Raw genomic sequence first — 56367 nt, forward strand, 5'->3', positions numbered from 1 at the left:
CCCACTACATCGCCCAGCTGCTGGCCGAGAAAGGCCTGACCGCCTCGCGGATCGCCCACGGCGTGCCGCTGGGAGGGGAGCTGGAGATGGTGGATGGCGGAACCTTGGCCCATGCATTCGCAGGGCGTAAACCCATTTCCCTGTAGGCCTAGGGCCTTGTAGGCGCGGGCGTGCCCCGCGATTGGGGCCGCAAAGCGGCCCCGATGCACCTCAATATTCGCTGAGCGAAAACTCGGTCAGGCAGAAGGTCGGCACCCCGGCCGCCTGCAGGCGACGCGAACCTTCCAGTTCCGGCAGGTCGATGATCGCCGCTGCCTCGAACACTTCGGCGCCGGTACGCCGCACCAGGTTGGCAGCCGCCAGCAGGGTACCGCCGGTGGCGATCAGGTCATCGAAGATCAACACCGAATCGCCCTCGCACAGGCTGTCGGCATGCACTTCCAGGAAGGCTTCGCCGTATTCGGTCTGGTAGGCCTCCGACAGCACGTCGGCCGGTAGCTTGCCTTGTTTGCGGAACAGGATCAGCGGCTTGTTCAACTGGTGGGCAATGATAGAGCCGATCAGGAAGCCCCGGGCATCCATGGCACCGATGTGGCTGAACTCGGCCTCGACGTAGCGCTCGATGAACTGGTCGGCGACGTAGCGCAGCCCACGGGGCGACTGGAACAGCGGGGTGATGTCGCGGAAGATCACGCCCGGCTTGGGAAAGTCCGGGACCGGGCGGATCAGGGCTTTGAGGTCGAAGGTATCGCAGTGCATGTGGCTTTCCTGGAAAACGGATGCGCCAGTATACCTTGCCGGGGAGGCTTGTTCAGGCTTCCATCGCACCACCCGCCAGCGCGCACAGCTGGATCGGGTCGAGGATGTGCACTTCCTTGCCTTCGGCTTTGATCAAGCCATTGTGCTGGAAGCGGGTAAAGACCCGTGACACGGTTTCCACCGCCAGGCCCAGGTAGTTGCCGATCTCGTTGCGCGACATGCTCAGGCGGAACTGGTTGGCCGAGTAGCCGCGGGCGCGGAAGCGTGCGGAGAGGTTGACCAGGAAAGTGGCGATGCGCTCATCGGCAGTCTTCTTCGACAGCAGCAGCATCATCTGCTGGTCATCGCGGATCTCGCGGCTCATCACACGCATCAACTGGCGACGCAGTTGCGGCAGTTGTACCGACAACTCGTCCAGGCGCTCGAACGGAATCTCGCAGACCGAGGTGGTCTCTTGTGCCTGGGCCGATACCGGGTATGCCTCGGTGTCCATGCCGGACAGGCCGACCAGTTCGCTGGGCAGGTGGAAGCCGGTGATCTGCTCTTCGCCGCTGTCGCTCAGGCTGAAGGTTTTCAGGGCGCCGGAGCGCACCGCATAGACCGAGCCGAAATTGTCACCCTGGCGGAACAGGAATTCCCCTTTCTTCAGCGGGCGGCCGCGCTTGACGATCTCATCCAGTGCGTCCATGTCCTCCAGATTGAGGGACAGGGGCAGGCACAGGGGCGCCAGGCTGCAATCCTTGCAGTGGGCCTGGTTGTGAGGGCGCAGTTTGACTGGCTCGGACATTTCAATCGATCCTTGTGGGAAAGCACACATAAGCTGTAAGGGTAACTCACAGCGTGGGGTGTAGGCCAGCATGCGCTATTTTTGGTGCGCGCTGGCCAGGCCGTGGCGTAGGGCTACCCAGGCCTGTCAATTGCCCATAGTGTCCTTGGCAAGGAGGTCTGTCCATGCGGTCGATCGACTCGTATCAGATCACCCGTGAAAAACGCTGGCGGTTGTGCATGGCCAGGTAGGCATCGAACACCATGCATACCGAACGTACCAGCAGGCGCCCGGCAGGGAGTACGCGGATGCCTCGGGTGTCCAGGCTGATCAGGCCGTCTCGCTGCATGGCTTGAAGCTCTGGCCACTGCTCGTTGAAGTAGCCGCGGAAATCGATGGTGAAGGCCTGTTCGATGGTCTCGAAATCCAACTCGAAGTGGCAGATCAACTGCTGGATCACGGCGCGCCGCACGCGGTCGTCCGGGGTGCACAGCAGGCCGCGCTGGGTCGCCAGCTGGGCGGTGGAGAGGGTTTCCTGGTACCTGGCCAGGTCATTGCTGTTCTGGCAGTAGAGGTCGCCGATCTGGCTGATGGCCGATACGCCCAGGCCGATCAGGTCGCAATGGCCGTGGGTGGTGTAGCCCTGGAAGTTGCGTTGCAAGGTGCCTTCCTCCTGGGCGATGGCCAGTTCGTCATCGGGCAGGGCGAAGTGGTCCATGCCGATGTAGCGGTAGCCGGCGGCGGTCAGCTGCTCGATGGTGCGGTGCAGCATCTCCAGCTTGGCACCGGGCGCCGGCAGCTCATTGCTGTCGATGCGCCGCTGGGGCATGAAGCGCTCGGGCAGGTGGGCGTAGTTGAACACCGAGAGGCGGTCCGGTTGCAGACGGATCACTTCCTCGACGGTACGGGCGAAGCCGTCCGGCGTCTGCCGGGGCAGGCCGTAGATCAGGTCGAGGTTGACCGAACGGAACTGCAGGGTGCGTGCAGCCTCCACCAGCGTGCGGGTCTGCTCCAGGCTTTGCAGGCGGTTGATCGCCCGCTGGACGGCCGGGTCCAGGTCCTGCACGCCCAGGCTGACGCGGTTGAAGCCCAGTTCGCGCAGCAGGCCCATGGTCGACCAGTCGGCCTCGCGTGGGTCGATCTCGATGCCGTAGTCGCCGGAGTCGTCGTCCAGCAGGTGGAAATGCTGGCGCAGGGTCGCCATCAGGTGGCGCAGCTCCACATGGCTGAGGAAGGTGGGGGTGCCGCCGCCGAAATGCAGTTGCTCGACGCGTTGGTTGGGTGCCAGGTGGCAGGCGACAAGCTGGATTTCCTGCTCCAGCCGTTGCAGGTAGGGCTGGGCGCGGGCGCGGTCCTTGGTGATGACCTTGTTACAGGCGCAGTAGTAGCAGATGTTGGCGCAGAACGGCACGTGCACGTACAGCGACAATGGGCGAACTGCACGGCGGCTCTCGCGCAGGGCGTGGAGCAGGTCGAACGAGCCCACTTCGCCATGCAGTTGCACGGCGGTCGGGTATGAGGTGTAGCGTGGCCCGGCCAGATCGTAGCGGCGGATCAGGTCGGAGTCCCAGCGTAGGTCGTCGAGCATGGTGGTCCCCGGATAGAGCAGCAGAGTCCGGAGTCTAGGGGGCCGGTGAAAACGCCGTCTTGATTTGCATCAACGGGCTTCGGATGATGCATCCGGGCCGCTGCGCGGCCCGATCGCCGGCAAGCCGGCTCCCACTGGTACGGCGACCCTGATCAATGCCCCATCAACCAATGCTGATGCGGCCCTGGCAGCGTCCACAGGCCGAACAGGATCACCAGCAACCCGCCCGCCATGCGCACGCCACGCTTGCGCAGCACGGCGCCGACACGCTCGGCGGCAAGGCCTGTGGCCACCAGCACAGGCCAGGTCCCCAGCCCGAACGCCAGCATCAGCAAGGCACTGTGGGCCGCATTGCCCTGGCTGGCCGCCCACAGCAGCGTGCTGTAGACCAGGCCGCACGGCAGCCAGCCCCACAGGGCGCCAAGCAACAGGGCACGGGGCAGGCTCGATACCGGCAGCAAGCGCGTCGCAAGCGGTTGCACATGCCGCCACAGGCCGCGGCCAAGCGCCTCGATACGAGTCAGGCCGCTCCACCAGCCGGCCAGGTACAGCCCCATGGCGATGAGCAACAGCGCGGCTACCACACGCAGCCCTTGGGCCAATGGGCTGCTGGCCAGTGCCACGCCGGCAAGGCCCAGGACCAGGCCGGCAGTGGCGTAGCTGAGGATGCGCCCCAGGTTGTAGGCCAGCAGCAGGCGCAGGCGTCGGCCACGTTGCTCGGGCGGGATGGCGAGGGTCAGGGCGCCCATCAGGCCGCCGCACATGCCCAGGCAGTGGCCGCCGCCAAGCAGGCCCAGGACCAGCGCCGAGCCGAGGAGCGGGAGCAGGTCAGGCACGTGGTTTGGAATCCTTGTCTTCTTCGGCGGGGGCCTGGTCAGGTTTCACGGCAGCCTGGTGGCGCGGGTCCTGGTCATCGAACAGGATGCTGTGGGCCGGGCTGTCAAGGTCGTCGTACTGGCCACTGTCCACTGCCCAGAAGAAGATGTACACGGCCACGCCTACGATCAGCAGGGCCGCTGGGATCATGACGTAGAGGGCGGGCATAGCGGTTTCCTTCCGGGTGTCGAGGGCTCGTGTGCGGGCAGGCCCGTTGCGCTGGGCAGGCGGGTCAGACGCAGGGCGTTGAGGACCACGATCAGCGAGCTGACCGACATGCCGATGGCCGCCCAGACCGGCGTGATCCAGCCCAGGGCGGCGAACGGCAACATGAGGCCATTATACAAGGTTGCCCAGAGCAGGTTCTCGAGGATATTGCGGCGGGTACGACGGGCCAGGTCGAAGGCCTGTACCAGTGCCTCGAGGCGGTTGGACAACAGCACCGCGTCGGCGCAGGTCTTGGCCAGGTCCGTGGCCGAGCCCATGGCGATGCTGATGTCGGCGGCAGCCAGCACTGGCACGTCGTTGACGCCATCACCCAGCATCAGCACCTTGCGGCCTTCGGCCTGCAAGGCCTTGAGGCGGTCCAGCTTGTCGTCCGGCCGTAGGCCGCCGATGGCCTGCTCGATGCCCAGTTGCGTCGCCACCTCGGCGACCATCGGTGAACTGTCGCCGGACAGCAGCAGTGTCTTCCACCCTCGGGCTTTGCAGGCAGCCAGCAGGGCAGGGGCATCCTCGCGCAGGCGGTCATCGAGGCCGAACCAGGCCAGGGGGCCCTGGCTATCGCCCAGCAACAGCCATTGGCCACGCGGTTGCGGCACGCTCGGCACGGGCGCGCCGCTCAAGGCGCAGACGAACGTGGCCTGGCCGATGCGCAGGCGCTCGCCTTCGAACTGCCCTTCAAGGCCCAGCCCAGGCTCCGTCTGGACATCTTCAGCGGCTGTGGCGGCACGACCGAAGGCGCGTGCGATCGGGTGTTCCGAGCGGTTTTCGAGCGCGGCGGCCAGGGCCAGGCAACGGTCGGCGGGCAAGGCGCCCAGCGGGTGGATGCTGCGCAGGGCCAGGCGGCCTTCGGTCAATGTGCCGGTCTTGTCGAAGATCACCGTGTCGATCTGGTTCAGGCCCTCGAGCACATGACCGCGTGTTACCAGCAGGCCTAGCCGGTGCAGGGTGCCGGTGGCTGCGGTGAGGGCGGTGGGCGTGGCCAGGGACAGCGCACACGGGCAGGTTGCCACCAGCATGGCCAGGACGATCCAGAACGCACGTGGCGCGTCGATCTGCCACCACAGCAGGCCAATGGCGACACTGGCCACCAGCGTGAACAACAGGAACCACTGGGAGGCCCGGTCGGCGATCTCGGCCAGCCGGGGTTTTTCCGACTGGGCCCGTTCGAGCAGGCGGACGATGGCCGAGAGGCGTGAGTCCTGGCCCAGTGCCTCGACTGCCACGGTCAGGGTGCTTTCGACGTTCAGCGTGCCGCCGGTGACCCGGTCGCCAGCCTGGCGCGCCAAGGGCAGGTATTCGCCGGTCAGCAGCGACTCGTCGATGCTGGAGCGGCCATCGACGATGCGGCCATCGGCCGGGATCACCGCGCCGGGCAGTACCTGCACCCGATCACCTTGGCGCAGTTCCGCCAGCAGAATGCGCTCGCTGTGGCCGGCGGCATCCAGGCGCAGGCACGAAGCCGGCAGCAGGTTGACCAGCTGGGCGGTGGCGGCGGCGGTGCGCTCCCGGGCACGGCGTTCCAGGTAGCGGCCGGTGAGCAGGAACAGGGCGAACATGCCGACCGTGTCGAAGTACAGCTCGCCGCTGCCGGTCATGGCTGTCCAGATCCCGGCGCCGTAGGCCAGGCCGATGGCCAGCGACACCGAGACGTCCATGGTCAGGTGGCGGGTGCGCAGGTCGCGGGCGGCGCCCTTGAAGAACGGTGCGCAGCTATAGAAGACGATGGGTGTGGTCAGGAACAGCGCGACCCAGCGCAGGATGGTATGCAGCTCGGGGCTCAGGTCGATGTTGAACTCGGGCCAGGTGGCCATGGTCGCCATCATCGCCTGGAACCACAGCAGGCCCGCCACGCCGAGGCGACGCAGGGCGCTGCGGTTCTCCCGGGCCAGTTGCTCGGCGGCCTGGTCGGGCTGGTAGGGGTGGGCGGCGTAGCCGATCTGGCGCAGCTCGGCCAGCAGGTGCGAGAGGGGTACCCGGCGGTCGTCCCAGGCCACCAGCAGGCGATGATTGGACAGGTTCAGGCGCGCCTCGGCCACGCCCGGCAGGTTGCGCAGGTGTTTCTCGATCAGCCAGCCACAGGCGGCGCAGCTGATGCCTTCGATCATCAGCGTGGTTTCGCGAAGCTCGCCCTGCTGGCGGACGAAGCCCTGCTGCACATCGGCGCGGTCGTAGAGTGCCAGCTCGTCCTGCAACTGGCGCGGCAAGGCTTCTGGGTTGGCGCTAGTGTCGCTGCGGTGCTGGTAGTAGCTTTCCAGGCCACCGGCCACGATCGACTCGGCCACGGCCTGGCAGCCTGGGCAGCAGAACGACCGCGGTTCACCGAGGACCACGGCGGTGAAGCGGCTGCCGGCGGGGACGGGCAGGGCGCAGTGGTAGCAGGGGGTAGGGGAGGTCATTGTGATGATGTCTTATGCCATTGGATTGCTGGGGCGGCTATGCCGCCCGTCGCGGGGCAAGCCCGCCCCTACAGGAGCACCAAGCCTTGTAGGAGCGGCCTTGTGCCGCGAAAGGGGCGCAACGCGCCCAGGTCATTCTTGGTGCTCGGCACCTTGCAGGGCTTCATCGCCCAGTTCCAGGTTCACCCCATGGGCGACCTTCTCCTCCTCGAACAGCCGCCACACGCGGCCGTCCTGGCTGCCCAGCAGTTCCACGAAGCGTCGGCCTTCTACCTTGTCTTCCAGCTGGCCGACATAACGGCCAGGTTCGGTACGGGTCAGTTGTACCTTGCGGTCGCGTTCCGGCTGGGTCGGCGAGATCAGGTTCAGTTCCAGCGTCTGTGGGTCGCTGTCGCCGCTCAGGCGTACCTGGACTTCGCCGGTCAGCTCGTCCAAGTGTACGCTCGCCTTGAGGTTGAGGGTCTGGGCCAGCAACTCGCGGTCCAGGGAGCGGTTGATGCCCTTGCCAGCCTCGTAGTAGTTGTCGTTCACCAGGTTGTCGGGGTTGCGTACGGCAATGCTGACCATGGCCAGGCTCAGGCACACCGAAGTGGTCAGGATGCCGATGATGATCCAGGGCCAGAGGTGCTTGTACCAGGGGCTGGCGGCGGTTGCGGCAGGCATGTCGTTCTCTCTCAGCGGATTTGCGGGCCGATGAAGCGGCTCTTGGCTTCAACCTGGGTGGCGCTGTCGTCGGCGTCCCTGAGGATGAAGGTGATTTCGTTGGTGGTCGAAGGCAATTGCTCGGGCGCGACCGACAATTGCACCGGCAGGCTGACGATATCGCCGGCGGCGACACGCACCTCGCGGTGGCCTTCGAGCTGCAGGCCGGGCAGGCCGGCGGCGTCGAGCACGTACACGTGGTCGCGCTGGTCCTTGTTCATGACCTTGAGGCTGTACACGTTTTCGATCCGCCCCTGGGCGTTCTCGCGATACAGCACGCGGTCCTTGCTGACATCGAAGCCCACCAGCGAGCGGGTGGCGAATGCGGTGACCAGCAGGCCGATCATCACCAGCAGCACCAGGGCATAGCCGATCAGACGCGGACGCAGCATGTGGGTCTTCTGCCCCGACAGGTTGTGTTCGGTGGTATAGCTGATCAGGCCCTTGGGGTAGTTCATCTTCTCCATGATGTTGTCGCAGGCGTCGATGCACGCCGCGCAGCCGATGCATTCGATCTGCAGGCCGTCGCGGATGTCGATGCCGGTCGGGCAGACCTGTACGCACATGGTGCAGTCGATGCAGTCGCCCAGGCCCTTGGCCTTGTAGTCCATGTCCTTCTTGCGTGGCCCGCGGGTTTCGCCGCGGCGCGGGTCGTAGGAAACGATCAGGGTGTCCTTGTCGAACATCACGCTCTGGAAGCGCGCGTAGGGGCACATATGCACGCACACCTGTTCACGCAACCAGCCAGCATTGCCATAGGTGGCGAGGGTGAAGAAACCGACCCAGAAATAGGCCCAGCCATCGGCCTGGCCGGTGAAGAATTCGCCGACCAGTTCGCGGATCGGCGAGAAATAGCCCACGAAGGTCATGCCGGTGACGAAGCCGATCAGCAGCCACAGGCTGTGCTTGGCGGTCTTGCGCAGCAGCTTGTTGCCGCTCATCGGCGCCTTGTCCAGCTTCATGCGTTGGTTGCGGTCGCCCTCGGTGACTTTCTCGCACCACATGAAGATCCAGGTCCAGACGCTTTGCGGGCAGGTATAGCCGCACCACACGCGCCCGGCGAACACGGTGATGAAGAACAGGCCGAAGGCGGCGACGATCAGCAGGCCCGAGAGCAGGATGAAGTCCTGGGGCCAGATGGTAGCGCCGAAGATGTAGAACTTGCGCTCGGGCAGGTTCCACCACACGGCCTGGTGGTCGCCCCAGTTCAGCCACACGGTGCCGAAGTAGAGCAGGAACAGGATGGCTCCGCCGACCATCCGCAGCCTGCGGAACACGCCGGTGAAGGCACGGGTGTAGATCTTTTCCCGGGAGGCATAGAGGTCGAGGGATTCCTGGCCTTTCTTGGCGGGCGGGGTGACATCATGTACCGGAATTTGCTTGCTCATCATCGTGTCCCACGGCAGTGGAGAAATGCCGCGGCCAGTACCTGCCGGCCGCAGTCCTACGCATTCTGCTAGCGCTCTGCGGCCCATGATACGCCTGTGCTGGCAGGCAGGGAGCGCGCCGCGACCTTTAGTCGCATTGGGTTTATGGGTTGGATCGTGTAGTGGCAGCTGTCAATTGATCCAGGTCATCAAGGGTTGAATTGTCTGGCTTCATCGCCGGCAAGCCGGCTCCCACAGGTATGGCGGTGTCTCTGAAAACAGCGTGGGACAGGTGGGGGCTTGCCGGCGATAGCGCCGGAACCCCTGCTCAAGAAAAAGGCCCCGGCAGGGTCACTGGCGGGGCCTGGGTCACACACTCACTCGGCCTTGGCCGTTTCCTGTTCTTGATGCGAGAGGCTGTAGACATAGGCCGCCAGCAGGTGGACCTTGTCGTTGCCCTGCATCTGCGCCTGGGCCGGCATCTGGCCCTGGCGACCGTAGCGGATGGTCTGTTGCAGCTGGGCGAAGCTCGAGCCGTAGATGAACGCCTGTGGGTGGGTCAGGTTCGGCGCGCCCATGGCCGGGGTGCCTTTGCCTTCAGGTCCGTGGCAGGCCACGCAGTTGGCGGCGAAGAGCTTCTGGCCATTGGCCGGGTCGGCCTTGGCGCCTTCCGGCAGGCTGCGCCCGTCCAGGTTGGTCAGCACGAAGGCGGCCACGTCGGCCACGCCCTGCTCGCCGAGCACTTCGGCCCAGGCCGGCATCACGCCATGGCGACCATTCATGATGGTGGCCTTGATGGTCTCCGGCTCGCCGCCCCAACGCCAATCGTTGTCGGTCAGGTTGGGGAAGCCGTAGGCGCCCTTGGCGTCAGAGCCGTGGCACACCGAGCAGTTGGAGGCGAACAGGCGGCCGCCCATCTTCAGTGCTTGCGGGTCCTTGGCCACTTCCTCGATGGGCATGGCGGCGAACTTGGCGAAGATCGGTCCGAAGCGGGCGTCGGCCTTGGCCATTTCCTTTTCCCACTCGTGCACGCCGGTCCAGCCCGGCTGGCCGTTGCTGAACTCGGTCTTCTTCTCGTTATCCAGGTACTGGTAGCCGGGCAGGATGCCTTTCCAGTTACCCAGGCCCGGGTACAGCACCAGGTAGCCCAGGGCGAACACGATGGTGCCGACGAACAGCCAGAACCACCACTTGGGCAGCGGGTTGTCGTATTCCTCGATACCGTCGAAGGCATGGCCGACGGTCTCGTCGGTCGCTTCCTCGCGCTGGCCCTTGCGGGTGGAAAGCAACAGCCAGGTCAGAGAGAAGATGGTGCCCAGGGTCAGGACGGTGACGTACAGACTCCAGAAGGTTGTCATTGTTCGTTGCTCCTAGAAGCTTTCGCTTGCGCTTGCTCGACGTGCTGGCTGGCCTCGGGGTCATCGGCGAACGGCAACCGGGTCGCCTCGTCGAACTCCTTCTTGCGCCGTGGGTTGAACACCCACAGCGCCAAGCCAACGAAGGCCACCATCACCACGACGGTGCCCAGGCCGCGAATCATCCCGATATCCATCAGTGTCACCGCTTGCTCTTGATGATGGTGCCAAGGCCTTGCAGGTACGCCACGATGGCGTCCATCTCGGTCTTGCCCTTGACCGCGTCGCGGGCGCCGGCGATGTCCTCGTCGGTGTAGGGCACGCCCAGGGTGCGCAGGACTTCCATCTTCTTCGGCGTATTCTTGCCGTCGAGCTTGTTCTCTACCAGCCACGGGTAGGACGGCATCTTCGACTCGGGCACCACGTTGCGCGGGTTGTACAGGTGTGCGCGGTGCCAGTCGTCGGAGTAGCGGCCACCGACGCGAGCCAGGTCAGGCCCGGTACGCTTGGAGCCCCACAGGAACGGGTGGTCCCAGACGCTCTCGCCAGCGACCGAGTAGTGGCCGTAACGCTCGGTCTCGGCGCGGAACGGGCGGATCATCTGCGAGTGGCAGCCCACGCAGCCTTCGCGGATGTAGATGTCGCGGCCTTCGAGCTCCAGCGCGGTTCGGGGCTTCATGCCCTCGACCGGCTTGTTGGTCACGTCCTGGAAGAACAGCGGGACGATCTGGGTCAGGCCGCCGATGCTGACGGCGATGACCATGAAGAAGGCCAGCAGGCCGATATTCTTCTCGACTGCTTCGTGTTTCATCAGTGAGCTCCCACGACGACGATCTTGGCGGCTTCCTCAGCTTCGGCCGGCTTCGAGGCGCGGACGGTGCGGTAGACGTTGTAGGCCATCAGCAGCATGCCGGAGGCGAAGAACGCACCGCCCAGGGCGCGGACGATGTAACCCGGGTGGCTCGCCTGGAGGGCTTCGACGAAGGAATAGGTGAGGGTACCGTCGTCGTTGATGGCGCGCCACATCAGGCCTTGGGTGATGCCGTTGACCCACATCGAGGCGATGTACAGCACGGTGCCGATGGTCGCCAGCCAGAAGTGCGCGTTGATCAGGCCGACGCTGTGCATCTGCTGGCGGCCGTAGAGCTTGGGAATCATGTGGTAGACCGAGCCGATGGAAATCATCGCCACCCAGCCGAGGGCGCCGGCATGGACGTGGCCGATGGTCCAGTCGGTGTAGTGCGACAGCGAGTTGACCGTCTTGATGGCCATCATCGGGCCTTCGAAGGTGGACATGCCGTAGAAGGCCAGCGACACCACCAGGAAACGCAGGATCGGGTCGGTGCGCAGTTTGTGCCAGGCGCCGGAGAGGGTCATCATGCCGTTGATCATGCCGCCCCAGCTCGGGGCCAGCAGGATGATCGACATCACCATGCCCAGCGACTGTGCCCAGTCAGGCAGCGCGGTGTAGTGCAGGTGGTGCGGGCCTGCCCAGATGTACAGGGTGATCAGCGCCCAGAAGTGCACGATCGACAGGCGATAGGAGTAGATCGGGCGTTCGGCCTGCTTGGGCACGAAGTAGTACATCATCCCCAGGAAGCCGGTGGTCAGGAAGAAGCCCACGGCGTTGTGCCCGTACCACCACTGGATCATTGCGTCGGTGGCGCCGGAGTAGGCCGAGTACGACTTGAACAGGCTGACCGGCAGGGACATGTGGTTGACGATGTGCAGCATCGCCGTGACCACGATGAAGCCACCGTAGAACCAGTTGCCGACGTAGATGTGCTTGGTCTTGCGCTTGACGATGGTGCCGAAGAACACCAGGCCGTAGGTGACCCAGACGATGGCCAGGAGAATCGCCAGCGGCCACTCGAGCTCGGCGTATTCCTTGGTGGTGGTGTAGCCCATCGGCAGGGTGATCAGGGCGCCGACGATCACTGCCTGCCAACCCCAGAAGGTGAAGGCGGCCATGCTGTCGGAGATCAGCCGGGTCTGGCAGGTGCGCTGCACGACGTAGTAGGAGGTGGCGAACAGCGCGCAACCTCCGAAGGCGAAGATCACCAGGTTGGTGTGCAGCGGGCGAAGGCGGCCGAAGCTCGTCCATGGCAGGTCCAGGTTCAGCTGGGGCCATACCAGTTGCGAGGCGATGAAGACGCCGAGCCCCATGCCAAGGATCCCCCAGACCACCGTCATGATGGCGAACTGGCGGACGACCTTATAGTTATAAGCAGTCGGACTGATTACAGTGCTCATTCTAAGGTTCCACGGTTTAGGGTGTTCTTGTTGGTCGAAAATCGGCGCCAGTATCGATAACCACCAGGGTTATGGCAACGCAAGGATACTCGCGCCGACCCGTGTCCAGGCCCTTTCCACCACCGTCCCGCGGTTTAGGGGCTGGATGATTGTACACAAATAAATGTTTGTAATGTGTACCGTTTTTCGCCTTTTTCTGATCGATCGGTCAAGCTTTTTTCTACGCGGTCCTTGAATGCGGGACGGGCTTCCAGGGCCGCAGGTGATCGAGGTCGAAGACGTTGCACGGCGTCAGGCCCCACGCCGTGCCAGAGCGTCTCGCGATAAGCGAGGCTGCTGTGGCAACAAGCTTAGTTCCGTTCAGAGGGGGTGCAAGGAGGGATGAGGCGGGGAGGGCAGTGCTGAGGCCATTGACGGATGCGGTTCGTCCTGGCACTTCGGCGGGATTTTCGCGGGTAAACGCGCTCCCACAGGGACAGCGATGATCCTTGTGGGGCGGGTCTACCCGCGAAGGGTGTTACTTGGCGGACACGGTTTCGGACCCGACATCCTGCGACAGGCTATACACATAGGCGGCGAGCAAGTGGACCTTGTCGTTGCCCTGGATCTCGCGCTGGGCCGGCATCTGGCCCTGGCGACCGTAGCGGATGGTCTGCTGCAGCTGGGCGAAGCTCGAACCGTAGATGAACGCCTGCGGGTGGGTCAGGTTCGGTGCGCCCATGGCCGGGGTGCCTTTGCCCTCAGGCCCGTGGCAGGCCACGCAGTTGGCGGCGAAGATCTCCTGGCCCTTGGCCGGGTCGGCCTTGGCGCCTTCCGGCAGGCTGCGCCCGTCCAGGTTGGTCAGCACGAAGGCGGCCACGTCGGCTACGCCCTGCTCGCCGATCACCTCGGCCCAGCCCGGCATCACGCCGTGACGCCCGTCCATGATCGAGGCCTTGATGGTCTCCGGCTCGCCACCCCAACGCCAGTCCTTGTCGGTCAGGTTGGGGAAGCCATAGGCGCCCTTGGCGTCGGAGCCATGGCACACCGAGCAGTTCGAGGCGAACAGGCGGCTGCCCATCTTCAGGGCTTGCGGGTCCTTGGCCACTTCTTTCACGGGCATGGCGGCATACTTGGCGAAGATTGGCCCGAACTTGGCGTCGGCCTTGTCCATCTCCTTCTGCCATTCGTTGACCTGGGTCCAGCCATTCTCATAGCCCGGCAGAACGCCTTTCCAGTTGCCCAGGCCCGGATAGAGGATCAGGTAGCCGACCGCGAACACCAGGGTGCCGACGAACAGCCAGAACCACCACTTGGGCAGTGGGTTGTCGTATTCCTCGATGCCATCGAAGCTGTGGCCCATGGTCTGGTCGGTGGTGTTCCTGCTCTGGCCCTTGCGGGTGCCGAGCAGCAGCCAGGTCAGGCCGATGAGGCTGCCGAGGGTCAGTACGCTGATGTACGTACTCCAGAAGGTGGTCATTACCGGTTACTCCTTGTGGCAGGTTCCTGCCCGGCCGGGGGCAGGCGGTCATCGACGAAGGGCAGCAGGCGCGCTTCGGCGAAGTCGCGGTCGCGGCGACGGTTGAATACCCACAGGCTCAGGCCGATGAAGGCGATCATCACCATCAGGGTGCCCAGGCCGCGGATCATGCCGATATCCAATGACAGTTCCATCGCTTACCTCTTGTTCTTGATCGAGGTGCCCAGCACCTGCAGGTAGGCCACCAGGGCGTCCATCTCGGTCTTGCCCTTGACCGCGTCGCGGGCGCCGGCGATGTCCTCGTCGGTGTAGGGCACGCCCAGGGTGCGCAGGGTGCGCATCTTGGTGTCGGTATGGCTGTTGTCGACCTTCTGCGCCACCAGCCACGGGTAGGACGGCATCTTCGACTCGGGCACGACGTTGCGCGGGTTGTACAGGTGCGCACGGTGCCAGTCGTCGGAGTAGCGGCCACCGACGCGGGCCAGGTCAGGCCCGGTGCGCTTGGAGCCCCACAGGAACGGGTGGTCCCAGACGCTTTCGCCAGCGACCGAGTAATGGCCGTAGCGCTCGGTCTCGGCGCGGAACGGGCGGATCATCTGCGAGTGGCAGCCTACGCAGCCTTCGCGGATGTAGATGTCGCGGCCTTCGAGCTGCAGGGCGGTATAGGGCTTCATGCCTTCGACCGGCTTGTTGGTCACGTCCTGGAAGAACAGCGGGACGATCTGGGTCAGGCCGCCGATGCTGACGGCAAATACCATCAGCAATGCCAGCAGGCCTACGTTTTTCTCGATGACTTCGTGTTTCATCAGGCTTCTCTCCTCAGGCCAGCTGGGCGTTCGCAGGGGCGGCGGCGGTGGCTGGTGCGCGCACGGTGCGCCAGGTGTTCCAGGCCATCAGCAGCATGCCGGTGAGGAAAATCGCGCCGCCGACGAAGCGGACGATGAAGCCTGGGTGGCTGGCCACCAGGGTCTCCACGAAGGAATAGGTGAGCGTGCCGTCGGCGTTGACCGCGCGCCACATCAGGCCCTGGGCGATGCCGTTGACCCACATCGAGGCGATGTACAGCACGGTGCCGATGGTGGCCAGCCAGAAGTGCGCGTTGATCAGGCCGATGCTGTACATGCGCTCCTTGCCGAACACTTTCGGGATGGTGTGGTACAGCGCGCCGATGGAGATCATCGCCACCCAGCCGAGGGCGCCGGCATGGACGTGGCCGATGGTCCAGTCGGTGTAGTGGGAGAGGGCGTTGACGGTCTTGATGGCCATCATCGGGCCTTCGAAGGTGGACATGCCGTAGAAGGCCAGCGACACCACCAGGAAACGCAGGATCGGGTCGCTGCGCAGTTTGTGCCAGGCCCCGGAGAGGGTCATCATGCCGTTGATCATGCCGCCCCAGCTCGGGGCCAGCAGGATCAGCGACATGATCATGCCCAGCGATTGCGCCCAGTCAGGCAGCGCGGTGTAGTGCAAATGGTGCGGGCCGGCCCAGATGTACAGGGTGATCAGCGCCCAGAAGTGCACGATCGACAGGCGATAGGAATACACCGGGCGCTCGGCCTGCTTGGGCACGTAGTAATACATCATGCCCAGGAAGCCTGCGGTCAGGAAGAAGCCCACGGCGTTGTGGCCGTACCACCATTGCACCATCGCGTCGGTGGCGCCGGCGTACAGCGAGTAGGACTTGGTCAGGCTGACCGGCATCTCCAGGTTGTTGACGATGTGCAACATCGCCACGGTGAGGATGAAGCCACCGTAGAACCAGTTGCCGACGTAGATGTGCTTGGTGTTGCGCTTGATCAGCGTGCCGAAGAACACCACGGCGTAGGCGACCCAGACGATGGTGATCAGAATGTCGATCGGCCATTCCAGTTCGGCGTACTCCTTGGAGCTGGTGAAGCCCAGTGGCAGGGTAATGGCTGCCAGCAGGATCACCAGTTGCCAGCCCCAGAACGTGAACGCCGCCAGGCGCGGCGCGAACAGGGTGGTCTGACAGGTGCGTTGCACCGAATAATAGGAGGTGGCGAACAAGGCGCAGCCGCCGAAGGCGAAGATCACCGCATTGGTGTGCAGTGGTCGCAGGCGGCCGAAGCTGGTCCACGGGAGGTCGAGGTTCAGGGCGGGCCAGACGAGCTGTGCGGCGATGAATACGCCGAGCCCCATCCCGACGATTCCCCACACCACCGTCATGATGGCGAATTGGCGGACCACCTTGTAGTTATAGGCGGTACTGCTGGTTGTGTTCATGTATGGGTTCCCATCCACGGTTATAGGCAGGCTAGATAGCGAGGCGAAGCATGAGTAATGGGCACATTGCCGGTATTGACGGGGATCAATGGGCGCAGGTGGGAAATGTCTCAGGCTTGCGCTGCGATCCACCTAGGGTGGGGGACAGGGAGGGTTACAAAGGCTGCCTGATCCTGGCCCACGGCGCAGGCGCGCCGATGGACAGCGGTTTCATGGAGGACATGGCGCAAAGCCTCGCGGAGCAAGGGGTAGGGGTTGTGCGCTTCGAATTTCCCTACATGGCGCAGCGCCGCGTGGGGGGTGGCAAGCGACCGCCCAATCCGCAGCCGGTGTTGCTCGATTGCTGGCGTCAGGTGTATGCCCAGGTGCGGCCATTGGTCACGGGGCCGCTGGCGATCGGCGGCAAGTCCATGGGTGGGCGGATGGCGAGCCTTCTGGCCGATGAGCTGGGCGCCGACGCGCTGGTGTGCCTGGGGTATCCGTTCTATGCGGTGGGCAAGCCTGACAAGCCTCGGGTCGAGCATCTGGCGGGGCTGCGTACGCGTACCTTGATCGTCCAGGGGGAGCGTGATGCCCTGGGTAACCGGGAGGCGGTGGAGGGTTATGTGCTTTCGCCTTCGATCCAGATCTGCTGGCTGACGGCAGGGGATCATGACCTCAAGCCGTTGAAGGCGTCGGGGTTCACCCACGAGCAGCATCTGCAGGCGGCGGCGCAGCGGGTGGCGGCGTTTCTGCAGATGTAGGTGCGTTGCGGCCTATCGCCGGCAAGCCGGCTCCCACCTGTCCTGCGCTGTTTCAAGGACACCGCCATGCCTGTGGGAGCCGGCTTGCCGGCGATGAAAAAGGCCACCGCAAGGGTGGCCTTCTTGGAAGGTGCGTTCAGTGTTGCCGGGCAACGCTTACTTGCGGTCCTTCAGATCAACGATGTCACGCTGCTCGTGGCCGGTGTACAGCTGGCGCGGACGGCCGATCTTGTACGGGCTGGAGAGCATTTCCTTCCAGTGCGAGATCCAGCCCACGGTACGTGCCAGGGCGAAGATCACGGTGAACATGCTGGTCGGAATGCCGATCGCCTTGAGAATGATGCCCGAGTAGAAGTCGACGTTCGGGTACAGCGAGCGCTCGATGAAGTATGGATCGGTCAGGGCGATCTCTTCCAGGCGCATGGCCAGTTCCAGCTGCGGGTCGTTCTTGATGCCCAGTTCGCTCAGGACTTCGTCGCAGGTCTGCTTCATCACGGTGGCGCGCGGGTCGCGGTTCTTGTACACGCGGTGACCGAAGCCCATGAGCTTGAACGGATCGTTCTTGTCCTTGGCCTTGGCGATGTACTTGTCGATGTTCGAAACATCGCCAATTTCATCGAGCATGGTCAGCACGGCTTCGTTGGCGCCGCCATGGGCAGGGCCCCACAGCGCGGCGATGCCGGCAGCGATACAGGCGAACGGGTTGGCACCCGAGGAGCCCGCCAAACGCACGGTAGAGGTGGAGGCGTTCTGCTCGTGGTCGGCATGGAGGATGAAGATCCGGTCCATCGCCTTGGCCAGCACCGGGCTGATCGGTTTGATCTCGCACGGGGTGTTGAACATCATGTGCAGGAAGTTCTCCGCGTACGACAGGTCGTTACGCGGGTACATCATCGGCTGGCCCATGGAGTACTTGTAGACCATCGCGGCCAGGGTCGGCATCTTGGCGACCAGGCGCACCGCGGAGATTTCGCGGTGCTGCGGGTTGTTGATATCCAGGGAGTCGTGATAGAACGCCGAAAGGGCGCCGACCACGCCGCACATCACCGCCATCGGGTGGGCGTCGCGGCGGAAGCCGTTGAAGAAGGATTTCAGCTGCTCGTGAACCATGGTGTGGTTCTTCACGGTGCTGACGAACTGGGCCTTCTGCTCGGCATTGGGCAATTCGCCGTTGAGCAGCAGGTAGCAGGTTTCCAGGTAGTCCGATTTTTCGGCGAGCTGTTCGATCGGGTAGCCGCGGTGCAGCAGGACACCCTTGTCGCCGTCAATATAGGTAATCTTCGATTCGCACGAGGCGGTCGCCATGAAACCGGGGTCGAAGGTGAAGTGACCAGTAGCCCCCAACCCGCGGACGTCGATAACATCGGGACCAACGGTGCCGGTTAAAATGGGCAGCTCGACGGGGGCTGCGCCCTCGATGACCAACTGCGCTTTTTTGTCAGCCATGTGGCCTCCTATTAATGCTTGAAATCATCAGACAGACCCCCCACGCAGGGCCCGCACCACTATAGAGGGATAAATTCGAATGTCAATTTGCCTAAAGGCTGGTTGAAACGCCCTCTGAGCCCTGGTTTTTCGCGAAATTGTCGCCCATTTACGCCTTTTATCCATTAAAGGCAATGCGCTATTTGGGCGAGCCCCTCACGTTGTCATAAGCAGCCTAACTGTCTATACTCCGCAACCGACCGCCAGGGGCTTGCAAGCCCGTTCCGCTGGGGGTCGTCGCTCCCTGGGTGGTGGGTACCTGACCAGTACACTTACCAACAACTTTGCCCTGTTAGCTAGGGGCTCTTCAGTGTGAAAAAAGCCGTGAAAAGCCAACGACCTGTAAACCTAGACCTAAGGACCATCAAACTCCCGATCACCGCATACACGTCCATTCTTCACCGTATCTCCGGCGTCATCCTGTTCCTCGGCCTTGCCATCATGCTGTATGCACTGGGCAAGTCGCTGGGTTCCGAGGAGGGCTTTGCCGAGGTGAAGGCGTGTCTGACCAGCCCGCTGGCCAAACTGGTGACCTGGGGCCTGCTGTCCGGCCTGCTGTATCACCTGGTGGCCGGCATTCGTCACCTGATCATGGACATGGGCGTCGGCGAGACGCTGGAAGGCGGCAAGCTGGGCTCGAAAATCGTGATCGTCATCTCCGTGGTGCTGATCGTTCTGGCGGGAGTTTGGGTATGGTAACTAATGTCACGAACCTGTCGCGTTCGGGCCTCTATGACTGGATGGCGCAGCGCGTATCTGCGGTCGTTCTCGCGGCTTACTTCATCTTCCTGATCGGCTACGTCGCCGTTCACCCGGGTCTCGACTATGCCCAGTGGCACGGTCTGTTCTCCAACAACGCGATGCGAATCTTCAGTCTGCTGGCACTCGTTGCCCTGGGCGCCCACGCCTGGGTCGGCATGTGGACCATTGCCACCGACTACCTGACGCCGATGTCGTTCGGCAAGTCGGCGACTGCGATTCGTTTCCTGTTCCAGGCTGTATGCGGCGTTGCGATGTTCGCCTACTTCGTCTGGGGTGTGCAGATTCTCTGGGGTATCTGATCCATGGCTAAAATTCCAACGATTTCCTTCGACGCCATCATCATCGGTGGCGGCGGTGCCGGCATGCGCGCTGCGCTGCAGCTGGCCCAGGGCGGTCACAAGACTGCTGTGGTCACCAAGGTGTTCCCGACCCGTTCGCACACCGTTTCCGCCCAGGGCGGCATCACCTGCGCCATCGCTTCGGCCGACCCGAACGACGACTGGCGCTGGCACATGTACGATACCGTCAAGGGCTCCGACTACATCGGTGACCAGGACGCGATCGAATACATGTGTCAGGAAGGCCCGGCCGCGGTCTTCGAGCTGGACCACATGGGCCTGCCGTTCTCCCGTACCGAAACCGGCCGTATCTACCAGCGTCCGTTCGGTGGCCAGTCCAAGGACTTCGGCAAGGGTGGCCAGGCCGCCCGTACCTGCGCAGCCTCCGACCGTACCGGTCACGCGCTGCTGCACACCCTCTATCAGGGCAACCTGAAGGCGGGCACCACCTTCCTCAACGAGTACTACGCCGTTGACCTGGTGAAGAACCAGGACGGCGCCTTCGTCGGTGTGATCGCGATCTGCATCGAAACCGGCGAAACCATGTACATCAAGTCCAAGGCCACCGTTCTGGCTACCGGCGGTGCGGGCCGTATCTACGCCTCCACCACCAACGCCCTGATCAACACCGGCGACGGTGTCGGCATGGCCCTGCGCGCTGGCGTGCCGGTGCAGGACATCGAGATGTGGCAGTTCCACCCGACCGGCATCGCCGGCGCCGGTGTACTGGTCACCGAAGGTTGCCGCGGTGAGGGTGGCTACCTGATCAACGCCCACGGCGAGCGCTTCATGGAGCGTTACGCGCCGAACGCGAAGGACCTGGCTGGCCGCGACGTGGTCGCCCGTTCCATGGTCAAGGAAATCATCGCCGGCAACGGCGTGGGCCCGAACAAGGACCACGTACTGCTGAAGCTGGACCACCTGGGTGAGGAAGTGCTGCACAGCCGCCTGCCAGGTATCTGCGAGCTATCCAAGACCTTCGCCCACGTCGACCCTGTGGTCGCGCCGGTTCCGGTCATTCCGACCTGCCACTACATGATGGGTGGTGTTGCCACCAACATTCATGGCCAGGCCATCACCATGGACGCCCAAGGCAACGACCAGATCATTCCTGGCCTGTTCGCCGTAGGTGAAGTGGCGTGCGTATCGGTCCACGGTGCCAACCGCCTGGGCGGCAACTCGCTGCTCGACCTGGTCGTGTTCGGCCGTGCTGCCGGCCTGCACCTGGAGAAGGCGCTGACCGAAGGCGTCGAGTACCGCGATGCCAGCGACACCGACGTCGATGTTGCCCTGAACCGCCTGAGCAAGCTCAACGAGCGCACCACCGGCGAAGACGTCGCCAGCCTCAAGCGCGAGCTGCAGAGCTGCATGCAGAACTACTTCGGTGTATTCCGTACCGGCGAATACATGCAGAAGGGTATCGAGCAGCTGGCTGGCCTGCGCGACCGTATCGCCAACGTCAAGATCAACGACAAGTCCCAGGCCTTCAACACCGCGCGTATCGAAGCGCTGGAGCTGCAGAACCTGCTGGAAGTCGCTGAAGCGACCGCCATCGCGGCCGAAGCCCGCAAAGAGTCCCGCGGCGCTCACGCCCGTGAAGACTACGAAGACCGTGACGACGAGAACTGGCTGTGCCACACCCTGTACTACCCGGGTGAGAAGCGCGTCGCCAAGCGTGGCGTCAACTTTGCGCCGAAGACAGTTCCTGCCTTCGAACCAAAAGTCCGGACTTACTAAGGGTGGCCGCTATGTTGCAAGTCGAAGTTTATCGTTACAACCCGGACACCGATTCGGCGCCGAAGATGCAGACCTTCCAGGTCGACACCGGTGGCAAGGATCTGATGGTTCTGGACGTGCTGGCATTGATCAAGGAGCAGGACGAGGGCTTCTCCTACCGTCGCTCCTGCCGTGAAGGCGTTTGCGGCTCCGATGGCATGAACATCAACGGCAAGAACGGCCTGGCCTGCATCACCCCGCTGTCGTCGGTGGTCAAGGGCAACAAGCTGGTCCTGCGCCCTCTGCCGGGCCTGCCGGTCATTCGTGACCTGGTCGTCGACATGAGCATCTTCTACAAGCAGTACGAGAAGGTGAAGCCGTACCTGCAGAACGACACCCCGGCCCCGGCCATCGAGCGTCTGCAGTCGCCGGAAGACCGCGACAAGCTGGACGGTCTGTACGAGTGCATCCTGTGCGCCTGCTGCTCGACCTCCTGCCCGTCGTTCTGGTGGAACCCGGACAAGTTCCTGGGCCCCGCCGCTCTGCTGCAGGCCTATCGCTTCCTGGCCGACAGCCGCGACACCAAGACCCAGGAGCGCCTGGCGTCCCTGGATGACCCGTTCAGCGTATTCCGCTGCCGCGGGATCATGAACTGCGTAAACGTTTGCCCGAAAGGTCTGAACCCGACCAAGGCAATCGGTCACGTACGTAACATGCTGCTGCAAAGCGGCACCTGATCCAAAAATGTTGCACCAGCAGTAAGCCGAGGTGCGGGCGTTGAGCCCGCACTGAGGTAAAACCCGAGCACGGGCCCACAAAGCCTGCGCTCATTACCTATGAAGATATGAGACCAGCAGGGGCTTCCGGGCTGGTACCCGGAAAATCTGCAGGATCCAGGTGGCGTGGTTCAGTCGCTGTGTTCGGACTTTTCCAGGTTTGCTGTGGCTCTTGCCGATCAGTCCCCTAACCGAGGGTGACCAAGCATGCAAGAAAGCGTGATGCAGCGCATGTGGGAAAGCGCCCACCTTTCAGGTGGTAACGCTGCATATGTGGAAGAGCTTTATGAGCTCTACCTGCACGACCCTAACGCTGTGCCAGAAGAGTGGCGCACCTACTTCCAGAAGTTGCCCGCCGACGGCAGCACCGCTACCGATGTATCGCACTCTACAATCCGCGACCATTTCGTACTGCTGGCAAAGAACCAGCGCCGCGCCCAACCGGTTTCCGCCGGGAGCGTGAGCAGTGAACACGAGAAGAAGCAGGTTGAAGTTCTGCGACTGATCCAGGCCTATCGTATGCGCGGCCATCAGGCTGCCAAGCTCGACCCGTTGGGGTTGTGGCAGCGCCCTGCGCCCGTAGACCTGTCGATCAATCACTACGGCTTGACCAATGCCGACCTTGATACGACCTTCCGTACCGGTGACCTGTTCATCGGCAAAGAGGAAGCGAGCCTACGCGAAATCTTCGATGCGCTGCAGAAGACATATTGTCGCACCATCGGCGCCGAGTTCACCCACATCGTCGATTCCGAACAGCGCAGCTGGTTCCAGCAGCGCCTGGAAAGCGTCCGTGGCCGTCCTGAATTCTCCGCCGACGTGCAGACCCACCTGCTCGAGCGCGTCACCGCAGGCGAAGGCCTGGAGAAATACCTGGGCACCAAGTACCCGGGCACCAAGCGTTTCGGCCTCGAGGGCGGCGAAAGCCTGATCCCGATGCTGGACGAAATGATCCAGCGCTCCGGTTCCTACGGCACCAAGGAGGTCGTGATCGGCATGGCCCACCGCGGCCGCCTCAACGTGCTGGTCAACACCTTCGGCAAGAACCCGCGCGAGCTGTTCGACGAGTTCGAAGGCAAGAAGATGAACGAGCTGGGCTCCGGTGACGTGAAGTATCACCAGGGCTTCTCCTCCAACGTGATGACCCCCGGTGGCGAAGTCCACCTGGCCATGGCGTTCAACCCATCCCACCTGGAAATCGTCTCGCCGGTGGTAGAAGGTTCGGTTCGCGCCCGCCAAGACCGTCGCAACGACACCGTCGGTGACAAGGTCCTGCCGATCTCGATCCACGGCGACGCCGCGTTCGCCGGCCAGGGCGTGGTCATGGAAACCTTCCAGATGTCGCAGACCCGCGGTTTCAAGACCGGCGGCACCGTGCACATCGTGATCAACAACCAGGTTGGTTTCACCATCTCCAACCCGCTGGACTCGCGCTCCACCGAGTACGCCACCGACGTCGCCAAGATGATCCAGGCGCCGATCCTGCACGTGAACGGCGATGATCCGGAAGCGGTCCTGTTCGTGACCCAGCTGGCCATCGACTACCGCATGCAGTTCAAGCGTGACGTGGTCATCGACCTGGTCTGCTACCGTCGTCGCGGCCACAACGAGGCCGACGAGCCGAACGGCACCCAGCCGCTGATGTACCAGCAGATCAGCAAGCAGCGCACTACCCGCGAGCTGTACGCCGAGGCCTTGATCCAGGCCGGGCGTATCGACGCCGAGCGTGCCCAGGCCAAGATCGACGAGTACCGCAACGCGCTGGACAACGGCCTGCACGTGGTCAAGAGCCTGGTCAAGGAGCCGAATCGCGAGCTGTTCGTCGACTGGCGTCCCTACCTGGGCCATGCCTGGACCGCGCGTCACGACACCCGCTTCGACCTCAAGACCCTGCAGGACCTCTCGGCCAAGCTGCTCGAGCTGCCGGAAGGCTTCGTGGTCCAGCGCCAGGTGGCGAAGATCTACGAAGACCGCCAGAAGATGCAGGCCGGCGGCCTGCCGATCAACTGGGGTTATGCAGAGACCATGGCCTACGCCACGCTGCAGTTCGAAGGCCACCCGATCCGCATGACCGGCCAGGACATCGGCCGTGGCACCTTCTCGCACCGCCACGCGGTGCTGCACAACCAGAAGGACGCCAGCACCTACGTACCGCTGCAGAACCTGTTCCCGGGCCAGCCGAAGTTCGAGCTGTACGACTCCTTCCTGTCGGAAGAAGCGGTACTGGCCTTCGAATACGGTTACTCGACCACCACGCCGAACGCGCTGGTGATCTGGGAAGCCCAGTTCGGTGACTTCGCCAACGGTGCCCAGGTGGTGATCGACCAGTTCATCACCAGCGGCGAGCACAAGTGGGGCCGTCTGTGCGGCCTGACCATGCTGCTGCCGCACGGTTACGAAGGGCAGGGGCCGGAGCACTCCTCCGCGCGTCTGGAGCGTTACCTGCAGCTGTGCGCCGAGCACAACATCCAGGTGTGCGTACCGACCACCCCGGCACAGATCTATCACCTGCTGCGCCGCCAGGTCATCCGCCCGCTGCGCAAGCCGCTGATCGTCCTGACGCCGAAGTCGCTGCTGCGCCACAAGCTGGCCGTCTCGACCCTGGAAGACCTGGCCGAAGGCTCGTTCCAGACCGTGATCCCGGAAATCGACACCCTCGATCCGGCCAAGGTCGAACGCCTCGTGCTGTGCAGCGGCAAGGTCTACTACGACCTGCTGGAAAAGCGCCGTGCCGAAGGCCGCGAAGACATCGCCATCGTGCGTATCGAGCAGCTGTATCCGTTCCCTGAGGACGACCTGGTGGAAATCCTGGCGCCGTACACCAACCTCAAGCATGCGGTGTGGTGCCAGGAAGAGCCGATGAACCAGGGCGCCTGGTACAGCAGCCAGCATCACATGCGCCGCATCCTGACCCGCCACAACAAGGCGCTGGTCCTGGAGTACGCCGGCCGCGACGCTTCCGCCGCGCCAGCCTGTGGTTACGCTTCGATGCACGCCGAGCAGCAGGAAAAACTGCTGCAGGATGCCTTCACTGTCTAACGCCTTCGCGCACCTGAAACCGAATTTAAGGAAACACTGACAATGGCTATTGAGATCAAAGCCCCAACCTTCCCGGAATCGGTCGCCGACGGCACCGTTGCCACCTGGCACAAGAAGCCGGGCGAAGCCGTCAAGCGTGACGAGCTGATCGTCGACATCGAGACCGACAAGGTCGTCCTGGAAGTGCTGGCCACCGCCGATGGCGTGCTGGGCGACATCGTCAAGGGCGAGGGCGACACCGTCCTGTCCGACGAAGTCCTGGGCTCGATCGTTGAAGGTGGCGCTGCTGCCGCTCCGGCTGCCGCGCCTGCCGCCGCTGCTCCGGCTGCCGCTGCCGCCGACGCTGGCGAAGACGACCCGGTTGCCGCCCCGGCCGCGCGCAAGCTGGCTGAAGAAAACGGCATCGACCTGGCTTCCGTTGCTGGCACCGGCAAGGGTGGCCGCGTGACCAAGGAAGACGTGGTTGCCGCCATCGCCAACAAGAAGGCCGCACCTGCCGCCGCCAAGCCTGCCGCCGCTGCTGCTGCCGCGCCTGTAGTCGCTGCCGCCGGCGATCGCACCGAGAAGCGCGTGCCGATGACCCGCCTGCGCGCCAAGATCGCCGAGCGCCTGGTCGAAGCCCAGTCGAACATGGCCATGCTGACCACCTTCAACGAAGTGGACATGACCGAAGTCATGGCCCTGCGTTCGAAGTACAAGGACCTGTTCGAGAAGACCCACAACGGTGTACGCCTGGGCTTCATGTCGTTCTTCGTCAAGGCCGCCACCGAGGCGCTCAAGCGCTTCCCGGCAGTCAACGCCTCGATCGACGGCAACGACATCGTCTACCACGGCTACGCTGACGTCGGCGTAGCCGTCTCCAGCGACCGTGGCCTGGTGGTGCCGGTCCTGCGCAACGCCGAGTCGATGTCGCTGGCCGAAATCGAGAACGGTATCGCCACCTTCGGCAAGAAGGCCCGTGAAGGCAAGCTGGCCATCGAAGAGATGACTGGCGGTACCTTCACCATCACCAACGGTGGTACCTTCGGCTCGATGATGTCGACCCCGATCGTCAACCCGCCGCAGGCGGCCATCCTGGGCATGCACAACATCATCCAGCGTCCTATGGCGATCAATGGCCAAGTGGTCATTCGCCCGATGATGTACCTGGCGCTGTCCTATGACCACCGCCTGATCGACGGCAAGGAAGCGGTAACCTTCCTGGTGACCATCAAGAACCTGCTGGAAGACCCGGCTCGTCTGCTGCTGGACATCTAACGCACAGCTGCAAGCGGCAAGTGGCTGCTCCCTCGGGAGTGCGTCGCTTGCCGCTTGAGGCTTGCCGCTTGAAGCTTAAAAGGAATCTTTTATGACCCAGAAATTCGACGTGGTAGTGATTGGTGCAGGTCCTGGCGGCTACGTGGCCGCGATCAAGGCTGCTCAGCTCGGCCTCAAGACCGCCTGCATCGAGAAATACACCGACGCCGAGGGCAAGCTGGCCCTGGGCGGTACCTGCCTGAACGTGGGTTGCATTCCTTCCAAGGCCCTGCTGGACAGCTCCTGGAAGTACAAGGAAGCCAAAGAGAGCTTCAACGTCCACGGTATCTCCACTGGCGAAGTGAAGATGGACGTCGCCGCGATGGTTGGCCGTAAGGCTGGCATCGTCAAGAACCTGACCGGTGGCGTCGCCACCCTGTTCAAGGCCAACGGCGTGACCTCGATCCAGGGCCACGGCAAACTGCTGGCCGGCAAGAAGGTCGAAGTCACCAAGCCCGACGGCACCACCGAAGTCATCGAAGCCGAGAACGTGATCCTGGCCTCCGGTTCGCGTCCGATCGACATTCCGCCGGCTCCGGTCGACCAGAAAGTCATCGTCGACTCCACCGGCGCCCTGGAATTCCAGACCGTACCGAAGCGTCTGGGCGTCATCGGCGCTGGCGTGATCGGCCTGGAGCTGGGTTCGGTATGGTCGCGCCTGGGTGCCCAGGTCACCGTCCTGGAAGCCCTGGATACCTTCCTGATGGCCGCCGACACCGCGGTTTCCAAGGAAGCCCAGAAGACCCTGACCAAGCAGGGCCTGGACATCAAGCTGGGCGCCCGCGTGACCGGCTCGAAGGTCAACGGCGAAGAAGTCGAAGTCACCTACACCGACGCCAATGGCGAGCAGAAGATCGTCTTCGACAAGCTGATCGTCGCCGTCGGCCGTCGTCCTGTGACCACCGACCTGCTGGCCGCCGACAGCGGCGTGACCATCGACGAGCGTGGCTACATCTACGTCGATGACCACTGCGCCACCAGCGTACCGGGCGTCTACGCCATCGGTGACGTGGTGCGTGGCCTGATGCTGGCCCACAAGGCTTCGGAAGAGGGCATCATGGTCGTCGAGCGCATCAAGGGCCACAAGGCCCAGATGAACTACGACCTGATCCCGTCGGTCATCTATACCCACCCGGAAATCGCGTGGGTTGGCAAGACCGAACAGGCGTTGAAAGCCGAGGGCGTTGAGGTTAACGTGGGCACCTTCCCGTTCGCGGCCAGCGGCCGTGCGATGGCTGCCAACGACACCGGTGGTTTCGTCAAGGTCATCGCCGATGCCAAGACCGACCGCGTACTGGGCGTTCACGTGATCGGCCCATCGGCTGCCGAACTGGTGCAGCAGGGTGCGATCGCGATGGAATTCGGTACCAGCGCAGAAGACCTGGGCATGATGGTGTTCAGCCATCCGACCCTGTCCGAAGCGCTGCATGAAGCCGCGCTGGCCGTGAATGGCGGTGCCATCCACGTGGCCAACCGTAAGAAGCGTTAATTATAAGAAACCACGGCGGGCTGCCCGTCGTGGGTCTTGCGTGCAAGACTCACCGCGGAACGTCCGCCGGACCGGGCCACCGGGATAACCCGGGGCAAACGGTCACAGGTGGCGCGGCGCCAGAAATGGCGCAGCGCCGAAGCGCAGTACCTAACGAAGACGGTAAAAAGCATGAATCTTCACGAGTATCAGGGTAAACAGCTGTTCGCTGAATACGGCCTGCCAGTTTCCAAGGGTTTCGCAGTCGATACCCCTGAGCAAGCTGCAGAAGCCTGCGACAAGATCGGCGGCTCGGAGTGGGTGGTAAAAGCCCAGGTCCACGCCGGTGGTCGCGGTAAAGCGGGCGGCGTCAAGCTGGTTCGCAGCAAAGAAGACGCCAAGGCGTTCGCTGCGCAGTGGCTGGGCAAGAACCTGGTTACCTACCAGACCGACGCCAATGGTCAGCCAGTCTCCAAGATCCTGGTCGAATCCTGCACTGACATCGCCAAGGAACTGTACCTGGGCGCTGTAGTCGATCGTTCGAGCCGTCGTATCGTGTTCATGGCCTCCACCGAAGGTGGCGTGGACATCGAGAAAGTCGCTCACGAAACTCCCGAGAAGATCCTCAAGGCTACCATCGACCCGCTGGTCGGCGCCCAGCCGTTCCAGGGTCGTGAGCTGGCATTCCAGCTGGGTCTGGAAGGCAAGCAGGTTCAACAGTTCGCCAAGATCTTCGTAGGCCTGGCCAAGCTGTTCAAGGACCACGACCTGGCCCTGCTGGAAGTCAACCCGCTGGTCATCAAGGCCGACGGCGACCTGCACTGCCTCGATGCCAAGATCAACATCGACGCCAACGCCATGTACCGTCAGCCTAAGCTGAAAACCTTCCACGATCCTTCCCAGGACGACGCTCGCGAAGCTCACGCCGCCAAGTTCGAACTGAACTACGTGGCGCTGGAAGGCAACATCGGCTGCATGGTCAACGGTGCCGGCCTGGCCATGGGTACCATGGACATCGTCAACCTGCACGGCGGCAAGCCGGCCAACTTCCTCGACGTTGGCGGTGGCGCTACCAAGGAGCGTGTGACCGAAGCGTTCAAGATCATCCTGTCCGACAGCAATGTCGCGGCCGTTCTGGTCAACATCTTCGGCGGCATCGTTCGCTGCGACATGATTGCCGAAGGCATCATCGGTGCAGTGAAGGAAGTCGGCGTCAAGGTTCCGGTCGTCGTTCGCCTCGAAGGCAACAACGCCGAACTGGGCGCTAAAGTACTGGCAGAAAGCGGTTTGAACATCATTGCGGCAACCAGCCTGACCGACGCTGCTCAACAAGTTGTCAAAGCTGCGGAGGGCAAGTAATGAGCGTCCTGATCAATAAAGACACCAAGGTCATCTGCCAGGGCTTCACCGGCTCGCAGGGTACTTTCCACTCCGAACAAGCCATCGCCTACGGCACCAAGATGGTCGGCGGTGTAACCCCAGGCAAGGGTGGCACCACCCACCTGGGCCTGCCGGTGTTCAACACCGTCAAGGAAGCCGTCGAGGCGACCGGCGCCGAAGCTTCGGTGATCTACGTTCCGGCTCCGTTCTGCAAGGACTCGATCCTGGAAGCGGCCTTCGGTGGCATCAAGCTGATCGTCTGCATCACCGAGGGTATTCCTACCCTCGACATGCTGGACGCCAAGGTCAAGTGCGACGAGCTGGGCGTACGCCTGATCGGCCCTAACTGCCCAGGTGTCATCACCCCGGGCGAGTGCAAGATCGGCATCATGCCAGGCCACATCCACCTGCCGGGCAAGGTCGGTATCGTTTCCCGCTCCGGCACCCTGACCTACGAAGCGGTCAAGCAGACCACCGACGCCGGCTTCGGCCAGTCGACCTGCGTCGGTATCGGCGGTGACCCGATCCCGGGCTCCAACTTCATCGACATCCTGAAGCTGTTCCAGGAAGACCCGCAGACCGAAGCGATCGTCATGATCGGTGAGATCGGCGGTTCGGCCGAAGAAGAAGCCGCGGCCTTCATCAAGGCCAACGTGACCAAGCCTGTCGTTTCCTACATCGCCGGTGTTACCGCACCTGCGGGCAAGCGCATGGGCCACGCTGGCGCCATCATTTCGGGTGGCAAGGGCACTGCGGACGAGAAGTTCGCCGCCCTGCAAGACGCCGGTGTCAAGACCGTGCGTTCCCTGGCTGACATCGGCAAGGCCCTGGCCGAGCTGACCGGCTGGGAAATCAAGAAGTAAGTAACACGCAATACCCCCCACGCAACACAAAGGCCACCTTCGGGTGGCCTTTGTGTTTTCAGGGCCGGTGCTGGCAACGATTTTTTCGATGGGTTTGATAGGTATTTTCTGACAGACGCTGGTCGATGCTCCGGTGAGAATAGCCGCTGTACAGAGTCACCCAGACGACAAGAACATACGCACATCGGACAAGCACGTCTGTCCCAGTGCGTTTGCCGGGTAAAACGGTTAACCTACGCCCTCACTCTGTGCCCGTCCCCCAAAAGGGAACGACACGCTAAACGGGTCTGGCTCACCAAGCCGGGCAGCATTTCCCTCACCCATGGGGAAATCCCCTCACGAATCCCGATTTCAGCAGTGTGGTACTTCCTTAAATGAAAGTGTTAAAAGGCCAGGACATCCTGGCACTTGGCTTTATGACGTTCGCATTGTTCGTCGGCGCCGGCAATATCATCTTCCCGCCCATCGTAGGCCTGCAGTCCGGCCCGCATGTATGGATGGCGGCCCTAGGCTTTCTGGTCACCGCAGTCGGCCTGCCGGTCATCACCGTGGTCGCCCTGGCCAAGGTGGGCGGCGGCATGGACGCGCTGAGCAGCCCGATCGGCAAGTTCTTCGGCGGCCTGCTGGCAGCTGTGTGCTACCTCTCGGTAGGCCCGCTGTTCGCGACTCCGCGCACCGCTACCGTGTCGTTCGAAGTGGGCGTGGCACCGCTGACCGGTGAAAGCCCGTTGGCGCTGTTCATCTACAGCCTGGTGTATTTCGCCGTGGTACTGGCCGTGTCGATGTATCCGACCAAGCTGCTCGACACCGTCGGCCGCTTCCTCGCGCCGCTGAAGATCATCGCCCTGGCGGTGCTCGGCATCGCCGCGTTCGCGCTGCCGGCCGGCACCATCGGCGAGGCGCAGCCGCAATACGTGGCCGCACCGTTCTCCCAAGGCTTCGTCAACGGCTACCTGACCATGGATACCCTGGGTGCCCTGGTATTCGGTATCGTCATCGTCAACGCCATCCGCTCGCGCGGTGTCGAGTCGCCGAAGCTGATCACCCGCTACGCCATCATCGCCGGCCTGATCGCCGGTATCGGCCTGGCGCTGGTGTATGTCAGCCTGTTCCGCCTGGGCGCGGGCAGCCATGACATCGCCATGGGTGCCTCCAATGGCGCGGCCGTCCTGCATGCCTACGTGCAGCACACCTTCGGTTCGCTGGGCAGCGGCTTCCTCGCGGTACTGATCGCCCTGGCCTGCCTGGTCACCGCCGTGGGCCTGACCTGCGCCTGTGCCGAGTACTTCAGCCAGATCCTGCCGCTGTCGTACCGCACGCTGGTGGTGATTCTGGCCGGCTTCTCGCTGTTGATCTCCAACCTGGGTCTGACCAAGCTGATCATGTTCTCGATCCCGGTGCTCACGGCCATCTACCCGCCGTGCATCGTTGTCGTAGGCCTGAGCTTCGTCAAGGAGCTGTGGAATTCGCCCGTGCGCATCCTGGCGCCGGTGATGCTGGTATCGCTGCTGTTTGGCCTGGTCGACGCGATCAAGGGCAGCAGCCTGGCACACATGCTGCCGGACGCCATGGCACACCTGCCGCTGAGCGACCAGGGCCTGGCCTGGCTGGTGCCTTCGGTGGTCACCCTGGGCCTGGCCGTGGCATGCGACCGCATGCTGGGCAAGCCGCGCGAGGCGTTGGCCTGATGTGTTGATGCCAACTGCTGGTGCCGGCCACAAGCCCGAGGGCGCCAGCCTTGGTTGAAACCCTGACCCCGTGTCTATCCGGACACGGGGTTTTTTATTTCCGGTGCGTGCCTTTTCCCGGCCCCGGGCGTCGAAAGCCGGTCTATATCATTCACCGTGCCTGAACGATAGGAACCTGCATGAACTTCATCCAAAGCAACCTGAGCAATGTGCTCGCCATCTGCTGGTTCGCCCTGTGCTGGGGCGGCTACACCCGCTACGCCATCTGGAAGGGCCGCGACACGGCCTGCCTGGCCAGCGTACTGCACTTGTACCGGGAAGACTGGATGCGACGCATGTTGCTGCGCGACAACCGTATCGCCGATGCCAGCGTGATCGGCAACCTGGAGCGCAACGCGTCGTTCTTCGCCTCGAGCACGCTGATCATCCTGGCGGGCATCCTGACGGTGCTGGGCGCCTCTGATCGCGCGCTGTCATTGCTGGCTGACCTGCCGTTGGTGCAGGAGGCGTCGCAAGGCGTTTCCGAGCTCAAACTGCTGTGCCTGGCAATGGTGTTCGTGTATGCGTTCTTCACGTTCAGCTGGTGCATGCGTCAATACAACTTTGCAGCGGTGTTGGTCGGGTCGGCGCCGATGATCGGCGAGCGCCTGGTCAATGAATTGGAACGCAAGGCATTTGCTTCCCGTGCCGCGCGTGTACTGTCGCTGGCGGCGAATCAGTTCAACTTCGGCCTGCGTTCCTATTATTTCGGCATGGCGATGCTGAGCTGGTTCATCAGCCCATGGTTGTTCATGGCCATGAGTGTGGGGGTGGTGTGCATTCTGTATCGCCGTGAATTCCATTCCGACGTGCTGGACGTCATGGTCTTCACGCCAACCGAAAGTGCGCCGGCGGAGGCGGGCAAGGACAACGTCACTGGCATAGGCTGAAACGTTTTATTAAAAAGACCAGGCATAAAAAAACCCGGCGATCGCCGGGTTTTTTGTGGGTGTTGCTTACTGCTTGGCTGGCTCGCTTGGGGCGGCTTCCGGAGCAGGAGTGGCTTCTGGAGCCGGAGTAGCAGGAGCAGCTTCCGGAGCAGGAGCAGCCGGGGCAGCTTCTGGAGCCGGAGCAGCAGGAGCGGCTTCCGGAGCGGCTTGCTCGGTCTTGGTTTCCGGAGCTTTCTCTTCGTTCGCCTTGTCACAAGCGGCCAGGCCCATGGCAGCGGCCAGCATCAGGGCAAAAGCAAAAGGTTTACGCATGGGGGTGTCTCTCCTTGTGGAATAACTTACTTGTTCCATTTGAGCTCAAGTAAGCGGAATTAGTTCCGCGCAGATTACAGATATATCGCGAGCGGATCTAGATAGACTTTTCACTGAATTTGTGCAGAGTGAACATCTTCACGAAAAATAAGGTTGCCCATGTCTGATAACGACCTGATGGCCATGGCCGAACGCTTTCTTTCGGCATTGAAACATTGCCAGCGCTTGCAGATGCAGGTGCATCATGCCAATACCGAAGGCATTACGCTGGTACTGCCCTGGTCGCCGTCGATCGTAGGTAATCCGCAAACGGGCGCGGTGCATGGCGGTGCCCTGACCACCTTGATGGATACTACCTGTGGTATGGCCACGCTCTGCGTGTTGCCCACGTTCGAAGTGTGCCCGACCCTCGATCTGCGTATCGACTACATGCACCCGGCACAAGCCGGCAAGCCTATATATGGTCATGCCCAATGCTACCGAGTGACCCGGGACGTGATCTTCACTCGCGGTACGGCCTACCAGGACGACCCGGCCCAGCCGATCTGCCATGTGGTTGGCACCTTCATGCGCCTGGGCCAGGACATCAAGGGCGGCATCCGCTTCGGCAATACGCTCAAGGAGGGCCGCCCATGATTCCCCGGGACGTTCGCCAGCGCCTCAATGAAGCGCATGCAATAGGCGACTATGAGCCGTTGCTGGCGTTGATTCCCTACGCCGGGCTGATCGGCATCGAATGCGCGCGCGAGAACGACGACCTGCTGTTTCGCCTGCCGGCCAACCCGGACAATATCGGCAACCCGCTGCTGCCGGCGATCCATGGCGGGGTGATCGCAGGCTTCATGGAGCTTTCGGCGGCGTTGTACCTGCTCATCTACAGCGAAAGCGCGAGCATCCCCAAGATCATCGATTTTTCCATCGATTACCTGCGCGCCGGCCATTACCGTGACACCTTCGCCCGCTGCCAGCTGTGGCGCCAGGGACGGCGGGTGACCAATGTCGCCATCACGGCCTGGCAGGCCGACCCTGCGTCGCCGATCGCCACGGCACGGGCGCATTTCAAGATCGAACCGGAAAAGCCCTTGAAATAGTCCGGGCTGCCCCCATCTGCTGGACATCCGCCGCCGAAAGCAGCCTAACAGGGCGCAAGGCGACAACTGCCATCAGATCGGAGTGTTGAAGACCATGAGTGTGGAAACTCAAAAGGAAACCCTGGGCTTCCAGACCGAGGTGAAGCAGCTGCTGCACCTCATGATCCATTCGCTGTATTCGAACAAGGAGATCTTCCTGCGCGAGCTGATCTCCAACGCCTCCGACGCCGCCGACAAGCTGCGTTTCGAGGCCTTGGCCAAGCCCGAGCTGTTCGAGAATGATGCCGACCTGAAGATCCGCGTGAGCTTCGACAAGGACGCCGGCACCGTGACCCTCGAGGACAACGGCATCGGCATGAGCCGCGAGGACGTCATCACCCACCTGGGCACCATCGCCAAGTCCGGCACTGCCGACTTCATGAAGAACCTGACCGGTGACCAGAAGAAAGACTCGCACCTGATCGGCCAGTTCGGCGTCGGCTTCTATTCGGCGTTCATCGTCGCCGACAAGGTCGATGTCTTCAGCCGCCGCGCCGGCTTGCCGGCCGCCGAGGGCGTGCACTGGTCGTCCAAGGGCGAGGGCGAGTTCGAAGTCGCCACCGTCGAGAAACCACAGCGCGGTACCCGCATCGTCCTGCACCTGAAAAAAGGCGAGGAAGAGTTCGCCGACGGCTGGCGCCTGCGCAACGTGGTCAAGAAGTACTCCGACCACATTGCCCTGCCGATCCAACTGCCCAAGGAACAGGCTGTCGCAGAAGGCGAGGAGCAGCCAGCCGAGGAATGGGAGACCGTCAACCGCGCCAGCGCCCTGTGGACCCGTCCGCGTACCGAGATCAAGGACGAGGAATACCAGGAGTTCTACAAGCACATCGGCCATGATTTCGAGAACCCGCTGGCCTGGAGCCACAACAAGGTCGAAGGCAAGCTCGAATACAACTCGCTGCTGTACGTGCCGGCCCGTGCGCCGTTCGACCTGTACCAGCGCGAAGCGCCACGCGGCCTGAAACTGTACGTGCAGCGCGTGTTCATCATGGACCAGGCCGAATCGTTCCTGCCGCTGTACCTGCGCTTCATCAAGGGTGTGGTCGACTCCAACGACCTTTCGCTGAACGTTTCCCGCGAGATCCTGCAGAAGGACCCGATCATCGATTCGATGAAGTCGGCCCTGACCAAGCGTGTGCTGGACATGCTGGAAAAACTGGCCAAGAACGAGCCGGAGCAGTACAAGGGCTTCTGGAAGAACTTCGGCCAGGTGCTGAAGGAAGGCCCGGCCGAGGACTTCGCCAACAAAGAGAAGATCGCAGGCCTGTTGCGCTTCGCCTCGACCTCCGACGACAGCGGCGAGCAGAGCGTTGCCCTGGCCGACTACCTGGCTCGCGCCAAGGAAGGCCAGGACAAGATCTATTACCTGACCGGCGAGTCCTATGCTCAGGTCAAGAACAGCCCGCACCTGGAAGTCTTCCGCAAGAAAGGCATCGAGGTCCTGCTGCTGACCGACCGCATCGACGAGTGGCTGATGAGCTACCTCAACGAGTTCGATGGCAAGGCCTTCGTCGACGTCGCCCGTGGTGACCTGGACCTCGGTGCCCTGGATTCGGAGGAAGACAAGAAGGCCCAGGAAGAAGTCGCCAAGGAGAAGGAAGGCCTGGTCGAGCGCCTGAAGACTGCCTTGGGTGACAGCGTCGCCGAGGTGCGCGTCTCGCACCGCCTGACCGACTCGCCGGCGATCCTGGCCATCGGTGAGCAGGACCTGGGCCTGCAGATGCGCCAGATCCTCGAGGCCAGCGGCCAGAAGGTGCCTGAATCCAAGCCGATCTTCGAGTTCAACCCGGGCCACCCGCTGATCGAGAAGCTGGACAACGAACAGAGCGAGGACCGCTTCGCGGAGCTGTCGCACATCCTGTTCGACCAGGCGGCCCTGGCGGCCGGCGACAGCCTGAAGGACCCGGCGGCCTACGTTCGTCGCCTGAACAAGCTGCTGGTCGAGTTGTCTGCTTGAGTTGATGCAAGGAAAGCCCGCTTCGGCGGGCTTTTTTCATGGTGCAAGGAGGAGTTTGATGAGCAAGGTAATCGTCGAGTCGCTGGTCTATCACCTGGCCGGCAAGGCCTACGAGAGCCGCCTGGTCTACGCGCCAGGTGCACTGCCGCAGCCGGGCCTGGTGATGGCGCCGAACTGGATGGGCATCGGTGAGGGCGCCGAGCGGATCGCCAAGGAAGTCGCCAGCCAGGGCTACGTGGTGTTGATCGCCGACCTGTACGGGCAGTCGCTGCGGCCTTCGAATGCGGACGAGGCCGGGGCGGCGATGATGCCGCTCAAGAACGACCGCGCCGAGCTGCGCAAGCGCATGGAAGAGGCACTGGCGCAGCTGCTGGGGCAGTCCAAGGCGTTGCTGGCTCCGGGCAAGGTCGCGACCTTCGGCTTCTGCTTCGGCGGTTGCTGTGCCCTGGAGCTGGCCCGTACCGGTGCCGACCTGCAGGCAGCGGTGTCGTTCCACGGCACCCTGGATACGCCGAACCCGGCCGATGCCAAGCGCATCAAGGGCTCGGTGCTGGTGCTGCATGGTGCGTCCGACCCGCTGGTGCCCAAGGAGCAGTTGCCGGCGTTCGAGGACGAAATGAACGCTGCCAAGGTGGACTGGCAGCTGCTGAGCTACGGCGGCGCGGTGCATTCGTTCACCGACCCTGCGGCCAATGTGCCAGGCAAGATGCAGTACGACCGGCGCACGTCCGAGCGCGCCTTCCGGGCGATGTTCAACCTGCTGGATGAAGTGTTCCAGAAGTAGTGCGTTACCTTCATCGCGGGGCAAGTCGGACCGCGATGAAGGCGGCTTGTTGTCGCGCCTAGCGCGGCAGTTCGATCCGCGAGGTCTCCCCCGGTACCTTGGGCCAATCTCCCGCAGCCCATCTGGCTCGGGCCTGCTCGATCAACTCCGGGTCGCTGGCCACGAAGTTCCAGTTCATCCGCCGCGGCCCGTCCAGCGGCGCACCACCGATCAACACCAGCTGGCATTCGCCTTGCGCGTACAGTGTCACTTCCTCGCCTTCCGGCAGCACCAGCAGATTGCAGGGCTCGACTTCGTATTCTCCCACCAGCAGTTCGCCATCGAGCAGGTACAAGGCACGCTGGGCATGTTCGGTGGGCACCGTCAGCGTGGTCGCCGCCTGCATCTGTACCAGGGCATACAGGGTAGGGGAGAGCACCGGTACCGGAGATTGCAGGCAAAAGCCTTGGCCGGCAATCATGCAGATGCGCACGCCCAGGTTGTCGCTGACCGGCAGGCTGGCCGCCGGGTGATGGCTGTAGCTCGCAGGCCCTTGCTCGAACGCCCTGGGTGAAGCCAACCAGACCTGCAGACCGTGCAGGCGCGAGCCGGCGGCGAAGGCATCGGCCGGCGTACGTTCGACATGGGCCACGCCGCTGCCTGCGGTCATCCAGCTCACGTCGCCGGGCAGTACGCGCTGCTCGGAGCCCAGGCTGTCCTTGTGCAGGATCTGGCCTTCGAACAGGTAGGTCAGGGTCGACAGGCCGATATGCGGGTGCTGGCGAATGTCCATGCCGTTGCCGGGGGCGTAGTCGGTTTCCAGCATGTGGTCGAAGAACACGAAGGGGCCGACGCTACGGCACTGGGCCGACGGCAGCGGGCGCAGGATGGGCTGGCCCTCGACCGATTCGGCGCGTGGGTGGATGACCAGGGGGCGGCTCATGGCAGGGCTCCAGGCAGGCAACGGATGTCCCTAGCATAGCGGGTTGGGGCGCAGCGCTGAACCGCCTGGCTTACCTGTCGGTCTACTGTTTTCGTACGCCCGAAAAGGACATTGCCCATGATTGTCAGAGCGCTGACTTGCTTGCTGTTGTCGGGAGGGTTGTGCCTGGCGGCGCAGGCTCGCGATTACCGCTACAGCGACGCTCACCTGCACTACGTCGATTTCTTCCAGGAAAGCGAAGGCATGCCGGCATTGCTCCAGGCGATGGATGCGGCAGGCATCGACCAGTCGATGATTTCCGGCATTCCGGTGGCCAAGAAATGGCACGAGGACGAGCCCAAGCGCCCCCGCTACTACGCAGGCGACGACGCCGAAGCCTACTGGTACAGCGCCACTGATCTCTATGTGGCCGCGGCGCTGGAGGAACTGCCGGCCGAGCAGCGGCGGCGCTTTCACCCGTTCATCAGTGGCTTCAACCCGGTGGACAAGAATGCCGTGCATCATGTCGAGCGAATGCTCGAACTCTATCCCGGCCTGTGGCAGGGCATCGGCGAGGTGTTCACCCGCCACGACGACCTGACCGCCTTGACCAGCGGCGATACCCCACGGGCCAATAACGAGGCCATGACCCGCATCTATCATCTGGCCGCCGAGCACGACCTGCCGGTGCTGATCCATTCCAACATCACCTCCAAGCGCGAACGCAACCCGCTCTACTTGGCTGAGATCGAGCAGCCGCTGCGCGACCATCCGCATACCCGCTTCATCTGGGCCCATGCCGGTACCAGCATGGAGATCCACCGGCACCAGACACAGATGAAATTCCTTCTGCCTGTGGTCACCCGGCTGCTGGAGACCTACCCGAACCTGTATATCGACCTGTCCTGGAGCATGCGCGAGCCTTACCTGCTCGATGAGCATGGCAAGCCGCGCAAGGCGTGGCTGGCGCTGGTCGAGCGCTTCCCCGAGCGCTTCATGCTCGGCTCCGATGTGGTGGGGCGCTTCTCCAGCCTCGGCGAGCAGATGAAGGGCTTCGACCCGTTCCTGGATGCGCTGCCTGACGAGGTGGCCCACAAGGTGGCGCGGGAGAATTTCCTCAGTGTATTGCCTGGGGTGCACAAATGAAAACGCCCCGAACCAGTCGGGGCGTTTTCGTTACGGCGGCGTCGGCTGTTACTTGCCTGTCCAGCGCTTGAGCACCAGGGTGGCGTTGGTGCCACCGAAGCCGAAGCTGTTGCTCATGACCGTATCGATCTTGGCGTTTTCTTCGGTCTTGCGCAGGATCGGCAGGTCGGCGACCTCCGGGTCCAGCTCGTCGATGTTGGCGGAGCCGGCGATGAAGTTGTTTTCCATCATGAGCAGGCAGTAGATTGCCTCGTGCACGCCTGCGGCGCCCAGCGAGTGGCCCGACAGGCTCTTGGTCGAGCTGATCTTCGGTGCCTTGTCGCCGAACACTTCACGCACGCCCTTGATCTCGGCGACGTCGCCGACCGGGGTGGAGGTACCGTGGGTGTTCAGGTAGTCGATCGGGGTGTCGACGGTGGACAGCGCCTGCTGCATGCAGCGGATCGCGCCTTCGCCGCTCGGAGCGACCATGTCGTAGCCGTCGGACGTCGCGCCGTAGCCAACGATTTCGGCGTAGATCTTGGCGCCACGGGCCAAGGCGTGTTCCAGCTCCTCGACCACCACCATGCCGCCGCCGCCTGCGATGACGAAGCCATCACGGTCGGCGTCGTAGGCGCGCGAAGCCAGTTCAGGGGTTTCGTTGCGCTTGGTCGACAGGGCGCCCATGGCATCGAACAGGAACGACTGGCTCCAGTGCTCTTCTTCACCGCCGCCGGCGAAGACGATGTCCTGTTTGCCCCACTGGATCTGCTCCAGGGCGGTGCCGATGCAGTGTGCCGAAGTGGCGCAGGCCGACGAGATCGAGTAGTTGATGCCCTTGATCTTGAACGGGGTGGCCAGGCACGCCGACACGGTGCTGCCCATGGTGCGGGTGACGCGGTACGGGCCGACGCGCTTGACGCCTTTCTCGCGCAGGGTGTCCAGGGCTTCCATCTGGTTCAGGGTGGAGGCACCGCCGGAACCTGCCACCAGGCCGGTACGCGGGTTGGAGACTTGCTCCTCGGTCAGGCCGGCGTCCTTGATCGCGTCCTGCATCGCCAGGTAGGCATAGGCAGCGGCGTGGCCGACGAAGCGATAGACCTTGCGGTCGATCAGCTCTTCGAGGTTGAGGTCGATGGAACCGGAAACCTGGCTACGCAGCCCCATTTCCTTGTATTCCGGGTTGTAACGGATACCCGGACGGCTGTTGCGCAGGTTTTCGGTGACGGTAGCTTTGTCATTGCCCAGGCACGATACGATGCCCAGACCAGTGATAACGACGCGGCGCATGCGAATAACCCTTAGAAATTGTCAGTGGAGGTGAACACGCCGACCCGCAGGCCTTCGGCGGTGTAGATCTCGCGACCGTCGACGCTGACCGAGCCATCGGCGATGGCCATGTTCAGCTTGCCCTTCAGGACGCGCTTGATGTGAATGTTGTAGGTGACCTTCTGAGCCGACGGCAGTACCTGGCCGAAGAATTTCACTTCGCCCGAGCCCAGGGCGCGGCCACGGCCCGGCAGGCCCTGCCAGCCGAGGAAGAAGCCGACCAGCTGCCACATGGCGTCCAGGCCCAGGCAGCCCGGCATGACCGGATCGCCTTCGAAGTGGCAGGCGAAGAACCACAGGTCCGGATTGATATCCAGCTCGGCGACCAATTCACCTTTGCCGTACTTGCCGCCTTCGGCGCTGATATGGGTGATGCGATCGACCATCAGCATGTTCGGGGCGGGCAGTTGCGCATTACCTGGGCCGAACAGCTCACCGCGACTGCAGCGCAGCAAATCTTCCCGAGTAAAGGCGTTTTGTTTGGTCATGCGAGCTCCTCAATAATCCCCGTGCGGCTGGGGCTGAATCTTCCCGGCCGGCCCGACGTACGTTGAGTCCGGGGCGGCAGCCTACAAGTAGACTATTGCGTTGTGGTGAAAGTCACAGCGCACCTGGCAAAGAAGTACAGGTGTGCACTGAAACGCTTATTTTCAGGGCCTGGGCGGGTCCTGTCTAGTGGCCAGGGCGCGAATTCCGATGCTTGCGTCGCCAAGCGACCCCCTCCATGACATCGAACGAGCCTCGCCCGGGCCCATATTTCCCCTAGACTGACGCATTTGCGCGCTAATCGCCAGTGGCGGCTGTCCGGCCGGACAACCAGTGTTGCAGCACCTGCTGCAACTCCGTGCGTTTGAACGGCTTGCTCAGGTAGTCGTTCATGCCCGCGGCCAGGCACCGCTCGCGGTCGCCCTGCAACGCGTTGGCGGTCAGGGCGATGATCGGCAGCTGTGCGGTATCCGGCAGCAGCCGAATGCGCCGGGTGGCCTCATAGCCGTCCACCACAGGCAGGCGGCAGTCCATCAGGACGGCGGCGAACGACTGCTGGGCGACCTGGTCCACCGCCTGGGCACCATCGCTGGCGATGCTGACATCGAAGCCCAGGCTGCGCAGCATGGCATCGATGACGCTCTGGTTGACCGGGTTGTCCTCCACCAGCAGGATGCGTCCGCCTTGCAGCGGCGTGTGGCGCTCCGTGTTGGTGCTGGGCAGGGCTGCCGAGGGCGAGGCCAGGGGCAGGGGGATTTCCAGGGTGAAGGTCGAACCCAGGCCCTCGCGGCTTTCGCCACGCAGTTGCCCACCCATGCGTTCGGCCAGGGTGCGCGCGATCGCCAGGCCCAGGCCGGTACCGCCATAGCGCCGGGAAATCGAACTGTCGGCTTGCTGGAACGCCACGAACATCATTTCCAGCCGGTCGCTGTCGATGCCGATGCCGGTGTCGCGTACTGCACAGGTGAACCACGCCAGCTGCGGGTCGAGCATGTGCCAGCGGGCGTCCACCTCCACCTGGCCTTGTTCGGTGAACTTCAAGGCGTTGCCGATCAGGTTCAGCAGGATCTGGCGGATCCGGGTCGGGTCGCCGGTGACCTGCAACCGGTCGATCCCTGGCAGCAGTTGCAGGCGCAGGTCCAGCCCGCGCTGCTGGGCACTGTGCTGGAACGACTGCACGCAATTGGCGACCAGCTCGCCGAGGTTGAAGCCGATCTGCTCCAGCTCCACGGCGGTGCGCTCGATGCGCGAGAAGTCGAGGATGTCGTTGATCACCTTGAGCAGGTGGCCGGTCGATTCGCTGGCCACTGCGGTGTAGTCGGCCTGCTCGCTGGTCAGCTGGGTGGTCTCGAGCAGCTGCAGCATGCCCAGCACGCCGTTCATGGGGGTACGCAGTTCGTGGCTCATCATCGCCAGGAAGTCCGACTTGGCCCGGTTGGCCTGCTCGGCCTCTTCGCGGGCCTGGGTCAGCTGGGCGATGGCCTGCTTCTGTTCGGCGCTGGCCTGGTCCAGGGCGCTGGCCAGGTTGTTGATGTGGCGGGCCAGGTGACCCAGTTCACTGTCGTCGACCACCGGCAACGGCACGTTGAATTCACCCTTCTGGATGGCCTTGACCGCATGCCCCATGTCGCTGATCGGCTTGGCCAGGCTCATGGCCAGGCGCCGCGCGAGGAGGAAGGTGAACAGCAGGGCGAACAAGGCCAGGATGCCCGCCTTGGTGACGATTTCCTGCTGGCGCTGGCTGAATGCGTCGTCTGACATGCCGACGATGACGCGGCCCAGGTAGTCGTCGCCGACGCTTGGGACGGGCGTGTTGCCTTCTTGCAGGAAGTCGTTGTCCAGGCGGATCTGCTGCAGGCGTATCGGCGCCTGGAACACTTCCACACGCTGGGCTCGGTTGATGTTCTCGCCGTTCTGCTCGACGTACACCAGGATATGGTTGCGGCTGTCCTGGACTTCCAGAAAGCGCACGTGGGGAATGCTCAACGTGGCCCGCATCAGGCTCTCCAGGACCTCGTTGTTACCGGAGATCACGCCGTACTCCGAGGCAGGCGCCAGCTGGTTGGCGATCAGCTGGCCGGTATGGTTGAGCTCCTGGCGCAAGTCCTGGATACGCACGAAGGTGAAGAAGCTGATCAGCAGCAAGGTGAGCAGCAGGGCAGGGCCCAGGCTGATCATCTGGGTGCGGGTATGGATGTCCCAGCTCAGGCGGTTGCTCATGGCAGGGGTTCTCCTTCGGCCAGCACCACGGCCGCGGCCTCGGCGTCGATCGGCTCAAGGCCCAGGGCACGCGCCACCTGCTGGTTGCCGGTCACCCCATAGTGCGCGGGGTAGTGGCTGCGTGGCCAACTGGCTGGAGGGCGGTCAAGCAACTGATCGAGTACGGCCAGCCAGTCGTCCTGGTCGCTGAAGGTACTGGCCAGGGCCCCGGCGCGGACGAAGCCGGCATTCGGGCCTACCAGCGCCATCTGCCGGCCATAGGTGCTGAGCAGGACGTTCTTGGCGGTCTTGGAGTTGTACAGGTCCGGGTCGTCGATCCCCAGCAGGACGTCGCTGTTACCCAGCAGGCGTTGCAGGGGCCGGCTGTCACGTGGGTCCGGCCAGTCCTGGGCGACGATCTCCAGGCCCAGCGGACGGGCTGCCAGGCGCAGCTCGTCAAGCAGGAAGCGGCTGTGCTCGCCATACAGCACACCGACCCGGCGTGCCTGGGGCAGCAGGTAGCGAACCAGGCGCAACTGCCGAGCGGGCGGTGGGTCGCTCCACAACAGGCAGAGGTACGCCGGCCGCGACTTTCCCAGGCGTTGTTCGGCCTGTACACGGCTGACCCTCAGGGCCAGGGCAGGCGGCCCCACAGCCTCGCCCAGGCGCCACTCCAGGGCCGCGACATCGAGCAACACCAGGCGCACGTCGGCCTTCAACTGGCCGGGCCGCGGCAGATCCGCCACGGCCTTGAAGTGCACCTGATCCTGAGGGCGGTGCGCTTGCAGGGCGCTGACGAAGCTGCGGATGCCCGGTTGGTCGCTGGCCCCGACCAGCAGCACCTCACTGGCCGATACCGTACCCAGCGGCCAGAGGCAGAACAGCAACAGGCGCAGCAACAGGCGCATCAGAACTCGAGCTCCGCGCTGACACTCAGGCGATGGCGGCTGTCGTAGCGGTTCTGTTCGATGGTGACCGGCTCGTCGTCCAGGCGTTGCTGCCACAGTGCAGCCAGCTCAAGGCTGGTGCCCTGGAAGCGAAAGCGCTTGGCCAGGCGCAGGTCCATGCGCTCGTAGCGGTAGCCGTTGAGGGCGTCGTCGCCGTAGTAGAAGAGGGCGCTCGACCAGCCCTCGCCCCAATCGCGCATCCAGCCGGCCGAACCGCTGTTGCGCGCGCTGAGGCGGCGGTCGTTGGGGTTGCTGGCCCAGGCGTCGACGTAGGCGTAGGTCAGGCGCAGGCGGTCGTGCAGGGTCGGGCGCCAGTCCAGTTGCGCCTCGCTGCCACTGAAACGGGCCTTGTTGGCATTGCTGGCGATGTACTGGTTGTTGCGCAACGGCTCGCTGATCATTCCGGTGATCTCGTCGTAGAACAGCTTCACATCCATGCTCAGGTCGATGTCGCTGAAGTTGCCGTTGTAGCCCAGCTCGCGCGAGCGCATGCGCTCCTGGTCTAGGTTGCCCGGGCCGCGGGTCTTGACGAAGTATTCGCCGCTGTTGAACCCGTAGATGTTGTTGCTGAGGTTGTCGACGGTGTAGCTCCAGTTGACATTGTTCTCGAACATGTCCGGCGAACGCACGGCCTCGGAGTACACCGCACGCAACCCATGGCGTGGGGTGATCAGGTAGTTGACGGCCATGCGTGGCGTCAGTGAACTGCCGGAAAGCCGCGAGTCTTCGAACATCGCACCGCCCTGGACGATCCAGTGTTCGTTCGCGCGCCATTCCAGTTGGCCGAACAGGCGCCAGGTCTGGTCGTCCAGGCTGCCGTTGAAGTAGGTCTGCGAATCGGCACGGTCGTAACGGTAGTTCATGCCGCTGAGCAGACGCAGGTTTTCGGTCAGGCTCAGGGTGTCCTGGATCTCCAGGTCGAAGCGGCTTTCGCGGGTACTTTGGTCGACATCGCCGCAGACGGTGTCGCTGGCACCGTTGCTCCATTCACTCTGGACCTGGTCGAGCAGGTCGTTGAGCACCGGGTCGCTCGTGGTGGGCAGGCTGTCCTTGCCCTTGTTGATGTTGCGCGCCACGCGTTCAGCGAAATTCGGGTCCAGTTGCCACATCCGCGTCATCTGCGGGCTGAACGCCAGCGCGGCATCACAGGCGCGCCAGACCTGCTCGCGCTCGAAATGCTGGGCCGAGCTCTGGATATAGAAGCTGTGCTCGGGGTTGAAGTCGATGTTCCAGCGTATCGAGCCTGCGTAGTCCTTGGCGTTGACGTCGGCATTGTCACCGGTGAGGGTGTTGCGAAACACCGGCTGGTAGGTATACGGGCGCTGGTTGCTGCCTTCCTTGGCCGCCAGTTGCCACTCCAGGGTCTGGTTCATGGCCAGGTTGTGGCTGGCACTGAGGTTGAAGCGGTTCAGGCGACGGCTGTCACGGTAGTCGTTGCCGAACTGGTCCGAATCGAAGCCATCATCCTGCATGCCCGACAGCGACAGGCGCATGTCACCGCCTTCCCAGCCAAAGCCCTGGCTGGCGTAATAGTCATTGATGCCATCCTGGCCACGGGTCACCTTAAGCCGGGTGCCGTGGCTGTCGGCCGGATTGCGGGTGAGGATGTTCACCACTGCCATCAGCGCGTTGGCGCCATAGCTGACGGTATTGGGGCCGCGGAACACCTCGATGCGGTCGATGTCCTCGATCGCCAGCGGGATGTCGCTCCAGTCCACCGTGGCCAGGCCCGCGCGGTACACCGAGCGGCCATCGATCAGCACCTGCATGCGCCGGGCATCGCTGACGTTGCTGCCGTGGTAGTTGACCGTCGGCTGGTTGCCGGCGCCGTAGCCGACCATCATGCCGGGCACCAGGCGCATCAGTTCGGGGATATCGCGCGCGCCGCTGGCGCGGATCAGCTCGGCGTCGAGCACGGTCATGCTGCCGGGTACGGCCGCCGGGGATTGTTTGAGGCGGGTTGCGGTCAGAACCTGGGGCAGGTCCTGGTTGTCGAGGAACATGTCGTCGGCCACGGCCGGGCCGCCCACGAGGGCAGTCAGCAACAACAGGCGCGGGAAGGGTGGCGTGCCAGGGAACACGGTACGGCCTTGTTTCGGGGATGAAACAGGCATGTTAACCGACCGTTTGGGTTTTGCCAGTGCTCTGTGCTGCCCATGACCTGTTTGCGACAGCTCTGACACTGGCCCTGTCGCATACGCACCGTATAATGCCCCGGTCGCCACTTAACTTATTGGCTTTAACGGATTGGATATGACTGAACAGCAACCTGTTGCAGTTCTGGGAGGCGGCAGCTTCGGCACCGCCGTGGCGAACCTGCTGGCGGAGAACGGCGTGCCGGTGCGCCAATGGATGCGTGACCCGGAGCAGGCCGAGGCCATGCGCGTCAATCGCGAGAATCCGCGCTACCTCAAGGGCATCCGCCTGCACGACGGGGTCGAGCCGGTCAATGACCTGCTGGCCACCCTGCAGGCTTGCGACCTGATCTTCGTCGCGCTGCCGTCCAGCGCTCTGCGCAGCGTGTTGGCGCCCCATGCCCAGCTGCTGCGTGGCAAGGGCCTGGTGAGCCTGACCAAGGGCATCGAGGCGCAAAGCTTCAAGCTGATGAGCCAGATCCTCGAAGAGATCGCTCCCCAGGCCCGCATCGGCGTGCTCTCGGGGCCGAACCTGGCACGCGAGATCGCCGAGCACGCCCTGACCGCCACTGTCGTGGCGAGCGAGGATGAAGACCTCTGCCAGCGGGTCCAGGCCGTGTTGCACGGGCGCACCTTCCGCGTGTACGCCAGCGCCGACCGCTTCGGTGTCGAGCTGGGTGGGGCGCTGAAGAACGTCTACGCGATCATCGCTGGCATGGCCGTGGCCCTGGGCATGGGTGAGAACACCAAGAGCATGCTGATCACCCGTGCCCTGGCCGAGATGACCCGCTTCGCGGTGAGCCAGGGCGCCAACCCCATGACGTTCCTGGGCCTTGCCGGCGTAGGCGACCTGATCGTCACCTGCTCCTCGCCCAAAAGCCGCAACTACCAGGTTGGCCACGCCCTTGGCCAGGGCCTGAGCCTGGAGCAGGCGGTCAGCCGCCTGGGCGAGGTGGCCGAGGGCGTCAACACGCTCAAAGTGCTCAAGGCCAAGGCCCAGGAGGTTCAGGTGTACATGCCGCTGGTGGCCGGGCTGCATGCGATCCTGTTCGAAGGGCGTACCCTGAACCAGGTGATCGAGCACCTGATGCGTGCCGAACCCAAGACCGACGTCGATTTCATTTCCATCAGCGGTTTCAACTGACTCCGGAGCCAATCCATGAATGACCCTGTAAACCGCGCCGAGCGCGAATCGATCATCCTGCGGGTACTGTGGATGCTGGTATTCCTGTTGGTTTGGCACGTGGCCCAGCTGCTGCTGGGCGGCCTGGTGCTGGTGCAACTGATCTACCGCCTGGTCTATGGCGCGCCCAACGGCAGCCTGATGAACTTCGGCGACAGCCTCAGCCAGTACCTGGCACAGATCGGTCGCTTCGGCACCTTCCACAGCGACCAGAAGCCCTGGCCGTTCGCCGACTGGCCAGCGCCTCGCGCCCCGGAGGGCGAGCCACCCCATGAAGTGGCCGCGGCCGCCCACCCGGTGCGTGACGAGGAGCCAAAGCTGTGAAGCTCTGGGTGCTGCGCCATGGCGAGGCCGAGCCGCGGGCCAACACCGATGCCGAGCGGCGCCTGACCGCCCACGGGCGCGAGCAGGTCGTGCGCAGCGCTGCGCGCCTGTTGGGGCAGCCATTGGATGCGATCATCGCCAGCCCCTACGTGCGGGCCCAGCAGACGGCGGCGCTGGTACGCGATGCGCTCGGGTTCGCCGAACCGGTGCGCACGGTTTCCTGGCTGACCCCTGACAGCGCTGCCGGCGAGGTGATCAGCGAGCTGGACAAGCTGGGCCTGGAGCATGTGCTGCTGGTGAGCCACCAACCGTTGGTGGGCAACCTGGTGGGCATGCTGGAGCATGGCCATGGCCAGCAACCGGCGCCCATGAGCACCGCCAGCCTGGCGGAGCTCGAAGGGGATTGGCCGCTGGCGGGGTTGATGACCTTGCGGGGGCTGCATCACGCGGGGTGAGTGGTCATGCTGTTCATCTAAAGCGCCTCGGTGCTTGTCAGATCGGGCGCCGCGCGGGCGGCGCTCGATCTGACGGGCAGCACCCGTTTCATAGGCCTACCCTGACAACCTTAAATGAACAGACGAAGCAGCACACAAAGGGCCTCAAATGCCATAAAGGTCCGCGAATGGCCTGATCGCCGTCTCGGATGACTTTTCCGAACGTTGCCGCCCTTGCGCCCCTTGCCGAAAATGAACGCTCGTTTTCCACGCAGACCCGGCCGTCATGTCGCAGCAGATCTTCTTCGCCCACGCCAACGGCTTCCCCTCGGCCACCTACGGCAAGCTGTTCGCCGCCCTGGCGCCGGACTACCAGGTCAAGCACCTGGCCCAGCATGCCCATGACCCGCGCTTCCCGGTCGACGACAACTGGCAGAACCTGGTCGATGAACTGCTGCACCACCTTGCCCGGCAAGAGCAGCCGGTGTGGGGTGTCGGCCATTCCCTGGGCGGGGTGCTGCACCTGCATGCGGCATTACGCTGCCCGCAGTACTACCGTGGCGTGGTGATGCTCGACTCCCCGGTGCTGACCCGTGCCGACCAGTGGCTGATCCGTGCGGCCAAGCGCTTTGGTTTCATCGACCGCATCACGCCGGCTGGGCGCACCCTGGGGCGACGCGAGGCCTTTCCCGATCGCGACAGCGCCCGGGCCTACTTCGCCAGCAAGACCCTGTTCCGCCACTTCGACCCCGAGTGCCTGGAGGCGTATCTCGAGCACGGCCTGCAGGCGACCGAGGAGGGGTTGCGCCTTTGCTTCGACCCGGACACCGAAATCCGCATCTACCGCAGCATTCCCCATGTGAGCCCAGCGCCCGTGCGCCGGTTGCAGGTGCCCTTGGCCATGGTGCGGGGCGATCACAGCGGGGTGATCCGCCGGCACCATGCCCTGGCCCTACGTACCCTGCCCAAGGGTGAATACCACAGCATCCCGGGCGGGCACATGTTCCCGCTGGAGCGTCCGGGCGATACCGCCAGCTTGCTCAAGAGCCTGTTCGACCGCTGGAGCCGCCCATGAACACGCAGGTCGAGGAGGTCCGCCTCGCCCTGGGCCACATCGAGCTGGCCGCGCACCTGTTCGGCCCGGCCGATGGCCTGCCGGTGATCGCCCTGCACGGCTGGCTGGACAACGCCAACAGCTTCATCCGCCTGGCGCCGCGCTTGAAAGGCCTGCGCATCGTCGCCCTGGACCTGGCCGGGCATGGGTATTCCGAGCACCGCCCCCAAGGCGCCGGCTACGCCTTGACCGACTACGCCCACGACGTGCTGCGGGTGGCCGAGCAGTTGGGCTGGCAGCGCTTTGGCCTGCTCGGGCACTCCTTGGGGGCGATCATTTCGGTGCAGTTGGCCGGCGCCTTGCCAGACCGAGTCAGCCATCTGGCGCTGATCGACGGCGTGGTGCCGCCCACCGGGCGTGAACAGGACGCTGCCGAGCGCCTGGGCATGGCCCTGCAGGCGCAGCTGCGCCTGGACGGCAAGCGCAAGTCGGTGTATGCGACCCTGGAGGAGGGCGTGCAGGCGCGCATGAAGGGCATGGTCGCGGTCAGCCGCGAAGCCGCCGAGCTGCTCGCCCAGCGTGGCCTGATGCCGGTACCGGGTGGCTACAGCTGGCGCAGCGACAGCCGTCTGACCCTGCCATCGCCGATGCGCTTGAACGACGCCCAGGCCATGGCCTTCGTCCAGCGAGTCGCATGCCCGGCCTGCTTGGTGGTGGCCGCCGACGGCATGCTCGCCCGCCACACGGCCTTGCTGGAGCAGCTACCCTTCGAGCAGGTCACCTTGCCCGGTGGCCATCACCTGCACCTGAACGACGAACACGGTGCAACCCTTGTTGCAGACTGTTTCAATCGCTTCTTCGGCTTTTCTTGACTTGCACCGGACAAGTGTCGAGGCTTGGCGGGTTGAAGAGGGAGACAACCATGCACATGCCAGACATCCTGGACACTTTCACCGGCGCCCTGGGCGAGAAGGGTGGCCGATGAGCGCACGTATTCTTATCGCCGCATGCCTGGGCCTGGCCAGCCCGTTGTCGTGGGCGGGCAGCCTGCCGGTGCCGGTGGACGCCAAGGTGGTCGACCAGCGTCCGGCCGTGGAGCAGGAACGGGTCTACCCCATGGGCCCGCTGCGCAAGATCAGCGGCCGGTTGCGGGTCGAGGAGAAAGTCGAAAGCCGCGGGCAGGTGAGCTCCGTCACCTATGAGCTGCCCGTGGAGCGCACAGCCCGTGAAGCCTTCACCAGCGCCCGCGAAGCCCTGCAGCGCGATGGCGGCTACCCTCTGTTCTGGTGCCAGGGCCGCGATTGCGGCGAGGCCAGCCTATGGGCCAACGAGGTATTCGCCAACGCCCGGCTCAACGGCGGCGACGAGCAGCAGGCGTTCATCCTCCTGCGCCGTTCTGCCGACGAGGCCGACACCCTGGTTTCACTCTACAGTGTCACCCGTGGCAACCGCCGCGCCTATCTGCATGTCGAGGAGTTCGTCTCCGCCAGCCCCCTGGGCGAGCTGCTGCCGACCCCGGCCACGGTGCTGCGCGAGCTGCGCGACACCGGCAAGCTGGACTACCCTGACCTGGCCGCGCCGCAACCGGCGTGGGTGGCCTTGCTCGGGCGCAGCCTGAACCTGGACAGCACCTTGCGCGCCAGCCTCAGCGGCGCCCAGGCCGAAGCCTGGCGCGAGCAACTGGTGCAGGCTGGCGTGCGCGCCGCGCGCCTGGAAGTGGGCACTGCCACCACCGATGGGCTGCACCTGGAATTGATCCGTTGAGCGGAGTGCCATGATGGCCAACAATGACCGGCTGTTGATCCAGATTCTTCTCCTGGCTTTGCTCGGCGCCGGCCTGTGGGTCATGGCTCCGTTCATCTCGGCGTTGCTGTGGGGCGCGATCCTGGCCTTTGCCAGCTGGCCGTTGATGCGCCTGCTCACGCGGGCCCTGGGCGGGCGGGAAACCCTCGCTGCGGGCCTGCTCACCGCCGTGTGGATTCTGCTGGTGGCCTTGCCCCTGGTGTGGCTGGGTTTCAACCTGGCCGACCACATCCGCGACGCCACCGCGTTCGTGCGCGACGTGCAGGTCGATGGCCTGCCCGATGCGCCGGCCTGGCTGGGCAACATACCCTTCGTGGGTGCACGCCTGGTGGCTTGGTGGGCGTCCCTGGACCAACAGGGCGCTGCGCTGCTGGCGTCGGTCAAGCCGCACCTGGGCCAGGTGGGCAACTGGTTGCTGGCACGCAGCGCGCAGATCGGCAGCGGTGTGCTCGAACTGACCCTGAGCCTGGTGTTCGTGTTCTTCTTCTACCGCGACGGGCCACGCCTGGCGGCCTTCGTCCTGCGCCTGCTGCAGCGGCTGATGGGCGAGCGCGCCGAGTACTACCTGGACCTGGTGGCCGGGACCGTACAGCGTGTGGTCAACGGCGTGATCGGTACCGCCGCCGCCCAAGGCCTGCTGGCCATGATCGGTTTCCTGATCGCCGGCGTACCGGGCGCCATCGTGCTGGGGCTGGTCACCTTCATGCTCAGCCTGATCCCCATGGGGCCGCCCCTGGCCTGGATACCTGCCACCGGCTGGCTGGTGTGGAAGGGCGAGTACGGCATGGCGGTGTTTCTCGGCTTGTGGGGCACCTTCATCATCAGTGGCGTGGACAACGTGCTCAAGCCCTACCTGATCAGCCGCGGCGGCAACCTGCCGTTGGTGATCGTGCTGCTCGGGGTGTTCGGTGGGTTGATCGCCTTCGGCTTCATCGGCCTGTTCATCGGCCCGACCTTGCTGGCCGTGGGCTACAGCCTGCTGCTGGACTGGAGCCGCAACGCCGGGCAGCAGCCCCCGCAGGCGTAGCCATAACGATAGCCCCACGCGGTTCCCTTGTAGGAGCGGCCTCGCGCCGCGAAAGGGCCGCACAGCGGCCCCAGGATTTCATCGATAACGCCACGACAACTGGGGGCCGCCTTGCGGCCCTTTCGCGGCACAAGGCCGCTCCTACTTGTCCCGCGATTGGGCCGGTTCAGGCACCGAAAACAGCTGATTTTTACGCACTCTTTATGCCCTGACCCACCCCCCGATCTCGCCCCTTTACGCCCCTGACTCGGACAATTTCCCTAAAGCGGCCCAAGCCGTGGAACGGGAGATTCGCACATGAACATGCTCGATGGGGTGTCGCTGCTCTTGGCAGTGGCGTTGGCGGTTTACCTGCTGGTGGCGCTGCTGCGCGCCGATCGCGGTTAGGGAGCGGCCATGCACAGTTACGACTATGTCTTGCTGGCGGCATTCTTCGCCATCGTGTTGCTGCCGGCGCCTTGGCTTGGGCGGTTCTGCTTCAGGGTCATGGAAGGTCGGCGGACCTGGCTGTCACCGGTGCTCGGGCCGGTGGAGCGGGGGTGCTACCGCCTGGCTGGCGTACGTGCCGAGCAGGAACAGACCTGGAAGCAGTACACCTGGGCGCTGCTGGCGTTCAACCTGGTGGGCTTCGTGATCCTGTTTGCGGTACTGCTGTTGCAGGGCAGCCTGCCGCTCAACCCGCAACACCTGGCGGGCCAGGAGTGGTCGCTGGCGTTCAACACCGCCGTGAGCTTCATGACCAACACCAATTGGCAGGCCTATAGCGGCGAGGCCTCGGTCAGCTACCTGAGCCAGATGATCGGCCTGACCGTGCAGAACTTCGTCAGTGCCGCCACCGGCCTGGCCGTGCTGGTCGCCTTGTGCCGGGGCATCGCCCGGCGTTCGGCCACCACGGTGGGCAACTTCTGGGTGGACCTGACGCGCGCCACCCTCTACGTGCTGCTGCCGCTGTGCCTGGTGCTGGCCCTGCTGCTGGTATGGCAGGGCGTGCCGCAGACCTTCGCCGACTACACCCATGCCCTGACCCTGCAAGGCGCCGACCAGACCATCCCCCTGGGCCCGGCCGCCAGCCAGGTCGCCATCAAGCAACTGGGCACCAACGGCGGTGGCTTCTTCGGCGTCAACTCCGCCCACCCCTTCGAGAACCCCACGGCGTGGAGCAACCTGTTCGAGGTGGCATCGATCATCCTCATTCCGGCAGCGCTGGTGTTCACGTTCGGCCACTACGTCAAGGACCTGCGCCAGAGCCGCGCCATCCTCGCCTGCATGCTCGGTTTGTTCCTGATCGGCGGTGCTGCGGCGCTGTGGTCCGAGCAACAGCCCAACCCGGCCCTGCAAAGCGCCCAGGTGCAACAAGCCGCACCGCTGGAAGGCAAGGAGAGCCGCTTCGGCACGACCGCCTCGGTGCTGTGGACGGTCACCACCACGGCTGCCTCCAACGGTTCGGTCAATGCCATGCATGACAGCCTCAACCCCCTGACCGGCATGGTAGCCATGGTCAACATGATGGTGGGCGAGGTGATCTTCGGCGGCGTGGGGGCTGGCCTGTACGGCATGCTGTTGTTCGTGCTGGTCGCCGTGTTCCTGGCGGGCCTGATGATCGGGCGCACGCCGGAATACCTGGGCAAGAAACTCCAGGCGCGGGAGGTGCAACTGCTGGTGGCGACCTTGTTGGTGATGCCGGTCGGTGTGCTGGTGCTCGGTGCCCTCGCCGCCAGCCTGCCAGGCCCTGCTGGTGCGGTGACCAACCCGGGCCCCCACGGCTTCAGCCAGTTGCTCTATGCCTACACCTCGGGCACGGCCAACAACGGCTCGGCGTTCGCCGGCTTCGGCGCCAACACCCCGTACCACAACCTGATAATCGGCCTGGCCATGCTCCTCGGCCGCTTCGGCTACATCCTGCCGGTGCTGGCGCTGGCGGGCAGCCTGGCGGCGAAGCAGCGCGCCCCCCAAGGCTTGAACAGCTTCCCCACCCACGGCCCGCTGTTCACCGTCCTGCTGCTGGTGACCATCCTGCTGGTCGGTGGCCTGACCTTCCTGCCGACCCTGGCCCTAGGGCCGATCGCCGAATACCTGAGTCTGGGTTTCTGAGGAATCCTCCATGAACATGCCCATTTCCGATGTGAACACCCATCACGCTGCTGCCGACCAGACCCGTTTTGCCACCCTCTGGCGCCCGGCCCTGGTGCAAGCCTTCGTCAAGCTCGACCCACGCCAGCTCAAGCGCTCGCCGGTGATGCTGGTGGTGGCGCTTACCGCCGTGCTGACCACTGTGCTGTGTGTGGCCCCCGGCAGTGGCGTGAGCGTAGGCGTCGCAGCGCAGATCGCCCTGTGGCTGTGGTTCACCGTGTTGTTCGCCAACTTTGCCGAAGCCCTCGCCGAAGGCCGTGGCAAGGCCCGCGCCGACAGCCTCAAGGCCGGTAGCCAGGGCCTGGCCGCGAAACGGCGTAGAAGCGACGGCTCGTTCGAAACTATCGCCGCCACCCAGTTGCGCAAGGGCGATGTGGTCAAGGTCGTCGCCGGCGAGTTGATTCCGGGCGATGGCGAGGTGCTCGACGGCATCGCCGCGGTCAACGAGGCGGCCATCACGGGTGAGTCGGCGCCGGTGATCCGCGAGTCCGGCGGTGACCGCTCGGCCGTCACCGGCAACACCCGCCTGGTCTCCGACTGGCTGCTGATCCGCATCACCAGCAACCCCGGCGAGTCGACCCTGGACCGCATGATCGCCCTGGTCGAAGGCGCCAAGCGCCAGAAGACACCCAACGAGATCGCCCTGGACATCCTGCTGATCGGCTTGACCCTGATCTTCCTGATCGTGGTGGTCACCCTGCAGCCGTTCGCCCATTTCGCCGGAGGCAGCCTGCCGCTGATCTTCCTCGCCGCGCTGCTGGTGACGCTGATCCCGACCACCATCGGCGGCCTGCTCTCGGCCATCGGTATCGCCGGCATGGATCGCCTGGTGCGGCTGAACGTCATCGCCCGTTCGGGCCGCGCCGTGGAGGCCGCCGGCGATGTGCACACGCTAATGCTCGACAAGACCGGCACCATCACCTTCGGCAACCGCCGCTGCAGCGCCCTGCATGCAGCACCGGGCATCACTGCGCGCGAGCTGGGGGAGGGGGCATTGCTTGCATCGCTCGCCGATGACACCGCCGAGGGCAAGTCGATCGTCGAGTACCTGCGCCAGCAGTACGACTTCGACGAACCTGCTGCAGGCGAAGTCGAGCCGATTGCCTTCAGTGCCGAAACCCGCTTGTCCGGCATCGACTTTCAACAGCGCCGCTACCGCAAGGGCGCGGTGGATGCGGTGCTGGCCTTCGTCGGCATGCAACGTCTGGACATGCCGGCACCCCTGGCCCGCGAGGTGGAGCGTATCGCCCAGGGGGGCGGCACGCCGCTGCTGGTATGCCTGGACACGCGCCTGCTGGGGGTGATCCACCTCAAGGACGTGGTCAAACCCGGCATCCGTGAGCGCTTCGCCGAACTGCGCAAGCTGGGTATCCGCACGGTGATGGTCACCGGCGACAACCCGCTCACTGCCGCTGCTATCGCCGCCGAGGCCGGGGTGGACGATGTGCTCGCCGAAGCCACACCGGAGAAGAAGCTGGCGCGCATCCGCCAGGAACAAAGCGACGGTCGCCTGGTGGCCATGTGCGGTGATGGTGCCAACGATGCCCCGGCCCTGGCCCAGGCCGATGTCGGCATGGCCATGAACGATGGCACCCAGGCCGCACGCGAGGCGGCCAATATGGTCGACTTGGACAGCGACCCGACCAAGCTGCTGGACGTGGTACAGGTGGGCAAGGAGCTGCTGGTCACCCGTGGTGCGCTGACCACCTTCTCCATCGCCAATGACGTGGCCAAGTACTTCGCCATCCTGCCGGCGCTGTTCGCCTCGATCTATCCGCAGCTGGGCGTACTCAACCTGATGCAACTGCAGAGCCCGCAGAGCGCGATCCTCTCGGCCATCGTGTTCAACGCCCTGATCATCATCGTGCTGATTCCCTTGGCCCTGCGCGGTGTGCGGGTGCAGGCCGCGAGCGCGGCCCAGCTGCTGCGGCGCAACCTGCTGATCTACGGCGTGGGCGGCATCATCGTGCCATTCGCCGGGATCAAGCTGATCGACCTGCTGCTCAATGCCCTGCACCTGGTTTGAAGGAGACGAACATGACGACCTACCTGCGCCCGGCCCTGAGCCTGGCCCTGTTGATGACGCTGATCACCGGCGCCCTCTATCCCCTGGCAGTGACCGGCATCGCCCAGGTGGCTTTCCCCGAACAGGCCAATGGCAGCCTGGTCCACGACGAGCAGGGCCGCGTGCGCGGCTCGACGCTGATCGCCCAGGCGTTCGAGGGCGATGCCTGGTTCCATTCACGGCCTTCGGCGGGCGGCTACGCCACGGTGGCGAGCAGCGCGAGCAATCTCTCACCGAGCAATCCGGCGTTGGCCGAGCGGGTCAAGGCCGATGCGGCGGCGCTCTATCACGCAGGGCAGGGCCCTGTGCCGCTGGCTTTGCTGACCACTTCGGGCAGCGGTCTGGACCCGCATTTGCCTGCGCAGGCCGTGGCCTACCAGCTCCCGCGCGTGGCGGCCGCGCGGCAGGTGCCGGTGGAGCGCTTGCAAGCCTTGCTCGAAGAGGCCACCCTCCACCCATTGATCGGCCCGCCTGTGGTCAATGTGCTGGCGCTGAACCAGGCCCTGGAGCGTTTGGCACCCGTGCCTGAGCATTGACGGGTGCTGTAGGAGCAGCCGCGTACATGA

General features: G+C 64.0%; 53 protein-coding genes (1 of these 53 only partly in view). 29 read left to right on the forward strand and 24 right to left on the reverse strand.

The genetic code is table 11. From position 1 onward, the window contains the following. On the forward strand, nt 1–146 hold the 3' end of the coding sequence (recR, locus tag AC1MHZ_RS11785; protein ID WP_084854643.1) for a recombination mediator RecR. It extends 457 nt beyond the left edge of the window; the window shows 146 of its 603 coding nt (coding positions 458–603); the start codon falls outside the window, past its left edge; its stop codon occupies nt 144–146. Nucleotides 147–210: 64 nt separating this feature from the next. On the opposite strand, the gene AC1MHZ_RS11790 is transcribed toward recR, so the two are convergent. The 16 genes from AC1MHZ_RS11790 to ccoN (AC1MHZ_RS11865) all read right to left on the reverse strand — a co-directional run bounded on the left by AC1MHZ_RS11790 (nt 211) and on the right by ccoN (AC1MHZ_RS11865) (nt 15990). Further along, on the reverse strand, nt 211–759 hold the full coding sequence (locus AC1MHZ_RS11790; RefSeq protein WP_084854644.1) for an adenine phosphoribosyltransferase: 549 nt from the start codon (nt 757–759) through the stop codon (nt 211–213). 52 nt (nt 760–811) lie between these two features. Further along, the gene (gene fnrA / locus AC1MHZ_RS11795) at nt 812–1546 is read right to left on the reverse strand and encodes a Crp/Fnr family transcriptional regulator FnrA (RefSeq protein WP_084854645.1); all 735 of its coding nucleotides are present in this window, start codon (nt 1544–1546) and stop codon (nt 812–814) included. Nucleotides 1547–1730: 184 nt separating this feature from the next. Next, nucleotides 1731–3113 (reverse strand): oxygen-independent coproporphyrinogen III oxidase, encoded by a 1383-nt coding sequence (hemN, locus tag AC1MHZ_RS11800; protein ID WP_084854646.1) that lies wholly within the window; start codon nt 3111–3113, stop codon nt 1731–1733. Nucleotides 3114–3265: 152 nt separating this feature from the next. Beyond that, on the reverse strand, nt 3266–3949 hold the full coding sequence (locus AC1MHZ_RS11805; RefSeq protein WP_084854647.1) for a sulfite exporter TauE/SafE family protein: 684 nt from the start codon (nt 3947–3949) through the stop codon (nt 3266–3268). Next, on the reverse strand, nt 3942–4157 hold the full coding sequence (gene ccoS, locus AC1MHZ_RS11810) for a cbb3-type cytochrome oxidase assembly protein CcoS (protein ID WP_084854648.1): 216 nt from the start codon (nt 4155–4157) through the stop codon (nt 3942–3944). The genes AC1MHZ_RS11805 and ccoS overlap by 8 nt, the downstream gene beginning before the upstream one ends. Then, on the reverse strand, nt 4136–6610 hold the full coding sequence (locus AC1MHZ_RS11815) for a heavy metal translocating P-type ATPase (RefSeq protein WP_482966383.1): 2475 nt from the start codon (nt 6608–6610) through the stop codon (nt 4136–4138). The genes ccoS and AC1MHZ_RS11815 overlap by 22 nt, the downstream gene beginning before the upstream one ends. A gap of 132 nt (nt 6611–6742) precedes the next feature. Further along, nucleotides 6743–7273: a FixH family protein gene (locus AC1MHZ_RS11820; RefSeq protein ID WP_324812201.1), complete on the reverse strand. Its 531-nt coding sequence runs from the start codon at nt 7271–7273 to the stop codon at nt 6743–6745. Nucleotides 7274–7284: 11 nt separating this feature from the next. Beyond that, nucleotides 7285–8700: a cytochrome c oxidase accessory protein CcoG gene (gene ccoG, locus AC1MHZ_RS11825; protein WP_324812204.1), complete on the reverse strand. Its 1416-nt coding sequence runs from the start codon at nt 8698–8700 to the stop codon at nt 7285–7287. Between the two features lie 356 nt (nt 8701–9056). After that, a complete protein-coding gene (ccoP, locus tag AC1MHZ_RS11830) occupies nt 9057–10037 on the reverse strand; it encodes a cytochrome-c oxidase, cbb3-type subunit III (protein ID WP_084854652.1) in 981 nt (326 codons plus the stop codon). Beyond that, on the reverse strand, nt 10034–10231 hold the full coding sequence (locus AC1MHZ_RS11835; RefSeq protein WP_084854741.1) for a cbb3-type cytochrome oxidase subunit 3: 198 nt from the start codon (nt 10229–10231) through the stop codon (nt 10034–10036). The genes ccoP (AC1MHZ_RS11830) and AC1MHZ_RS11835 overlap by 4 nt, the downstream gene beginning before the upstream one ends. A 5-nt stretch (nt 10232–10236) precedes the next feature. Then, a complete protein-coding gene (gene ccoO, locus AC1MHZ_RS11840) occupies nt 10237–10845 on the reverse strand; it encodes a cytochrome-c oxidase, cbb3-type subunit II (protein WP_482966384.1) in 609 nt (202 codons plus the stop codon). Continuing rightward, a complete protein-coding gene (gene ccoN / locus AC1MHZ_RS11845) occupies nt 10845–12287 on the reverse strand; it encodes a cytochrome-c oxidase, cbb3-type subunit I (RefSeq protein ID WP_084854654.1) in 1443 nt (480 codons plus the stop codon). Before ccoN (AC1MHZ_RS11845) ends, ccoO (AC1MHZ_RS11840) begins: the two co-directional genes overlap by 1 nt. A gap of 517 nt (nt 12288–12804) precedes the next feature. Next, the gene (ccoP, locus tag AC1MHZ_RS11850; protein ID WP_465001264.1) at nt 12805–13746 is read right to left on the reverse strand and encodes a cytochrome-c oxidase, cbb3-type subunit III; all 942 of its coding nucleotides are present in this window, start codon (nt 13744–13746) and stop codon (nt 12805–12807) included. Beyond that, nucleotides 13746–13934 (reverse strand): cbb3-type cytochrome oxidase subunit 3, encoded by a 189-nt coding sequence (locus tag AC1MHZ_RS11855; RefSeq protein ID WP_084854742.1) that lies wholly within the window; start codon nt 13932–13934, stop codon nt 13746–13748. Before AC1MHZ_RS11855 ends, ccoP (AC1MHZ_RS11850) begins: the two co-directional genes overlap by 1 nt. Before the next feature lie 9 nt (nt 13935–13943). Further along, nucleotides 13944–14552, reverse strand: a complete 609-nt coding sequence (gene ccoO, locus AC1MHZ_RS11860; protein WP_084854656.1) for a cytochrome-c oxidase, cbb3-type subunit II — start codon at nt 14550–14552, stop codon at nt 13944–13946. 13 nt (nt 14553–14565) lie between these two features. Beyond that, the gene (gene ccoN / locus AC1MHZ_RS11865; protein WP_465001263.1) at nt 14566–15990 is read right to left on the reverse strand and encodes a cytochrome-c oxidase, cbb3-type subunit I; all 1425 of its coding nucleotides are present in this window, start codon (nt 15988–15990) and stop codon (nt 14566–14568) included. A gap of 50 nt (nt 15991–16040) precedes the next feature. Between ccoN (AC1MHZ_RS11865) and AC1MHZ_RS11870 the strand changes: the two genes are divergently transcribed. Continuing rightward, complete coding sequence (locus AC1MHZ_RS11870; RefSeq protein WP_084854658.1) at nt 16041–16733, forward strand: alpha/beta family hydrolase; 693 nt, start codon at nt 16041–16043, stop codon at nt 16731–16733. Nucleotides 16734–16889: 156 nt separating this feature from the next. On the opposite strand, the gene gltA is transcribed toward AC1MHZ_RS11870, so the two are convergent. Then, a complete protein-coding gene (gltA, locus tag AC1MHZ_RS11875; protein ID WP_084854659.1) occupies nt 16890–18179 on the reverse strand; it encodes a citrate synthase in 1290 nt (429 codons plus the stop codon). Nucleotides 18180–18530: 351 nt separating this feature from the next. On the opposite strand from gltA, the gene sdhC reads away from it, so the two are divergent. The 11 genes from sdhC to AC1MHZ_RS11930 all read left to right on the forward strand — a co-directional run bounded on the left by sdhC (nt 18531) and on the right by AC1MHZ_RS11930 (nt 32473). Then, the gene (gene sdhC / locus AC1MHZ_RS11880; protein WP_172402947.1) at nt 18531–18917 is read left to right on the forward strand and encodes a succinate dehydrogenase, cytochrome b556 subunit; all 387 of its coding nucleotides are present in this window, start codon (nt 18531–18533) and stop codon (nt 18915–18917) included. Then, entirely contained in the window at nt 18911–19279 is a 369-nt protein-coding gene (gene sdhD, locus AC1MHZ_RS11885) for a succinate dehydrogenase, hydrophobic membrane anchor protein (RefSeq protein ID WP_043211427.1), read from the forward strand. The genes sdhC and sdhD overlap by 7 nt, the downstream gene beginning before the upstream one ends. Before the next feature lie 3 nt (nt 19280–19282). Further along, a complete protein-coding gene (gene sdhA / locus AC1MHZ_RS11890; protein WP_084854661.1) occupies nt 19283–21055 on the forward strand; it encodes a succinate dehydrogenase flavoprotein subunit in 1773 nt (590 codons plus the stop codon). Nucleotides 21056–21066: 11 nt separating this feature from the next. Continuing rightward, a complete protein-coding gene (locus AC1MHZ_RS11895) occupies nt 21067–21771 on the forward strand; it encodes a succinate dehydrogenase iron-sulfur subunit (RefSeq protein ID WP_084854662.1) in 705 nt (234 codons plus the stop codon). 246 nt (nt 21772–22017) lie between these two features. Continuing rightward, entirely contained in the window at nt 22018–24849 is a 2832-nt protein-coding gene (locus AC1MHZ_RS11900) for a 2-oxoglutarate dehydrogenase E1 component (protein ID WP_465001262.1), read from the forward strand. A 42-nt stretch (nt 24850–24891) separates the two neighbouring features. Next, complete coding sequence (gene odhB / locus AC1MHZ_RS11905; RefSeq protein ID WP_084854664.1) at nt 24892–26106, forward strand: 2-oxoglutarate dehydrogenase complex dihydrolipoyllysine-residue succinyltransferase; 1215 nt, start codon at nt 24892–24894, stop codon at nt 26104–26106. 91 nt (nt 26107–26197) lie between these two features. Then, entirely contained in the window at nt 26198–27634 is a 1437-nt protein-coding gene (lpdA, locus tag AC1MHZ_RS11910) for a dihydrolipoyl dehydrogenase (RefSeq protein ID WP_084854665.1), read from the forward strand. A gap of 171 nt (nt 27635–27805) precedes the next feature. Continuing rightward, nucleotides 27806–28972: an ADP-forming succinate--CoA ligase subunit beta gene (gene sucC / locus AC1MHZ_RS11915; RefSeq protein ID WP_011534748.1), complete on the forward strand. Its 1167-nt coding sequence runs from the start codon at nt 27806–27808 to the stop codon at nt 28970–28972. Further along, nucleotides 28972–29856, forward strand: a complete 885-nt coding sequence (gene sucD / locus AC1MHZ_RS11920) for a succinate--CoA ligase subunit alpha (RefSeq protein ID WP_084854666.1) — start codon at nt 28972–28974, stop codon at nt 29854–29856. The genes sucC and sucD overlap by 1 nt, the downstream gene beginning before the upstream one ends. A 374-nt stretch (nt 29857–30230) precedes the next feature. Further along, nucleotides 30231–31544 carry a branched-chain amino acid transport system II carrier protein gene (brnQ, locus tag AC1MHZ_RS11925; RefSeq protein ID WP_465001261.1) on the forward strand — a complete coding sequence of 438 codons (1314 nt, stop codon included), beginning with the start codon at nt 30231–30233 and terminating at the stop codon, nt 31542–31544. A gap of 179 nt (nt 31545–31723) precedes the next feature. After that, the gene (locus tag AC1MHZ_RS11930; protein ID WP_084854668.1) at nt 31724–32473 is read left to right on the forward strand and encodes a DUF599 domain-containing protein; all 750 of its coding nucleotides are present in this window, start codon (nt 31724–31726) and stop codon (nt 32471–32473) included. A 66-nt stretch (nt 32474–32539) separates the two neighbouring features. Here the strand turns inward: AC1MHZ_RS11930 and AC1MHZ_RS11935 are convergent, their stop codons facing one another. Further along, nucleotides 32540–32785, reverse strand: a complete 246-nt coding sequence (locus tag AC1MHZ_RS11935; protein ID WP_084854669.1) for a hypothetical protein — start codon at nt 32783–32785, stop codon at nt 32540–32542. A 159-nt stretch (nt 32786–32944) separates the two neighbouring features. On the opposite strand from AC1MHZ_RS11935, the gene AC1MHZ_RS11940 reads away from it, so the two are divergent. From AC1MHZ_RS11940 to AC1MHZ_RS11955, 4 genes are all read left to right on the forward strand, one after another. Next, complete coding sequence (locus tag AC1MHZ_RS11940; RefSeq protein WP_224456321.1) at nt 32945–33421, forward strand: PaaI family thioesterase; 477 nt, start codon at nt 32945–32947, stop codon at nt 33419–33421. Then, the gene (locus AC1MHZ_RS11945; protein WP_324812232.1) at nt 33418–33876 is read left to right on the forward strand and encodes a PaaI family thioesterase; all 459 of its coding nucleotides are present in this window, start codon (nt 33418–33420) and stop codon (nt 33874–33876) included. The genes AC1MHZ_RS11940 and AC1MHZ_RS11945 overlap by 4 nt, the downstream gene beginning before the upstream one ends. A 94-nt stretch (nt 33877–33970) precedes the next feature. Next, on the forward strand, nt 33971–35875 hold the full coding sequence (gene htpG / locus AC1MHZ_RS11950) for a molecular chaperone HtpG (protein ID WP_482966385.1): 1905 nt from the start codon (nt 33971–33973) through the stop codon (nt 35873–35875). Nucleotides 35876–35933: 58 nt separating this feature from the next. Further along, a complete protein-coding gene (locus tag AC1MHZ_RS11955) occupies nt 35934–36659 on the forward strand; it encodes a dienelactone hydrolase family protein (RefSeq protein ID WP_084854673.1) in 726 nt (241 codons plus the stop codon). A gap of 58 nt (nt 36660–36717) precedes the next feature. Here the strand turns inward: AC1MHZ_RS11955 and AC1MHZ_RS11960 are convergent, their stop codons facing one another. Then, nucleotides 36718–37581 (reverse strand): pirin family protein, encoded by an 864-nt coding sequence (locus tag AC1MHZ_RS11960; protein WP_482966386.1) that lies wholly within the window; start codon nt 37579–37581, stop codon nt 36718–36720. A 117-nt stretch (nt 37582–37698) separates the two neighbouring features. Here AC1MHZ_RS11960 and AC1MHZ_RS11965 point away from each other — a divergent pair, with 117 nt between their 5' ends. After that, entirely contained in the window at nt 37699–38706 is a 1008-nt protein-coding gene (locus AC1MHZ_RS11965) for an amidohydrolase family protein (protein ID WP_482966387.1), read from the forward strand. A gap of 48 nt (nt 38707–38754) precedes the next feature. Here the strand turns inward: AC1MHZ_RS11965 and fabB are convergent, their stop codons facing one another. The 5 genes from fabB to AC1MHZ_RS11990 form a co-directional block, all read right to left on the reverse strand. Further along, entirely contained in the window at nt 38755–39975 is a 1221-nt protein-coding gene (fabB, locus tag AC1MHZ_RS11970) for a beta-ketoacyl-ACP synthase I (RefSeq protein ID WP_084854676.1), read from the reverse strand. A gap of 11 nt (nt 39976–39986) precedes the next feature. Beyond that, complete coding sequence (fabA, locus tag AC1MHZ_RS11975; RefSeq protein ID WP_043211383.1) at nt 39987–40502, reverse strand: 3-hydroxyacyl-[acyl-carrier-protein] dehydratase FabA; 516 nt, start codon at nt 40500–40502, stop codon at nt 39987–39989. A gap of 295 nt (nt 40503–40797) precedes the next feature. Next, a complete protein-coding gene (locus AC1MHZ_RS11980) occupies nt 40798–42720 on the reverse strand; it encodes an ATP-binding protein (protein WP_324812244.1) in 1923 nt (640 codons plus the stop codon). After that, nucleotides 42717–43607, reverse strand: a complete 891-nt coding sequence (locus tag AC1MHZ_RS11985) for an ABC transporter substrate-binding protein (protein WP_084854678.1) — start codon at nt 43605–43607, stop codon at nt 42717–42719. The genes AC1MHZ_RS11980 and AC1MHZ_RS11985 overlap by 4 nt, the downstream gene beginning before the upstream one ends. Continuing rightward, entirely contained in the window at nt 43607–45760 is a 2154-nt protein-coding gene (locus AC1MHZ_RS11990; protein ID WP_368829635.1) for a TonB-dependent receptor plug domain-containing protein, read from the reverse strand. The genes AC1MHZ_RS11985 and AC1MHZ_RS11990 overlap by 1 nt, the downstream gene beginning before the upstream one ends. A gap of 139 nt (nt 45761–45899) precedes the next feature. On the opposite strand from AC1MHZ_RS11990, the gene AC1MHZ_RS11995 reads away from it, so the two are divergent. The 11 genes from AC1MHZ_RS11995 to kdpC all read left to right on the forward strand — a co-directional run bounded on the left by AC1MHZ_RS11995 (nt 45900) and on the right by kdpC (nt 56337). Further along, a complete protein-coding gene (locus tag AC1MHZ_RS11995) occupies nt 45900–46925 on the forward strand; it encodes an NAD(P)H-dependent glycerol-3-phosphate dehydrogenase (RefSeq protein WP_324812250.1) in 1026 nt (341 codons plus the stop codon). 15 nt (nt 46926–46940) lie between these two features. Further along, complete coding sequence (locus AC1MHZ_RS12000; protein ID WP_084854681.1) at nt 46941–47288, forward strand: DUF4389 domain-containing protein; 348 nt, start codon at nt 46941–46943, stop codon at nt 47286–47288. Continuing rightward, complete coding sequence (gene sixA, locus AC1MHZ_RS12005) at nt 47285–47743, forward strand: phosphohistidine phosphatase SixA (RefSeq protein ID WP_084854682.1); 459 nt, start codon at nt 47285–47287, stop codon at nt 47741–47743. Before AC1MHZ_RS12000 ends, sixA begins: the two co-directional genes overlap by 4 nt. A 265-nt stretch (nt 47744–48008) precedes the next feature. Then, nucleotides 48009–48797 carry an alpha/beta fold hydrolase gene (locus AC1MHZ_RS12010; protein WP_482966388.1) on the forward strand — a complete coding sequence of 263 codons (789 nt, stop codon included), beginning with the start codon at nt 48009–48011 and terminating at the stop codon, nt 48795–48797. After that, on the forward strand, nt 48794–49648 hold the full coding sequence (locus tag AC1MHZ_RS12015) for an alpha/beta hydrolase (RefSeq protein ID WP_084854684.1): 855 nt from the start codon (nt 48794–48796) through the stop codon (nt 49646–49648). Before AC1MHZ_RS12010 ends, AC1MHZ_RS12015 begins: the two co-directional genes overlap by 4 nt. A 109-nt stretch (nt 49649–49757) precedes the next feature. After that, nucleotides 49758–50540, forward strand: coding sequence for a DUF4892 domain-containing protein (locus AC1MHZ_RS12020; protein WP_084854685.1), 783 nt, complete (start codon nt 49758–49760; stop codon nt 50538–50540). Nucleotides 50541–50553: 13 nt separating this feature from the next. Beyond that, entirely contained in the window at nt 50554–51606 is a 1053-nt protein-coding gene (locus tag AC1MHZ_RS12025) for an AI-2E family transporter (protein WP_482966389.1), read from the forward strand. Nucleotides 51607–51903: 297 nt separating this feature from the next. Continuing rightward, complete coding sequence (gene kdpF, locus AC1MHZ_RS12030) at nt 51904–51993, forward strand: K(+)-transporting ATPase subunit F (RefSeq protein ID WP_224456305.1); 90 nt, start codon at nt 51904–51906, stop codon at nt 51991–51993. Nucleotides 51994–52002: 9 nt separating this feature from the next. Continuing rightward, a complete protein-coding gene (kdpA, locus tag AC1MHZ_RS12035) occupies nt 52003–53697 on the forward strand; it encodes a potassium-transporting ATPase subunit KdpA (RefSeq protein ID WP_482966390.1) in 1695 nt (564 codons plus the stop codon). Nucleotides 53698–53707: 10 nt separating this feature from the next. Next, complete coding sequence (gene kdpB / locus AC1MHZ_RS12040; protein WP_482966391.1) at nt 53708–55762, forward strand: potassium-transporting ATPase subunit KdpB; 2055 nt, start codon at nt 53708–53710, stop codon at nt 55760–55762. An 11-nt stretch (nt 55763–55773) separates the two neighbouring features. Next, nucleotides 55774–56337 (forward strand): potassium-transporting ATPase subunit KdpC, encoded by a 564-nt coding sequence (gene kdpC / locus AC1MHZ_RS12045; RefSeq protein ID WP_368829632.1) that lies wholly within the window; start codon nt 55774–55776, stop codon nt 56335–56337. Nucleotides 56338–56367 lie beyond the last annotated feature (30 nt).

It is taken from the genome of Pseudomonas sp. FA-1 (genome assembly GCF_056856075.1).

Bases quoted from the DNA above. Each gene is read 5' to 3' on its own strand.
- AC1MHZ_RS11790 (WP_084854644.1), bottom strand. From the start codon at position 759: ATGCACTGCGATACCTTCGACCTCAAAGCCCTGATCCGCCCGGTCCCG.
- fnrA (WP_084854645.1), bottom strand. From the start codon at position 1,546: ATGTCCGAGCCAGTCAAACTGCGCCCTCACAACCAGGCCCACTGCAAG.
- hemN (WP_084854646.1), bottom strand. From the start codon at position 3,113: ATGCTCGACGACCTACGCTGGGACTCCGACCTGATCCGCCGCTACGAT.
- ccoS (WP_084854648.1), bottom strand. From the start codon at position 4,157: ATGCCCGCCCTCTACGTCATGATCCCAGCGGCCCTGCTGATCGTAGGC.
- AC1MHZ_RS11815 (WP_482966383.1), bottom strand. From the start codon at position 6,610: ATGACCTCCCCTACCCCCTGCTACCACTGCGCCCTGCCCGTCCCCGCC.
- AC1MHZ_RS11820 (WP_324812201.1), bottom strand. From the start codon at position 7,273: ATGCCTGCCGCAACCGCCGCCAGCCCCTGGTACAAGCACCTCTGGCCC.
- ccoG (WP_324812204.1), bottom strand. From the start codon at position 8,700: ATGAGCAAGCAAATTCCGGTACATGATGTCACCCCGCCCGCCAAGAAA.
- ccoP (WP_084854652.1), bottom strand. From the start codon at position 10,037: ATGACAACCTTCTGGAGTCTGTACGTCACCGTCCTGACCCTGGGCACC.
- AC1MHZ_RS11835 (WP_084854741.1), bottom strand. From the start codon at position 10,231: ATGGATATCGGGATGATTCGCGGCCTGGGCACCGTCGTGGTGATGGTG.
- ccoO (WP_482966384.1), bottom strand. From the start codon at position 10,845: ATGAAACACGAAGCAGTCGAGAAGAATATCGGCCTGCTGGCCTTCTTC.
- ccoN (WP_084854654.1), bottom strand. From the start codon at position 12,287: ATGAGCACTGTAATCAGTCCGACTGCTTATAACTATAAGGTCGTCCGC.
- ccoP (WP_465001264.1), bottom strand. From the start codon at position 13,746: ATGACCACCTTCTGGAGTACGTACATCAGCGTACTGACCCTCGGCAGC.
- ccoO (WP_084854656.1), bottom strand. From the start codon at position 14,552: ATGAAACACGAAGTCATCGAGAAAAACGTAGGCCTGCTGGCATTGCTG.
- ccoN (WP_465001263.1), bottom strand. From the start codon at position 15,990: ATGAACACAACCAGCAGTACCGCCTATAACTACAAGGTGGTCCGCCAA.
- AC1MHZ_RS11870 (WP_084854658.1), top strand. From the start codon at position 16,041: ATGAGTAATGGGCACATTGCCGGTATTGACGGGGATCAATGGGCGCAG.
- gltA (WP_084854659.1), bottom strand. From the start codon at position 18,179: ATGGCTGACAAAAAAGCGCAGTTGGTCATCGAGGGCGCAGCCCCCGTC.
- sdhD (WP_043211427.1), top strand. From the start codon at position 18,911: ATGGTAACTAATGTCACGAACCTGTCGCGTTCGGGCCTCTATGACTGG.
- sdhA (WP_084854661.1), top strand. From the start codon at position 19,283: ATGGCTAAAATTCCAACGATTTCCTTCGACGCCATCATCATCGGTGGC.
- AC1MHZ_RS11895 (WP_084854662.1), top strand. From the start codon at position 21,067: ATGTTGCAAGTCGAAGTTTATCGTTACAACCCGGACACCGATTCGGCG.
- AC1MHZ_RS11900 (WP_465001262.1), top strand. From the start codon at position 22,018: ATGCAAGAAAGCGTGATGCAGCGCATGTGGGAAAGCGCCCACCTTTCA.
- odhB (WP_084854664.1), top strand. From the start codon at position 24,892: ATGGCTATTGAGATCAAAGCCCCAACCTTCCCGGAATCGGTCGCCGAC.
- lpdA (WP_084854665.1), top strand. From the start codon at position 26,198: ATGACCCAGAAATTCGACGTGGTAGTGATTGGTGCAGGTCCTGGCGGC.
- sucC (WP_011534748.1), top strand. From the start codon at position 27,806: ATGAATCTTCACGAGTATCAGGGTAAACAGCTGTTCGCTGAATACGGC.
- sucD (WP_084854666.1), top strand. From the start codon at position 28,972: ATGAGCGTCCTGATCAATAAAGACACCAAGGTCATCTGCCAGGGCTTC.
- brnQ (WP_465001261.1), top strand. From the start codon at position 30,231: ATGAAAGTGTTAAAAGGCCAGGACATCCTGGCACTTGGCTTTATGACG.
- AC1MHZ_RS11930 (WP_084854668.1), top strand. From the start codon at position 31,724: ATGAACTTCATCCAAAGCAACCTGAGCAATGTGCTCGCCATCTGCTGG.
- AC1MHZ_RS11935 (WP_084854669.1), bottom strand. From the start codon at position 32,785: ATGCGTAAACCTTTTGCTTTTGCCCTGATGCTGGCCGCTGCCATGGGC.
- AC1MHZ_RS11940 (WP_224456321.1), top strand. From the start codon at position 32,945: ATGTCTGATAACGACCTGATGGCCATGGCCGAACGCTTTCTTTCGGCA.
- AC1MHZ_RS11945 (WP_324812232.1), top strand. From the start codon at position 33,418: ATGATTCCCCGGGACGTTCGCCAGCGCCTCAATGAAGCGCATGCAATA.
- htpG (WP_482966385.1), top strand. From the start codon at position 33,971: ATGAGTGTGGAAACTCAAAAGGAAACCCTGGGCTTCCAGACCGAGGTG.
- AC1MHZ_RS11955 (WP_084854673.1), top strand. From the start codon at position 35,934: ATGAGCAAGGTAATCGTCGAGTCGCTGGTCTATCACCTGGCCGGCAAG.
- AC1MHZ_RS11960 (WP_482966386.1), bottom strand. From the start codon at position 37,581: ATGAGCCGCCCCCTGGTCATCCACCCACGCGCCGAATCGGTCGAGGGC.
- AC1MHZ_RS11965 (WP_482966387.1), top strand. From the start codon at position 37,699: ATGATTGTCAGAGCGCTGACTTGCTTGCTGTTGTCGGGAGGGTTGTGC.
- fabB (WP_084854676.1), bottom strand. From the start codon at position 39,975: ATGCGCCGCGTCGTTATCACTGGTCTGGGCATCGTATCGTGCCTGGGC.
- fabA (WP_043211383.1), bottom strand. From the start codon at position 40,502: ATGACCAAACAAAACGCCTTTACTCGGGAAGATTTGCTGCGCTGCAGT.
- AC1MHZ_RS11980 (WP_324812244.1), bottom strand. From the start codon at position 42,720: ATGAGCAACCGCCTGAGCTGGGACATCCATACCCGCACCCAGATGATC.
- AC1MHZ_RS11985 (WP_084854678.1), bottom strand. From the start codon at position 43,607: ATGCGCCTGTTGCTGCGCCTGTTGCTGTTCTGCCTCTGGCCGCTGGGT.
- AC1MHZ_RS11990 (WP_368829635.1), bottom strand. From the start codon at position 45,760: ATGCCTGTTTCATCCCCGAAACAAGGCCGTACCGTGTTCCCTGGCACG.
- AC1MHZ_RS11995 (WP_324812250.1), top strand. From the start codon at position 45,900: ATGACTGAACAGCAACCTGTTGCAGTTCTGGGAGGCGGCAGCTTCGGC.
- AC1MHZ_RS12000 (WP_084854681.1), top strand. From the start codon at position 46,941: ATGAATGACCCTGTAAACCGCGCCGAGCGCGAATCGATCATCCTGCGG.
- AC1MHZ_RS12010 (WP_482966388.1), top strand. From the start codon at position 48,009: ATGTCGCAGCAGATCTTCTTCGCCCACGCCAACGGCTTCCCCTCGGCC.
- AC1MHZ_RS12015 (WP_084854684.1), top strand. From the start codon at position 48,794: ATGAACACGCAGGTCGAGGAGGTCCGCCTCGCCCTGGGCCACATCGAG.
- AC1MHZ_RS12020 (WP_084854685.1), top strand. From the start codon at position 49,758: ATGAGCGCACGTATTCTTATCGCCGCATGCCTGGGCCTGGCCAGCCCG.
- AC1MHZ_RS12025 (WP_482966389.1), top strand. From the start codon at position 50,554: ATGGCCAACAATGACCGGCTGTTGATCCAGATTCTTCTCCTGGCTTTG.
- kdpF (WP_224456305.1), top strand. From the start codon at position 51,904: ATGAACATGCTCGATGGGGTGTCGCTGCTCTTGGCAGTGGCGTTGGCG.
- kdpA (WP_482966390.1), top strand. From the start codon at position 52,003: ATGCACAGTTACGACTATGTCTTGCTGGCGGCATTCTTCGCCATCGTG.
- kdpB (WP_482966391.1), top strand. From the start codon at position 53,708: ATGAACATGCCCATTTCCGATGTGAACACCCATCACGCTGCTGCCGAC.
- kdpC (WP_368829632.1), top strand. From the start codon at position 55,774: ATGACGACCTACCTGCGCCCGGCCCTGAGCCTGGCCCTGTTGATGACG.